Here is a 57,671-nt window from a genome sequence, read left to right as displayed (position 1 = left end):
CGATGCACTACGCAACGCACTGCGTCGGGCCAGTGGCCGGTTTGCTGAAGCTTGAAGCCGATTACGTCTCCTGCTTTGGGTCCGGAACAATCCGCGAAGAGTTAGCGAAGATCCATAACTCACCTTTTGCGGTTGAGTCGGCGCACATTAAGTTCAAAAATAGTGATTTGTCGGCTTACGTCTATCGGTCTTTGTTCGACGTAGCGCGGCAATATCGCGAGAGCTTCGAGGTATATGGCGACAAGAAGTCGTTTGAGTGGCAGCTGATCGAAGATGAACAGCCCGTTATCCATACGGCGAAGAAACCCGAGCCGGAAATTCCGGAAAAAGTAACCGTGCCGGATTACGCACGTCTGCTTCCTGACTCCATCCAGCGGTTTACGACCAAAGGCGTTTATGATGCCGACGAGCAACAGCACCTGTCGTTTACGCAGGGGGGAGGACATGGTGGGTCGCATCCGCACATGGTGCATGAGTTTGTTTCGGCCATTATTGAGGATCGCGAACCGTTCCCCAATGCCGCCCAGTCGGCCAACTGGACGAGCGTAGGGATTCTGGCGCATGAATCGGCTCTGCAAGGCGGTCAGATCATGAAGCTGCCCAATTTTTCGGAAGCGTAACCAAGAAGAATAGACGGGTAATGCAGTAAGGTTCAGGATATGAAAGATATACGAACATCGGTTAGTCTGGGCCTTACGCTGTTATGCGTAACATTTGCCGCATACGGTCAGTCGATTTCACCTGCGTCTTATTTTAACCAGTTTCAGCATTGTATTAATACCAGGAATATAGACTCTGCTTTTTACAATGCGCAAATGCTTGCTTCTCAGCGGGCCGATATGGTTAATTTTCTGATGCATGACAGTTTTGCCCAAAGTTTTATACCTGGTGCTTCATCGCGCGTTGATACGGTTTTCTACGAGCAGTTGTTGACCAAACTGACCGCGGGTAATCTGCCCTTACAACGATCAATCTATCCGCTTCAAAGGTGGGTCGAAGCAAGGAAAGCCCTGGTCGATTCGGCGAAAATTCGTCGGCTCGTCTCTGGTTTTTTAGTGGCTCAGGCCAGGTCGGAAGAAGAACAGGGAAATCGAATCGATCGGTATGCTTTATTGATTTACCAGTTGATTAAGTCGAAATTGATGTACGCGGCCTTAGCCGACACGCTGTTTGAACACACTCGGCAACGCCTGGAGCATGCGGTTAATGGTCAGTATTATCAATTTGCTGAGGACCGGGAACGGCGTCTTTCGCGAGCTTACTTTCGGTACCTGATGGCTAGTGCCAACTTCATGAAAGCCCAGGAAGCGTTGGCGGCTAATAATACGGCACTTGCCGAGCGCTTGTTGAAAGCCGCTTCGGAGTTTAGTCCGGACGAAAACGATCGGTTAGCCAAACCCGCCTACTTCTACGAATCATTCTTTCTTTTTGGGAGTCCGGATAAAGAAGAGTTTCACAAGCCTTATGTCGATTTTCTGCTGAACAAAGGAAATACAGTGGCGGCTGTTCAAGTCTTGACCGAACTGACGTTAGCTGATCCAGGATATATCAATCTGCTTAAGACGTATTACGCTAAAGCACCAGTATCCGATCAGCCGTTCCATGTGTATTGGACGAAGATGCTTAATGCAAAACTGAAAGCGGCTGAACCATTCAAACTCGTTGACCTGGACGGCAAAACGTTTGATTACGGACAGCACAAGGGCAAATGGGTGCTGATTGACTTCTGGGGAACCTGGTGTAAACCCTGCGTTGAGGAATTTCCCCGCTTTCAAAAATTCTATAATGAACTCGTCAAAGCGAATCGCCAGGATCTTGTTGTGTTGACTGCTGCCTGTCACGATACGGAAACACGAGTACGGGAATTTATCCAAAAGCAGGCATATACCTTCCCGGTCGCGATGGTCAATGAGGCTTTTATCAAGCAGTTTCGCGTGAGCGAGTACCCGACTAAAGTGCTCATCACACCCCAGGGAAATCGAATGAAGATTGCCTTTGGAGCCAATTGGGCCGAACGGATTCAGATTTACACCGAAAATTAGAAGTTGCAGATACATTATTTGATAACGAATGCTTTAACAATCAAGAGACATGCGATACGGTTATCTCTTTTTCATAAGTGGGTTATTGTTGCTCACGCAATGCGCCCGCCAATCGGCTACCCAGACGAACACTCGTCAGGAGGCCTCCCGGCCACGACGGGTTGAAATCCTGTTTTTAGGTGATCACGGGCATCACAAACCCATCGAGCGGGTACCTCAGTTGATGGCGGCCTTAGGCGATAAGGGCATTAACATTACGTACACCGATAAGCTGGAAGATATTAATCCCGAAAATCTGGCGCAGTATGATGGGCTGCTTATTTACGCCAACTGGGATAGTATTCCTAAGCCGCAGGAAAAGGCTCTGCTGGATTACGTTGCCTCTGGTAAAGGGGTGATCCCCGTGCATTGTGCCTCGTTCTGCTTCCGGAACTCAACCGAATACGTCGATAAAGTTGTGGGGGGACAGTTCTGGCGGCATAAGATGGATACCATCCAGACCCGCTTCACGCAGCCCGACAATGCGATCGTAGCCGGTTTGCCCTCGTTTAAAGCCTATGACGAAACGTATCTGCACAGCCATTTACAGGCTGATAACAACGTACTGGCCGTTCGAGATATCAAAGCCGATCAGGCAACCGATAAGCCGGGTGTAAAGGAAGAACCGTACACCTGGACACGGCAGTATGGTAAAGGACGCGTATTTTATACTGCATATGGCCACGACGAACGTACCTGGAGCCAGACCGGATTTCAGCAGTTGTTGGAGCGTGGCATTTTGTGGGCCGTGGGCGACGACGTCAAAAAACTGCACGATGCCCTGAATCCGCAGCCGTTTGCGTACAATGAGGCAAAACTGCCGAACTACGAAAAACGGTCTGGTCCACAGCTGCAACAGAAGCCGCTCTCGCCCGAAGAGTCGATGAAGCACATTCAGGTTCCGCCCGGCTTCACCCTCGATCTGTTTGCTCAGGAGCCGAACGTCATGCACCCGATTGCTATGTCGTGGGATGAGCGCGGCCGGCTGTTCGTCCTGATTACGAAAGATTACCCGAACGAACGGAAGCCCGAAGGCGGCTCTGACTACATCGTCATTTGCGAGGATACGGACAAAGACGGCAAAGCCGATAAGTTTACCCACTTCGCCGAGGGGCTCAGCATTCCGACCGGGATGGCCTTTGGCAATGGCGGCTTATACGTATCGCAGGCTCCACACATGCTGTTCCTGCAGGATACCAACGGCGACGATAAGGCGGATGTTAAGAAGGTTGTTTTCACCGGATTCGGCACCTTCGATACCCACGCTGGTCCGAGCAACCTCCACTACGGGTTCGACAACTGGATCTGGGGAAGTGTGGGGTACTCTGGTTTCAAAGGAAAGATCGGAGCCGATAGCGTGAAGTTTGGGCAGGGCCTTTTCCGGTTTAAGCCGGATGGCTCAAAACTCGAATACGTAACGTCTACGTCGAACAATACGTGGGGCATGGCCTTCAACGAAACGGGTGATGTATTCGGCAGCACCGCCAACAATTCGCACGGCTGGTACATGGCAATTCCGCATCGTTACTTTAGCGGAGCCCCGCACATTCGGGAAAACGGCAGTCGCAGCACCGACACTCACAAGGATATGAAGCCCATTACGCCCCGCGTTCGGCAGGTGGATGTATTCGGTGGATTCACGGCCGCAGCCGGTCATAATTTCTACACGGCCCGTGCCTTCCCCAAGAAATACTGGAATAAGATTGCCTTCGTATCGGAGCCGACCGGGCACATTGTGCATCAGAACGTTATGCAGAAACAAGGCACTGATTACGAAGATGTCGACGGCTTTAACCTGATGGCTGGGGCAGATGAATGGTTTGCGCCCGTGTTTGCCGAAGTGGGACCAGACGGAGCGGTTTGGGTTGTGGACTGGTATAGCTTCATCATTCAGCATAACCCTACACCTTCCGGGGCAACCAATGGATCGGGCAATGCCTACGAAACTCCGTTACGTGATTTTACGCACGGTCGTATCTATCGGGTTGGTTACAAAAACGCGCCGGCCTATACACCCATGACGCTGAGCAAGGATCGTCCGGCCGAGCTGGTCGCTGCCTTGAAAAATACCAATATGTTCTGGCGGACAACGGCCCAGCGCTTGTTGATCGATCGGGTTAACAAAGACGTAGTGCCGCAGCTGGTAGCCCTGGTCAATGACCAGTCTGTCGATGAAATTGGTATTAACCCAGCGGCTGTTCATGCCTTATGGACGCTGAGCGGATTAGGCGCGTTGGAAAATCCCGACGTAGCGAAAGCGCTGACGAGTGCCCTGAAGCACCCGTGCCCAGGGGTTCGCAAAACGGCTGTTCAGCTCCTGCCACGAACTGCCCAGACTCCGGCTTTAGTGTTGCAGAACGATCTTCTGCACGACAAAGAACCGTTGGTTGTATTGAACAGCTTATTAACGCTGTCGGAGATTCCGCTGACTCCCCAGGTTCAGAATACAATCCTGGCTCGTCTGAACGAAGCTGACAAGCAGAATGACCGGTGGTTGCCCGAAGCCTTTGCCGTTGCCTTAAACAGCAATAAGGGTCAACTTCTGAAAAGCTATCTAAAACAATTAGCCGTTAATGCACCCGCTTCGCCGTCAGCTATGCCATCGGCAAGCGAACCGATGAAGCACCAGCACGGGGCCAGTACGAGTCGGCAGAGCGGACCCAGCGCGCCCGAACAGTCACGCCGGCAACCACTCGACACAAACGCAGCTGACCTGATGATCGCTGCTATTCGTACGACACCTGAGTCGCCGGGCCTGCGGGAACGCGCCCAGATTTTTGTGGATGTGACCAATCAGGGGGGCGTAGCAATACCGGCCGGTACGCCAATTCCGCTTTCGATCCACATTGAGGGTCCGGCGGATGTGACGGACAAGGCGAAGCTAGATTACGTCAGCGTAGCCCATAACACGGGTATCAAACCCGGCGAAACGGTAACGATCAGTAAGGGTAACAATGGGCCCTGGAATACTGATTTCATCACGCAGTTCGAGCGGGCTGGCCAGTATACGATCACGGTTATGATGGACCGGGAGAATAAGATTGCTGAGAGTAACGAGCAGAATAACAACGCTACCCACAAGTTCATGTACCAGGCTCCGCAAAGCATGAGCGCCTACGTGCTCGAACGGGCCATTCGCAGTTATGCCTCGGCGGCACCGGCCGATTCGGTGGTGGCCCTGCTTCGTCAATCGCAGAAACTCGATGTTGCCCAACGGACCGCCATTGTTAAAGGTGTTGCAGAAGGCTGGAATCTGAAAGAAAAAGCGACCATTCGTGATGAAGACAAAACGTTCCTGGCCAGTTTAACGAATACCGTTTCGGCCGATAACCGCGAGCGCCTGACCCGCCTGTACGAAGCCTGGGGTATGGCCAAAGCCGAACCCGCTGATCCGAACGTAGAGGTTGTACGCATGAAGACGGTACGCGAAGAGATGCGCTTCGACAAGAAGACGTTCAACGTAACGGCCGGCAAACAGATTGAGATCGTGCTGGAGAACCCCGACGCCATGCAGCATAACTTAGTGATCGGTAAGCCCAAAAGCATGGAAATCATTGGAGCCGCGGCTGACAAAATGATCACCGCTAAAGACGGTGCTGATAAGAACTATGTGCCCAGCATTTCACAGGTGATTGCTGCTACGCCCCTGGTCAATCCGGATCAGACGTATCGCCTGAAATTTACGGCACCGGCTCAGCCCGGCGATTATCCCTTCGTCTGTACGTTCCCCGGCCATTGGCGCATGATGAACGGCGTTATGAAAGTGACGCCGGTACAGCAGGCAAACGTAAGCAAGTAAGCCGACAGCTGTTGTTAACGGCTTTTCATAAAACAGGCCCCTGAGCGAGTTCGTTCAGGGGCCTGTTTTATGAAATATACTTAATGTTTACTAATTTATAAAATAGTAAACATTTATATCGGTATTTCAAACCGTTTGCTGAACTGGAAGAGCCTCGATGCGGGACGATAAAACAGCCGTTGAGGGAACAGAAATCAGAAACTCACTGCCTTGTCCCAGCTCGCTTTTAACGCTGATTTGCCAGTCGTGGGCCTGAATAATACGCTGCACGTAGCTCAACCCTAATCCGAATCCTTTCACGCAGGGCTGGTTGTTATCGTGAACGCGGAAAAAAGGTTTAAAGACCTGGTTGATGAATTGCGGAGCTATGCCAACTCCCCGATCGCACACCGCAATCAGCAGCCCATTGTCGGTTGGCTCACTGTATAAAGTAATGTCGGGCTGGTCTGTACTATACTTCACGGCATTGTCGAGCAGATTGTGCAGTACGTTGGTCAGGTGCAGTCTGTCCGCCAGCAGCGACGTATCGGAACCGAGCAGACACAGCCGCAGATAATCGCCATGCCGTTCGGCAACAGAATGCAGCAGTTGGTGCAATTGAATCGGCTCCCGGTTCAGGGTCAGCGTATTACGATCGGCGCGGGCCAGCGTCAACATGGTCTCGACCTGGTGCTGGAGCCGTTCGGTTTCTTCCCGGATGATGCGAATGTACTTGTCGGTGCGCTCGGGTTGATTCCGGGCAATGGGTGAATCCAGAATATCGGCCGCCATGCGAATCGCGGTGATTGGCGTTTGAAATTCGTGTACCAGTGAGTGAAGTACTTCGGTTTGCACGTCGGACCGCTGCCGACGACGTAACAGCCGCCACAGTGCATAGCCCAGAATTACCTGCGAGGCTACGGCCATGACAAACAGGGCCAGCCAACGTAACGAAGGGGAAAAAAGCGGTACCGTTTCGGGTAGTGAAGACCAGTTAACGTAAATTAACCCACCCGTTAGTGCTAAGAGAAATAGCGCTACCGCGAGAAAAGGAAAGGTAGAGCGTTGAGTCATAGAATACGGTTTTCTACCAAACAGCAAATAGTAGGCCTATATGTTTACTATCTACTGTGTTGGTCGACTAGATATTAATGTAAATGTCAGAAAAAAACATTTACAAATGCAAGTAATATCCACAAAAAAGCCCACCAGAAGCGGGCTATTCTACGACAAATCAAGAAAAATGGTATTACGGATTGTCAGTCTGAGAATCGGAACTTGCTGGAGCCGGGGCGGCTGGAGTAGCCGGACGGGAAGCTGCGGGCTTCCGAGCTGATGTGGTTCTGCCCGTCGTCGCCTTCACCGGTGTTGGGGTAGGGGGCGGAACAACCAACGTTTTGGCAGTAGGCGTGCTGATCGACGATTCCGCTGCTTTGGGGCTGGCTACAGATTTAGCCTTTTTTTCGGCTTTAGCCGCGTTCTTCTTCGCTTTAGCCGCTTGTTTTTTGGCCTTCTTTTCGGTGTTTTTGTTGGTGGGCTTAGCGGCCTTCTTTTCGTGCTTATCCATCAGCTTGGTGAGCTTCTTCGCCAGCTTTTCGGCCGACTTCTCGATGGACTTCTTTATTTTCCTGGAAGCGGTACCAACCTCGCCTAATCGGGCTTCGATTGAACTGACAATGTCGACGGTCAGTGATTTCTGCTTTGTTTTTTTTGCGCTTTTTGCCATTGGTTCAACTGGAAAAATTTACAAATGAATACGCTTTTTTTATGACGATCAAAAATTCCATATTAAGTTTTCATTGCGCTTTTTGCAGATAATCCCAGCAGATAATGCCAGCCGTGACCGCAATATTGAGTGAGTGTTTTGTGCCGAATTGAGGGATTTCAAGCACTAAATCGGCGCTGCTGACCACTGCGTCGGCCACGCCGGTCACCTCATTACCCAACACAAAAGCGTATCGTTTGTTCGGGTCAGGCTTAAAATCGGCCAATGATACGCTGCCTTCGGCCTGCTCAACGGCGGCCACAATCCATCCATCGGCACGCAGCTGCTCGGTAAGTAGGGTAACATCGCTGGCGTACGCCCAATCGACCGACTCGGTGGCGCCTAGGGCGGTTTTGGTAATGTCGCGGTGGGGAGGTGTACCGGTAATGCCGCATAGGTACAGCTTCTGGGCCCGGAATGCATCGGCCGTGCGGAACACCGAACCCACATTGTTCAGACTACGTACGTTATCCAAAATCAGGCAGAAAGAGAATTTAGGGGCATCCCTGAACGCGTCGACCGACAGCCGGTTAAGCTCATCTAAAGCCAGTTTCCGAATAGCCATGTTACAATGTTATATTGATAGAGGGCGCAAAACTAATCGGGTTTGTCATAGAACGACACCTGCTTCGTTATTGGGATGCCTGATTCCTGTTACTTTGCGCTGGAACTGACATAGCCGAACGCCGATACATAGCGTGGCCAGGTGAGGATGTAGCCGAAAAAAGAAGTTAGTCGACAGGCAATCGACAACAGGAGCTGACACCAGCAAATAGCCAATAGCATAATATGGACATTTGGCAGACGATTCGCCAGGCAATTACTCCACAATCCCGGCTGCATTCAAGTCCGGGAGCCGATTCGTGTTTCTGGCGGGTTGACATGCATTCTCATGTAGTGCCTGGTATAGATGACGGCGTTAGCAGTCCGGAAGAGGCTGTCGAGTGCCTGAAACAATTAGCCGCTTGGGGTATACAGAAGGTTGTTGCGACTCCGCACGTTAGTTACGACTGGTATCCCAACGATACAGCTACGTTGCGGGCGGGGCAGGTTCAATTGCAAACATTGGCTGATGAACACAATCTTGGTCTTAAGATCGAAGTGGCTGCTGAGTACCTGCTTGATGAGCTGTTTCACGAGCGTATCCAGCAGAATGATATCCTGACATTTGGCGCGGCCCGATATGTATTGTTTGAGCTGGGCTGGGCCGCGGCCCCAATGCACCTGCTCCATTCGGTAGCCCAGCTGAAGGCCAAAGCCTATACACCCGTACTGGCTCATCCGGAACGCTACCCATATTACTGGGAGGATCTGTCGGTGCTTACGAACCTGCGTGAGCATGGCTGTTTGTTTCAATTGAATTGGGGGTCGCTTACGGGATTATATGGTAACCGGGTGCAGGCACAGGCACGTTTACTGCTAACGCGTGGCTGGGTCGACTTTATCAGCAGTGATTTGCACCGCCCCCGCGATCTGAAAGCCTTATCGGCCTTATTTACCCTGCCTGAATACGAGCAGCTCAGGAACCTGCCCCTCCTGAACGAATCGTTGTGTGAGCCGCTCACCCCAGCCTAAGCTTACCGGTGACAAGGTTCAGGCGGTTGATCTGCGTACAATGTGCAGTAGACAGCGGTCTACTTTGAGTTTATGCTTAAACGTTACGTATCATGCCTTCTCCAATTCGTTGTGTACTCGCGGTGTTCTGTTTTATGAAACTGGCCGCTCCAGTTCTAGGTCAATCGGCTCCATCACCGAAAGCCTATACATACCTGATTTACCACAAGCTATCCCCTGGCTTAACTATTCAGGATGCGCTGCTGGTGGAAAAAGAGTGGCGGACCGTTAATCAAGCGGCCGTTGACGAAGGCAATATGATTGGCTGGTATATGCTGGTCAAGCAGATGAGTTCCAACACGAACCCTTCCGAATACGACTACGTAACGGTGATTGTTACGCCCAGTATGGGCATCAAAGGTGCCTCGCCCGCGGGCATGTCCAGGGTTTACGGTGATAGTGTAAAAACGCGAATGGCTGATTTACAGAAACGCGACCGGGCAACGGCCCCGGTGGTGAAGATGGAGATCTGGGAAACTGTCGACGCGGTGTTCAGCCCTGGCTTTACGCCCGCCAAAACGCCACTGGTCGCTATCGATTTTATGCGGTTGCGTGATCCCGCTGCCGACTGGACAAGTCTGGTGGCCCCGATGAAGCGGCAGGCTGGTGAGCGAGTACAGAACAACACGATTGCTGGCTGGGATCTGTCTACCCTGGTTGTACCGAATGGCAGCGAAAAAGGTTACAGCCTGATTGCGGCCCAGAGTATGGCCACGATGGATGCCCTGGCGAATCGGAGTACAGCACCAAATCCTGAACAGATTAAGCTTCACACCCAGCAAAGCCGCACTTTTGAGGTGGTACGGCAGGAAGTGTTTCGAATTATGGAGTTCACAACGAAACCATCCGTGCCTCAGGCCACGAAGTAATTAGTATGGAGCATCGCTCGGCCCTTTAGCTCGTTTGCAGGATAGGGAACGTACCGGATTGAGGTGTGACCTGCGTAGTAAGTTTTTAACCACTTTTCGGGCTAAACCAGATTTCAACTTAGTTTTATGGCCGAACAGGTATTTATCAATCATTCCCTACGTATCATGAAAACGGTTCTGCTTGCTACGGATCTTACCGCTTCGTCAACACGGTCACTCGATTGGGCGCGTTTACTCGCGAGGCAGTACGGCGCTTCGCTGGCGCTGGTGCACATTCATTTACTCCCAACCCCACCGATCAGCGGTGCCCCGCTAGGCGTAGTCGATACGGTGTCTACCGTAGAGATGGCGGCTGATCTGGAGGCAATCAGCCGGGAGGGCCTGGATACGTTGGCGAATCAGCTCCGTTCAGAAGGCTTTTCGGTGCAGTCCGACTGGCGGGTAGGACCTATTGGGGATGAGATTGTAGCCGCGGCCGGGCAGCTCAATGCTGACCTGATCGTAACCGGACGTAGCGACATGAACTCGTTTTTCGACCGGTTAATGGGTACCTCGGCAACGAGTGTTGTTTCGGGGGCTTCCTGCCCGGTGCTGGTTGTGCCAACGAGTGCAGATAGCGCACCTGCGCAGCTAAAAACGATTGCATTTGCCAGTCAGCTGGAAGCGAATGATACCGATTCGTTCCGGGCGGCTCTGGCGCTGGCGCAGGAGTTTGGCGCATCACTGCAGCTGTTAACCGTAGATGCCGACAATCAGCCGAATCTGTATAACGACCGTGATGCGCTGGCCGAGCTGAATGAGGTGGCTAATGGGGCTCCCTATTCCAGTCATAAAATCAAGGCCAGCACCGTGACGGATGGCCTGAATGAATACCTCGATCAGCATCCCACCGATCTGCTGGTTATGACCAGCCGCGAACGTGGTTTCTTAGACGGTTTACTCAACCCAAGTCAGACCGGAAAAATGATCACAAAATCGACAGTGCCGGTGTTGGTCTATCACGTTTAAGTCCAAAATAGCCCAGCTTTGGGAAAAGGAGTGTGATCGGAAACTTGCCCTGGCTGAGGCCCGTTAACTACCATTTTTCGGCTGAATTTGCTAAATTTGTTTGAACTAATGAACGCAATTTAGTGAAGACAGCCACCGCAGCAAAACCTCAGAAAAAGACTAACGAAACGCCCCTTAATCGTCAATACAACCAGATTAAAGCCAAGTATCCGGGTGCGTTGCTGCTTTTTCGCGTTGGTGATTTCTACGAAACATTTGGCGAGGATGCCGTGAAAGCCAGCAAGATTCTGGGCATTACGTTAACCAAGCGAAATAACGGCGGATCAAACGAAGAACTGGCTGGTTTTCCGCATCATTCGCTGGATACGCACCTGCCTAAACTGGTCCGGGCGGGCGAGCGCGTAGCCATCTGCGATCAGCTCGAAGACCCGGCGCTTGCAAAAGGGATCGTTCGGCGGGGCGTTACCGAGCTGGTAACGCCGGGGGTGTCATTCAACGATAACGTACTCGATACCCGACGTAACAACTACCTGGCCGCCGTGCACTTTGGCAAGGGTGGGGGCGGTCATCCGGAGGATCAGTTTGGCGTATCCTTTCTGGATATATCGACCGGTGAGTTTCTCGCTTCGCAGGGCAATGCCGCCTATGTCGATAAGCTCCTGCAAAGCTTCAATCCGTCGGAGGTCCTGTATTGCAAGCGCAACCGGCAGGAATTCGGTCTGTTGTTTGGCGACAAGTTTCACACTTATACCCTGGAAGACTGGGCCTTTACGTACGATTTTGGCTATAACTTTCTGAAACAGCACTTCCAGACGACATCGCTGAAGGGGTTCGGTATCGAAGGCCTGCCCGATGGCATCATTGCCGCCGGGGTGATTCTGCACTACCTGAACGAAACCGAGCATAAAGACCTGCAGCACATCACGCGCGTAACCCGGCTCGAAGAAGATCGTTACGTATGGCTCGACCGGTTTACGATTCGCAACCTCGAATTAACGGCTGCCCAGCAGGAGGGGGGTGTTCCGCTCATTCAAATTCTGGATCAGACGGTTACGCCGATGGGGGCCCGGCTGCTGCGTAAATGGCTGAGTCTGCCGCTTAAGGAGAAAGCCCTGATCGACGAGCGACTGAATCTGGTTGAACTGCTCGTTGAAGACATTGACATCGCTGATACGCTGGTGAACCACCTGCGGCAGATTGGTGATCTGGAGCGGCTGGTGTCCAAAGTAGCCGTCCGGCGCATTAACCCGCGCGAGTTGCTGCAACTGAAGCGGTCGTTGCAGCACGTACTGCCGATCAAGGAATTGCTGATCACGGCACTCGCCCAGAATCAGTCCTCCTCATTGAAAAAATACGCCGACCAGCTTAATCCGGTAGCATTTCTGCTCGACCGTATTGAAGCTGAACTACGAGAAGATCCACCGACGCTGTCGAACCAGGGCGGTATTATCAAACCCGGTATCAATCCTGAACTGGATGAGTTGACGGCCATTGCATATTCGGGTAAAGATTACCTGATTCAGCTTCAGGAGCGGGAAGTTCAGCGGACGGGCATCGGATCGCTTAAAGTGGCGTATAATAAAGTGTTTGGCTACTATCTGGAAGTGACCAACGCGCATAAAGACCGCGTTCCCGACGATTGGATTCGAAAGCAGACGCTCGTGAATGCGGAGCGATACATTACGCCCGAACTCAAGGAATATGAGGAGAAAATTCTGAACGCCGAAGAGCAGATCTTTCAGATCGAATCCCGGATGTTCAACGAGATGATCATGGCGGCTGGCGAATACGTGGGCGCTATCCAGCAGAATGCCCGGGTCTTGTCCGTGCTCGATGTGCTGGCGTCGTTCGCACGGGTGGCCGTTAAGAGCAAGTATGTTCGGCCACAGATTACTGAAACCAAAGTGCTCGACATCAAAGACGGCCGTCACCCGGTAATTGAACAGCAATTACCCCCCGGTGAACCCTACATCCCGAACGATATCTATCTGGACGATGAAACGCAGCAGATCATCATCATTACCGGGCCGAACATGGCTGGTAAATCGGCGCTGCTGCGGCAAACGGCCCTGATCGTGCTCATGGCGCAGTCGGGTAGCTTCGTCCCGGCTTCGGCGGCTGAGATCGGCCTTGTCGACAAAATTTTTACGCGTGTGGGGGCCTCGGATAACCTCTCGCGGGGCGAAAGTACGTTCATGGTTGAAATGACGGAAACGGCCAGTATCCTGAATAACCTGAGCGAACGTAGCCTGGTCCTGATGGACGAAATTGGCCGGGGCACGAGTACGTACGATGGCGTGTCGATTGCTTGGTCAATCACCGAGTACCTGCATAACAAAACCGACTGCCGTCCTAAAACGCTGTTTGCTACGCACTACCACGAGTTAAACGACCTGGCTGCCGACAACCCCCGGATCAGGAACTACAACGTATCGGTGAAGGAGATGGGCAATAAGGTCATTTTTCTGCGAAAGCTGAAAGAAGGCGGCTCGGAGCATAGTTTCGGTATCCACGTAGCGCAGATGGCCGGTATGCCCGCCCAGATTGTGAGCCGGGCGAATGAAATCCTGAAGCAGTTAGAAGCATCGCACGGTCGGGAGGCTAACCGGGAAAAGATTCGCGAGGCAACGCCAGCCCAACCCGAACTGGCCCTGAAGATTTTCGAAGCGGGTGATCCCAAGGCGGAAATTATTAAAGAAAAGCTGCGCGGTATCGACGTTAACCGCTTAACGCCAATTGAAGCCTTATTAAAATTGAACGAGCTACTAAAGCTGGCTGAATAAAACAACGAATTACTAATGGAATTAACAGTGTTAACTGCCCCTTTAACGGCGCAGGAAATAGAATGGCGGGTGCAAAGCCAGACCAAAGACGGTCAGAAAATTATTGTTGTGCCCTATATCACAAACCGGTGCGTGATGCAGCGCTTTGATGAACAGTTCGGCTGGGCAGGATGGCAGAACGAAATCAAAGAAATTGAAGGCGGCTTCCTGTGCACGATCACGGCGGTACTGGAGGGTGGCGAAGTTGTAAAAAAAACGGATGGTGCTAGCCGGACGGGTATCGAGCCCGTAAAAGGTGGCATCAGCGACGCCATGAAACGCTGCGCTGTTCAATTCGGTTTGGGCCGGTCGCTCTACGATTTCCCGAAAGTATTTATCGAAACAACCGATAAGTATATTCCAAACTGGGCTACCCCGTTGCTGGATAAGATGGTCGACAAGATCAACGGCGGGGGCACCGTGCGTGATGTTGTGGTGTTGAAACCCGAACACGCGAAGGCTCACTAATTTCTTGTTATTCAGATTCTCCTGAACGCGCCACGGATTACAGTCCGTGGCGCGTTTCTGTTTATGAATAGAACGTATCTATCGTTTGCGAGCCGACTATTCAAGTCAATTGACACGCAATTGACTTGAATAGTCGGCGGTTGTAATTGTGGTGGAATTATTATTATCTTTGTGTCTAAGATATTTAGTTTATAAGATATATGGTAGATGATGACGTAATCAGGCGGGTCCGCAAACTGAATCAGTTGTATGCCTACACCTCCATCCAGATGCATGAAGCCGTTGCCCGGAAAGCGGGCCTTTCGGGGACGGATCATAAATACTTGGGCTTTCTGATCGAAAGAGGACAAATGACAGCGGGCGAACTGTCGACGTTAACCGGGCTGACAACCGGGGCAGTTACGGGTCTGATTGACAGGTTTGAAAAAAAGAATCTGGTGAACCGACGATTTGCCGCCGACGACAGACGCAAGGTTATCATCGAACCAAACACCGCCGTCATACTGGCGCTCCTGGCACCGCTCTACAAAGAATTTCGAGCCGAGTCAGAGAAACTCATTGCTTCCTTGTCAGACGAGGAGATCAAAATCCTTGAAACCTACTTTTCAAAATCCATTGAGATCATGAACGAAACAACAAATTACCTCAACAACAAATAATCGGACTAACGGAACAATGAGCGTATATCTACTTACTTTTCAGCATGTTAATAAAACAATGCGGGAGCTGGTTGGGGGGAAAGGCGCAAACCTGGGCGAACTTTCCCGGATCAACGGAATACACGTTCCCGACGGATTTTGTGTTTCAACCGAAGCCTTCGCCAGAATCCTTAAGGAAACGCCGTCGATAACCGAATTAATTGATCAGTTATCGCGGCTTGAGGTGGAAGACCGGGCTAAGATCGGTGAACGTAGCGGTGCGCTTCGCAGGGCTATCGAGGGCGTGACCTTTCCTCAGGATATAGCCGAAGAAATCGCGGGTTATCTCGCAGCGTTCGGTGAAAAAAAGACCTATGCCGTGCGGTCCAGCGCAATTGCTGAAGACTCCCCGACGGCTTCTTTTGCGGGCCAGCACGATACGTATCTGAATGTTATCGGAATTGATTCCATTCTAACCCATATCCGTAAGTGCTGGGCATCGCTCTTTACCGAGCGGGCCATTAGTTACCGTTTTCAAACGGCAACATCGGCAACTCGATTCGACCACCGTAAAGTCCGGCTGGCGGTGGTTGTTCAGCAGATGGTGTTTCCGCAGGTAGCCGGCATTTTGTTTACGGCTGATCCTGTTACGTCGAACCGGAAGGTAGTCTCCATTGATGCCAGTTTCGGACTGGGTGAGGCTCTGGTTTCGGGCCTGGTAAACGCGGATACTTACAAAGTCCGTGAGGGGAAAATCATCGATAAACAGATAGCTGCCAAGAAGCTGGCTATTTATGCCGGGAAAGAAGGAGGCACGAACCCGCAGGAAATTGCGTTTGAGCAGCAGCGTCGGCAAGCGCTGACTGATGAGCAGATTTTACAGCTGGAGCGCATCGGACGAACGATCGAAGCCCGTTTCGGCTATCCTCAGGACATCGAATGGTGCCTGGCGGACGATACCGTTTACGTTGTCCAGAGTCGGCCAATCACTACGTTATACCCGATCCCTGAAGCGGCTGAGGCCGAAAAAGCCGGGTCGTCGTACACGGGGCCGCACGTCTACGTATCGGTTGGCCATCAGCAGATGATGACCGACTCCATGAAACCACTGGGCCTATCGTTATGGCAGTTGACAGCCGCCCGGCCCATGTATAAAGCGGGCGGAAGGTTGTTTGTCGACGTCACCAATGACCTGGCTTCCCCCGCCCGAAGAGGGGTTATCATCAACGTGTTAGGAAAATCCGATCCGCTCACCAGAGATGCCTTGACGACAATTCTGGAGCGGGATGAGTTCATCGACGTAGTGTCGGCTGATGCGCAGGAACAAACTTCCGGCAAATCTGCTCAGGGTCCGTCATTTGCTGATTATCAGACGCTAAAGGACTACGACCCTGCAATCGTAGCTGACTTGATCAAACGTAGTGAACTGGCGATTGATGAGTTAAAACAGGCTATCCAGCCAAAATCAGGTGCAGAGCTGATCGATTTTATGCTGGAAGATATGCAGCAATCGAGGAGAAATATTTCTCATCCAGAAAGCTTTGGTGTGCTCATGACGGGTATGAATGCGGCATCGTGGATCAATGAACATATTGAAACGTGGTTAGGCGAAAAGAACGTAGCAGATGTACTTTCTCAATCGGTACCCAACAATGTTACGTCGGAAATGGGGCTGGCACTGCTGGATGTCGCCGATGTGATTCGCCCTTATCGTGAAGTAATAACGTATCTACAACAGGTCGATCGTTCACCCATAACGAACGAGCATTTTTGGGCCGGGCTGGTTCAATGTAAAGGCGGACAGGAAACCCGGAACGCGCTCGACAATTTCCTCAATAAGTACGGAATGCGCTGCGCCGGAGAAATCGACATAACAAGAACCCGTTGGCACGAGAAGCCAATGACACTTGTTCCCATGCTTCTGACTAACATCAAACACTTTGCCCCCGGCGAAAGCAAGCGCAAATTCGAGCAGGGGCGGCAGCAGGCGTTGAAAAAAGAACGCGAGTTGTTGGATCGGTTGAAGCAGTTACCGGATGGAGAACAGAAAGCCGAAGCGACAAGCCGAATGATCAGCCTGGTCCGGAATCTGGCCGGGTATCGTGAATACCCGAAATACGAGATCGTTGGCCGCTACTTCGTGTATAAGCAGGCTTTACATACAGAAGCCGACCGTCTTGTGCAGGCGGCTGTGATTCAGGATCAGGAAGATCTTTACTATCTCAACTTCCAGGAACTGCGCGACGTGGTACGTACCCATATGCTGGATTACGAGCTTATTACCCGCCGAAAAGAAGAGTACAGAATTTTTGAAAGACTGACTCCTCCCCGTGTTATTACGTCGGATGGTGAAATCATAACAGGTGCCTATAACCGGGACAATCTGCCGACTGATGCTTTGGCGGGTATTGCCGTTTCTTCGGGCGTTGTTGAGGGGCGGGCACGAGTCATCATAAATATGGAAGAGGCTGATCTGGAAGAGGGAGACATAGTAGTTACCTCCTTCACTGACCCGAGCTGGACCCCCTTGTTTGTGGCCATGAAAGGTCTGGTCACCGAAGTAGGCGGACGGATGACCCACGGAGCCGTAGTCGCCCGCGAATACGGTCTGCCAGCCGTTGTCGGTGTCGAAAACGCGACCAAACTGATAAAAGACGGACAACGAATTCGCGTTCACGGCACCGAAGGATTCGTCGAAATTTTGTAAAGCGCAAAAGGTGAGGTGGATTGCCGAAGTACGCGCCTAAAAAAAAGGAGGTACCGTCACCGGTACCTCCTTTTTTTTAGGCGCTGAAAACAAATTACTTAGGCATCGCAAAAATGCCCGGGTCTACTTTGCTGTTCAGCGTAAGCTTGGTCACTTTCGCCGTCATCGTGCCGGGCATACCAGCGCCACTGATTTCAAGGGTGTGCGGCAAATTCACGCCATCAACCTGTTTGTAGTCGTTGTAAGTGGCAGTACCTTCAACCGACTGCCCCTGTACGTTCATTACGGTCTTCGACGCAACCAACTGATACGTAGCCGCATCGAGGTAGTAATTATATACGCCCTCCGGTTTAGCCACTTTAATGTTATATACATCCTTGCCATCCCGCTTTTCTTTACCGACCAGTTCGTACGGTACTTTGTTCATCTGGACGTACGCCAGCTGCAAACCCGTTGGTTCAGTATTGTTTTTCTGAAGCTTTACCTGGTCGGCGGGGAGCTCCTGCGGGGCGTTGCCACCCTGCATTGGGTTAATTGCCCAGCCCTTATCACCGTCAACGACGCTGGTAATCTGCTGGCCCATAACCGAAATTTCACTACGTGACGATTTACCGACAACGAGCGTTGTTTTGGCCTGCATATCCATGCCCATTACAGACATCGTTTGCTCATACTCAGCCGTTTTAATAGCCGCAATTTTGTCAGCCCCGCCCAATGCCGTGATGTGTTTGCCGACGACCTCGCTGGCTGTCTGCGCGAACGTAAACGCCGGAATTGCCACGAGGGCAACAAGGGTAATAAGTTGTTTTTTCATGAAGAGATTAATCAGAAACCAGATCAAAGATAACGAATTGCGCTGGTCTTATCGTCTGAGTTTATCCCGAAACCTGACCGCTTATGGAAAAGAATCGGCCCCGATCCTCTGCTTTCTCCAGCGTATGAGTATAGTGGCTGTAACTATGGGACTCCACGGGCCGTTACGTTGGTATACACTACGTCCTATGCGGAAACTATCCACTTTTTTTAAACTGGCTGCCAACGCGTTCGCTGACTTAAAAGCGAATGATCCGATCCGCATGGCGGCTGCTACTGCGTTCTTCGCCTTTTTTGCCTTGCCACCTATCGTCATCATTCTGAGTCAGTTGTACGGTGAACTCTTAACTGGCGATAAGCAGCGGGTGAGCGGGCAGCTGTTCGGAAAGCTGGCCGAACTCTTTGGCCAGCCCAGCGCCCGACAGCTCCAGGATATTTCGCAGCACCTCCAGCAGCCCCGCTCTTCCGACGGCCTCGAAGTGTTAAGTGTATTCGTGTTGCTGCTGGCTTCGACTACGTTATTCGCGATCATCAAAAACTCGCTCAACCAACTCTGGAGTGTTCGGCCAGCCACTCAGCGCAATGTGGGGTATATTCTCCTGGATAAACTGGTGGCTTTGGGCATCATCATCTTTTCCGGCTTTCTGTTTACCGTTTCGCTGACGCTCCACCGGGCGCTGTGGGCACTGGCCAACTCCGACCTGGCCGATGGATTTCAGTACGAATGGCTACAGCGGGCAGGCCAGCATAGCTTTTCGGTCTTGGTGCTGACCATCTGGTTTGGTATTGTCTTTAAATACCTGCCCGATCTGCGTATTCGGTGGCGGGCGGTTTGGGTAGGGGCGCTGGTGACGGCTTTGCTGGTGGAAGTCGGCGAGCAGGTGCTGGATAGGTTGCTGATCAACAGCCCGGTACGAACCTTATACGGCTCAGCGGGTGCCATCATTCTTGTTCTGCTGTTCGTTTTCTATTGCTCGCTGATCTTTTATTACGGTGCCAGCTTTACCCGGCAATACGCGCAGTGGAACCACCTCAGGGCGGAGCCAAACGCCCGATCGGTGGCCTATCAGATCAAAGAAGTGGAACCGGAGAACCCTTCGTGAATGAGTGAACACGATGTGTACAGCCAGTCCGGTAGATCTGCGGTGACTGCTGCGACAACCGCTAACCGGCTGTGATCAGACAGAGTTGGTCAACGACCAGAGCTCGTTAAAACGACCAGATTCTGGGGGGGCTGCCAGGCACCATCTTTCCAGGTAAACTCGAACGATTCTTCGCCAATGGCCCACATCATCCATTTGCCCGCATTGGGCGTATCGCTCACGTTCAGGCGGTACTGTTTGGCGATAACTTTTATTGATTCGGCTTTCTGGTTTTCCGATCCCTGTATCGGCAAGCTTTGGTAAGCCTTATCAAATAATTCCTGCGTTACTATGTATTCGGTTTGTGCGTCCTGTCGAGCCATTATCTAGACTTTATTAGCTTCTAACTACAGAAACTGTAAAGCTGTTATCTGCTAAATGAGTATGCGGGCAAAATTTCGGGGTATTACTTCCCGCGCGCTACCGTCGCTGCTGACTCATTGGTCTTTAAACGAGCCACGCGAATTCCCGACAGCCGTTTGTTCCACAGTACGTAGTCGCTTAGCGGATAAGCCGTTATGACAACCTCGCCCTGGTCCGACGATGCGTGGAGTAAATGAATACGACCGTTGGGTTGTCGTACGGCGATGCCGACATGCTTCATATCCAGGCCGGGCCGGGCGGCTGTCAGCATAATGATGTCGCCCTCGCGAAGCTGAGCCTCCGCCTGCTGGATATTCTTTTTGGGAATAAAGGCGAACGCCTGCTGGCTGATGGCAGCCTCGGTAAGGGCCACCTGTTTGAAAATGGCCGGATCGCGCAGGTGCGGATACCGGTACGTAGCGGTCGTCATGTACGATACCGGTTTGGCCACGGAGATGCTGCCGGGGAGTTCGCGGGTAACATCCGTCAATAGCCCCTTGCGCTCATTGTCGTAGAGCCATTCCGAAAAGTAGTGCAGACGGCTGGCGTATCCATCAATCCGGCCAGCCCGGTAGCGGAGCTGCGTTAAGTACTTACGAAAGGGCGGTTCGAACTGAACCGGACTGGCTGAACGCGGCCGGGTCGGCAACGCAGCGGGCTTGTCGGTTCCGTCGTGATACGCAAGCGTTAAGGCCAGAACGGTTTCCAGAAACGTTGTGCAGTCGAACTCCCGGACGTTCACCACCAACTGTTCAGTCGGATTTATATCAAGTGTATGGGGCACGTAGGGTTTACCCAAAAACTGTTTACCGATGCTGACGGCTGTTTCGGCCGGGGTTTTACCGCCTTGCAGAGTTATGGATTGTAAATTGTCGGGTGCCGTTGGCTGAGCCAGCGAAAGCGACGACGTAAGCAGGAAAAGAAGTGCTGTACATGGTTTTACCATACGCCTGACAGAAGTAAAAAAGCTCCCCAATGGGTTGTGATACGTTTGAATCGCCAAGAAACCACAAAGTAACGAAACAATGATCATTTAATCTCCAGCACCTGAACGTTCCAGGGCGGTAACACCAGCGAAACACCGGCCGAACCGGTTGCTTCGAGTTGCAGCGAAGCCAGAAAAATATCGGTGAACTGATACGTTCGACTGGCCTCTATACCCATTGTGGCGAACGCATGAGCCGGAATCCGAACGGTTGTTTCGTACGTTGTCTGGCTGGAAAAATTGCAGACGATCAGCAGTTTCTGACGATCGGTATACCGTAGGTAACTATAGACCTGACGGGCGTCGTAGCCTTCGCTCTGGCCATTGTCGTTGGCGTACTGAAGATCGTAAAAGTAGCCGTTCTGGATGGCATCTGAGCCGTTGACGAGGTGATTCAGCCGCTGGTAGAACGCCCGCAACTTCCGCTGTTCATCCAGTAATCCTCCTCCGTCGTACTGCCCCTGGTTAATCCACCCCTGCCAGTCAGGTAATCCCCAGTAATCGAAAATCGTCGTTCGGCCGTCATCCCCGCTAAAGCCTTCGGAACCCTCCGCCCGAACGCCAACTTCCTGACCAAAATACAGCAGCACGGGACCCGTATGCATGGTGGCGGCTACCGTCATACCCGGTATGGCCGCCCACGGATTGCCGGCAAAAAAACGGGACGCGATACGTTGTTCGTCGTGCGTTTCGAGAAAGCGGAGCATGTGCTGCGGGAAATCGCCGGATTCCTGCTGCCATACCCGGCTCAGGTCGTAACAGGAGCCATGCCCTTCCATCAGTCCGCGAACGGCATCGTACAGGCCGACTTTGTCGTACAGGTAATCGAAGCCGCCCTGAAAGATAAACGACCGGTATACGCCGGGTTCGTAGATTTCGGCGATGAAAATCAGCCGGGGATAACGCTGCTTCACCTGACTTATAGCCCACTGCCAGAACTCGACGGGCACTAGCTGAGCCATGTCGCAGCGAAAGCCGTCGACGCCTTTTTCGGCCCAGAACAATAAAATGTCCAGCATCTGCTGCCAGGTGGCGGGTATGGGATGAAAGTGACGACTGCCTCCGTCGAAGAGGTTGATACCGTAGTTGAGCTTGATGGTTTCGTACCAGTCGTTTGCATCGGGTGCGGCCGTAATGGAGCCGCTGCCGGTAACCTTAGCCGGATGTTCCTGGTGCGTGGCCTTACCTGCAGCGCCTGTGTTCGGCGCAACGAAGGTCTCTCCGGGTAAATAATAAAAATTGTTGTTCGGCGAGAAATTTACGGTCGTGTCATCCTGTTCACCCAGATCGGCGACGTCCGCTGGTTTCGCATCGGATTTGTACTGCCGGGCCACGTGATTTGGCACAAAGTCGATGATCACTTTCAGGCCATGCGCGTGGGTACGTTGCACAAGCGCTTCAAACTCGGCCATGCGATCCGGTACGTTAACGGCGAGATCCGGTGCTACGTCGTAGTAATCTTTAACGGCATAGGGCGAACCCGCCCGGCCTTTGACAATGGCTGGGTCGTCAGATTGAATACCGAAGGACGTGTAATCGGTTTGGGTAGCGTGTTCAAGTATGCCGGTGTACCAGATATGCGATGCCCCAAACTGCCTGATCGCCCGCAGCGCAGCGTCGTTGATATCGTTGAATTTACCAACCCCGTTTTCCGCCAGGCTGCCCGCTGGCCGGTTGGTTATGGTTTGGTTACTGAATAAACGCGTGAAAATTTGATAAATGATCAATTTGTCCATGACGGGGACAATGGATGTGGTATTCATACTCGTTCAGGATGGATGTTACGGTGGCTTGCAAAGCTAACGACAAAGCTATGGCCTTTTTCAACGAAAAACTTGGGTTATTTTTGCATTATTGTGCTGCTAAGGCCATATATCGGTTGTATATCCTGTTGCTAATTATGCCTTGTATGAGAAGAATTCATGTTGGTTGCCTGGTCTGTATACTGTTGGTTAGTCCGGGCGCCATCGCGCAAAACGCCCAGATTAAGCGCGTCAATCCAACGAACTGGTGGGTAGGTATGAAAAATCCGAACCTGCAACTGCTGGTATACGGGCCCAGTGCGGGGGGGCTGACGTATTCGGTTACGTATCCCGGCGTAAAACTGGTTAAAACCCACACGGTCGAGAATCCGAACTACGCCTTTCTCGATCTGACCATTGCGCCCAGCGCCAGGCCGGGCACCGTTCAGCTGGTGGGTAAGCGGGGTGCACAGACGCTCACCCAGCCGTTTGTGCTCAAAGCGCGCGACCGGTCGCCGAAAGGGCAGGGGGTTACCGCTGCTGACTTCATCTACCTGGCCATGCCCGATCGGTTTGCGAACGGTGATCCGGGCAATGATAAATTTGCCGATATGGCCGACCCGAACGCCGATCGCGACAATCCGTTCTTTCGGCATGGGGGCGATTTAGCCGGTGCCGGTTCACGCATAAACTACCTAAAGGATCTGGGCGTAACGGCCATCTGGTTTACACCCGTACTGGAGAACGACCAGCCCTTAACGAACGAAGGGGGCGCGATGCGATCGGCTTATCACGGCTACGGCTTCACCGACCATTACGTTGTCGATCGGCGGATGGGCGGTAACGAAGCATATAAAGCGTTCGTGAAGAAAGCGCACGAAGCCGGTGTGAAAGTGGTACAGGACGCAGTCTATAACCACGTGGGTATCAACCACTGGTTTTTGAAGGACCTGCCCATGAAGAGCTGGCTGCATCAGTGGCCTGCGTATACCAATACGTCCTATAAATACCAACCCGTTACCGACCCGCACGGTGCCGAGAGCGACCGCCGGATTACGCTCGATGGCTGGTTCGTTCCCCACCTGCCCGATTTGAATCAGAACAATCCATTTTTAGCGAATTTCCTGATTCAGCACGCCATCTGGTCGGTTGAAGAGTTCGGCGTCGATGCCTGGCGCGTCGATACGTATATGTATAACGACCAGCCGTTTATGAACCGCTGCAACAAAGCGCTGATGGATGAGTATCCCAGGATTCATATTTTTGGAGAGTCGTGGGTGAACAACGTAGTCGATCAGGCATATTACACCCGCAACAAGATTGATTTTCCGTTTAAATCCAATCAACCCGGAGGACTCGATTTTGTGGTCTATTCGGCCATGCTGGATGCGCTGAAACAGAAATTTAGCTGGGACGATGGCGTGAACCGGTTCTACCAGGCACTGGCTCAGGACGCGGTGTATGTTGACCCTAATAAACTGGTTACGTTCCTGGATAACCACGATACGGATCGGTACCTGTCGGTGATTGGCGACGATTTTGACAAGTACAAGATCGGGCTGACCTGGCTGCTGACCACGCGGGGTATACCCTCAATGTATTACGGCACCGAAATTCTGATGAAAAACTTTAAAGACCCATCGGATGCAGAGGTACGCCGTGACTTTCCCGGTGGTTTTCCGGGCGACAAGCAAAACAAGTTTGAAGCCGCCGGGCGTACCGACCGCGAAAACGAAGCCTTTTTATTTATACGTAAGCTTGCTACGTATCGCCGGGACAACCCGGTCATGCACACCGGAAAGCTCATGCAGTTTCTGCCCCAGGAGGGTACGTACGTTTACTTTCGATACGATGCCAACAAGACGGTAATGGTGGCTACGAACACAAACGACAAAGAGATTTCACTGGATACAAACCGCTTCGCCGAGCGTATGAACGGCTTCACATCGGCTCGCAACGTACTGACAGATCAGACGCTGTCGGATCTAAAACTCATCAAGCTACCCGCTAAAACGGCGCTGGTGCTGGAACTGAGTAAGTAAGTTTTGTATATGTAGAATGCATTTCTGATGCGATCAAGACAATGGTCAGGAATGCATTCTTGTTTGGTGGGCACCAAAATTTGCTGTCGCGCGGCCCTGCCACAGCAAAACGCTATCTATCATTCGGTTAGCCTGGAATCAATCTGCGCTCAAGTTGATTACGTTGCCGGATTCCTGAACTTGCCGTTGTAACCCGAACTATTACGTTGATTCGTTCCGCTTTTCGGTGGATAAGCCGTCCGCTCTGCGTAGTTTTGCTTTTCTACAACCTGAATTAATATGCCCATTGAGGCGTTTCTTTTCGATCTAGACGGTGTGATTGTCGACACCGCTATATATCATTATCAGGCCTGGCGTCGGCTGGCGAATGAACTCGGCTTCGATATTTCAGAGGAGTTTAACGAACGGTTGAAAGGCGTTAGCCGTACCGATTCTCTGGACATTATTCTGGCGCACGGCGGCCTGACGTTTCCGGATGAGAAAAAAGCGGAGCTGGCCGCGCAGAAGAACCAATGGTATCTGGAACTGGTCAGCCGGATGACATCGGACGATATTCTGCCCGGTGTGGCTAACTTTTTCTCGCAGGTGCGTAAAGCCGGTTTGCAAACAGCCTTGGGTTCAGTCAGTAAAAATGCCCCGTTAATTCTCGAGCGTATCGGCATGACGCAGACGTTCGACGCCGTTATCGACGGAACGAAAATCAGCAAGGGTAAGCCCGACCCGGAAGTATTTATCAAAGGCGCTCAGGAGCTGGAGGTTCGCCCGGTCGAATGCGTTGTGTTTGAGGATGCCGTAGCAGGGGTTGAAGCCGGTAAGCGGGGCGGCATGTTTGTCGTCGGCTTAGGCTCTCCGGAATTGCTGGTACAGGCCGATCTGGTAGCGCCTTCGCTGGAAAGCCTAACAGTAGAGCAAGTGCTGGCGAGCGCTAACTGATGGGAAGTCTAAAACGCTAACCAGCCGGATACTTTAATGGCGAAGGGCGTAACGGGGATGCCGGTCCGGCTGATGTTGTCGCGATACGTTAGCCGGTGAATGGCATCCACACGTAACACTTTAAAGATGTTGTCAATGCCGTAGCCGACTTCAATGTAAGGAGTCCGGGTTAGTGAGCTAAACCCTTCAACAGCCTGACCGTTGACATCCGTGGCCGGGATCATGGCGAGGTTAGCCGACGATACGCTGCCCGCCAGCACTTTTGCCGTAATGAGTTCCCGCCACTTTAACTGACGTAACACGGGCAGCCGATTGAACAGCAGGCCGCCGAAGTTGTGCTCAAACTGAATGGTCGCCCAGCGGTCGCAGACGAACTCGAAGTAGTTCATCAGGTTATAGGCGTTACCCACGTAGAACAGTGACTCATTGCCCAGCGGAGTGTACAGCAATGGATAGGGTACCGTAGCGGGTATGATGCCAGCGCCTAGTGAATAATACGTTCGGCCCAATACGCCCACGCGGAAGGAGTGCTTTATGGTCAGGGCTACGCGCTGGTAGGCAAAATCGCCACCGAGCACATCCCGCAGCCCGACCGTGTACCGGAGCGTGTAAATTGGCTTGCGGGTCGCGCCCGCGCTTACCCGTACGTTATCGTTCTGAAGAATGACTTCGTCCGGCGCAAACCGAGTTTCCCAGATTAGCTCCGAGGTGCGGTACGTGCTGCGCATGGACTGATCGTTGTCGCGGAGCTGCGGCCGGAAGGCGAACGGGAAAAGCGGCTCGAAACTGCGGTTGCGCAGGGCTATGGTCTGGGTGAAGCCCCGACCCATCTCGCGCCGAAAATACAGTAAATTCTCTTCCTGGAAATACGGTCGCCGGATGGTGCCAAATCGGGAATAAGCCGCAAAAAGCGAGTTATTACCAATGTTGTCGGCCGATACACCCACCCGCTCCAGATCATACGTCCGACGAGCGCCCAGAACCGTCCAGGGCTTGCGGTTTACGATGTACTCGATGTTGGCGCTGTACTTGACCGTTTCATCTTTGGTGCCATAGGCCAGATAGCCACTCAGCAGCCATTTTCGGCTAAAGCCGGTGTTTGTCCGCAATCCAAACCGAAACCGCGTACCTTCTACGCTGTTGCTGGCATACGAGTAGAGCAGGGGACCAATGTCAATGTTCCACTTTTCGATGGGTTTATAGCCCAGCACACCTAGTTTGATGATTTCTCCGGCGACCTTTATTAAGGGTACATTCCGGACCGAGTCGACGACTCGCATGGCCCGCCATTCATCGGGCGAAAGCGAGTCAGGGCGTACGCGCTGCCAGAACGCTGTATCCGCTTCGCGGTAGTCGTCGGCCAGTTCGATGGATGGGTCGTAGAAAGTAGGATCTTTCGGCTGGTTTTCGGTGATGTTTCGAGCCGTGGCAAAAAAGCGAACCAGGGCCCCCGGAGCACGGGGAGCTGGTTGATCCGTATCAATCGTTACCTGCGTTTGGGTCGGAAACCGCAGCCCCGACGTAATGGTCGTCCATTCCTGCTCAATATGCAGTTCGTCGACGAAGTTGATGTTCGCCCGTTTGTCGACCCGGGCATCCACCTGAGCGAGGGCGAGCTGCAACGTATCAATCCAGACGGTTCCGGTAAAGGCCAGATCAGCGGCCCGTTTGGGCGTAAATTCGATCTCGTAACAGATGGCGTTGCCGAGCGAAACCGTGTCTTTCAATCGAAAGGTATAAATCGTTTCCCACTGCCCCCCAATCGGCGACGGAATGTCTTTACGCAGGATGTATAAGGAATTTCGGTAGAAGTTATATTGCTGAAACGACGCTCCCGTTAGTTGCGCAATCAGGCCACCGTCGCTGACGCCTACCCCCGTTACGTGCGATTTCAGCACGCGCTCTTTTACTTTCTCGGGGTTGCTGCGGGCGTAGAAGTTGGAAACTGTTTCAGAGATAAACACCGGTACGGCGGGACTTCCGTTTTCGTCGGTTATGGCTGGCAGCTTACCCAGTAACCGCCCGAGTGGACCCGGTCGTTTGTTGTTTTTACGCTTCTGGGTAAAGTTGTTGATGTAGCCTTCAATCTTGGTATAGCTGTCGTACTGATACGCTGTCAACTGGGCTGGGTCAAACTGACTGCGCCGACGTACCGTTTCGCGAATGACCCGGTAGGCGGGGTCTCCTCCCTTCGCGTATACTTTTACTTCCTGTAGACTGGTAGCAGCTGATCGGAGCTGAGCGTCAATGATCTGGGTGGCCTGGGGCAGCAGCGGATACGAATGCGTCTGATAACCCAGACTCATCACCAGCAGCGAATCAGCTAGCTGCTTGATACGTAGTGAGTAGCGACCACTTTCGTCGGAGGTCGTACCCGTTGTCTGCCCTTTTACGGCAATGCTGGCAAACGGAATGCCATCGCCCGTAGCCGCATCCGTTACGCGCCCCGAAACCGTATAAACAGTTCCCTGAGCTACGCATACGAAAGACCACAGAACTAATATAAAGTTTAGCGCAACCGTGTTAGGTACTAGTTGCTTCATGCAATCGTCAGGTAGAGTATTCGATGTAAGTTAACCCCTTTATAGTCAACAAAGTTTACTAGTGTGTAGGCAATACTGGTAAAGTCCAGTATTATGGTGAAAAGTCTATATAGATAAACGTCAGATACGATTTTCTGGTGAATGGGATGACAATTCGGATGCAGCATCTAGTGAGATACGTTGTATAACACAGATTCGTTGCATCTATATCACCGTTGCGTACGAGGTGGGTAACCGTTTGTCAGGACCTTGATTATAGTAAGTAGCTGTAAGCCTGACAGGCAATTACCCGCGTTTTCCGACTGCACAAGCGTGGGCCAGCTGGACGCAATAAGCAACACCGGGTAGACACAAAAAAAGAATCCCCCCTGCAACACAGGGGGGATTACCTATAACCTATTCTAATCTACTATACAACGATCTCACAAAATGTACCATTAGGTATCACCTGGTCAGCTCTGGTTATCTTGGCCGTCCACCACGGCCACCGCCCCGGTTCCCACCACCCGATGGAGTCGATTGCTGAGGTTGGTTGCCGTTTCCGGCATCACCACCGCCATTGTCGCCTTCTTTAATATCGTCGTTGTTGATGGAACGACGACGCTGCTGGGGCTGATCGAAGCTCATCTTGCCAATCTTATAGCTGAACGTCAACCGAATACCCGCGTTATAGAAGCTCGTCATCGTATTTTGGGTCAGGATCGGCGAGGACAGTTCCGAACGCATGGTGAAGGGATGGTTAAAGAAGTTCTCTGCCGCCAGGCCAATGCTGCCGCGTTTTTCGTTGATGTCTTTACGAACCCCCACGTTATAGAAATACATCGAACTCTGGTAACCCTGCAATTGCACTTGTCTGCCGCGCATACCACCGAAGGCCTGAACACCCCACCCATTTTTAAGGGTCAGGCTGGTCATGAGCCGACCGGCGATTACCCAGCCTGAATTCGACGCCGAATAAATTGGATTCGCATTGTTGTTGGTCAGGCTGACGTGGTAGAGGTCAATGCCGCCACCAAGCTGCCATTTCGAGAACAGCGTACCATTACCGAACAGGTTGATGCCGTATGCATCCTGATGCCCAACATTCTGGTAGCTGGTGCGGATAACCTGCTGGTAAACCGGGTTAACTGGATCGCCGAACGACTGGCGGGCCGTGTCGCGAACCGCGGTGATCTCGTTGTTGGTGCGCCGGGCAAACAACGAAGCATTCAGATACAGCCCCTTGATGTTTGCACTGGTGCTGAACTCCACGTTATCGGTCAGTTCGGGCGACAGATACGGATTTCCAACCGTAATGTTGGTTGGGTTGGATGAGTTTACGTTCGGGTTGAGGAACTGAATACCGGGCCGCTGAATCCGACGGTTATACGCCAGTTTGATGATCCTACCGCCACCCAGGCTTTTCGAAATATTAATGCTGGGGACCAGGTTTCCGTAATCAGGAATCGAAGCCGCCGGAGCCGTCGACTCGTTGCTGAACCGGGCGTTCACGAACGTGTATTCGTAGCGGGCACCGGCTTTAATCGTGTACTTACTCTTGGTCGTTAAGGTATAGGACAGGTAAGAGGCTGCAATATTCTGATCGTAATACAGCGTATTGGCGGGCCGCGAATTATCGACTACGTAAGGCGCATCTGAGCCATTGGCAATCAGGTATTCGTATTCGCTGTTCACCTGCCGGAAAATACCTTTACCCCCAAATTCCAGCAGTTGATTTTTGCCCATTGGGGTTTGGTAATCAATCTGTAAGGTCGATTCCTGGTTATAGCTGATGTTGTCGTTCCGCTGGCGGGACGTAATGGTCTGGAAATCGGTTCCGCCCAGGATGTCCGCTACGAAATTGTTCGTGCGGTTGTTGCGGCTATACAAGGCCAGTACGCTGAACTCCTGCTGGGGCTTGTACGTCTTGGTGTACGTAACGTTCGCATCAACCGTGCCCGACCGATCTTTCGTGCGAACGTCCCGATTGTTAATCAAGGGAAAGAAACCATTCGGCTGGAACGTTTGGGTCAGCAGGTTATACTGGTTGTTGTTGCCGTTGCGGGCTCCATAACGAAGACTGGCTGTCAGCGAGGTAGTTTTGTTGATGTCATAATCCCAGCCGAGCTGGTAGTTGCCGAATAGCCGCTGGCTTAAGGTATTGGCCGTTTGGAGGGTCCGTGCATTACCGGCGGATGAGAGCGTGGTCTGCTCATTCGAGAACGAGCCTTTTACGTTGTATTCGGCCCGGCCGAAGCCGCTGAGCGAAAAACCCATCTTGCCGGTCCGGTAGTTTCCGTTCAGGCCCAGGTTACTCCCCCGGTTGCCACCGCCCCCATTTATATCGAGGGTTGCGCCTTGCAGCGTGGTCTTCTTGGTGATGATGTTGATGATACCGGCCGAGCCTTCGGCGTCGTACTTGGCCGAGGGCGAGGTAATCACTTCCACCGTCTTGATCATGTCGGCGGGAATCTGCTTCAGGGCATCGGCCACGCTGCTGGCCACAATGGTTGAAGGTTTGTTGTTGATCAGCACGCGAACGTTGCTGCTGCCCCGCAAACTGACGTTCCCGTCGAGGTCAACCGACAGCATGGGTACTTTCCGGAGGATGTCGCCAGCATCTCCGCCCTTGGCCGTAATGTCTTTATCGGCATTATACACGAGCCGGTCTACCTTTTCTTCGACCATAGCCGCCTGACCCACTACGTTCACTTCTTTCAGGGTGCGAACATCGGGAGTCAGTTTAACCATGCCCAGGTTGAGGTCAGTGCCTTTGTCGACTGTGATGAGGGCGCTGCGCTTGTCTTTATAACCGATAAACGAATACTGAAGCCGGTACCGGCCCGGTGCCAGTTTGTTTAAGGTGAATTTACCTTTATCGTCGGTTGTGGTCCCGTCAATCGGTTTGTTGGTTTGGGGATTAAGTACGGCTATCGTGGCAAACTCGACGGGCTTATTGGTCGTCGAATCCATCAACACGCCGACTATGCGGCCGTTCCCGCGGGGGAGTGGTTCAGATTCTGACACCCGTTGGCCGGGCGTAACGCCGGTAGGGGCTGCACCTGCAGCGGGTGCATTACCAGCCGAGGTTGGGTCAGGCGTAATGTAAACAGGCGTAATGGTATCGGCTTTGGCGGGAGTGGCTGCGCCGAACGGATCGGGAACAGCACTGGCCGGCTGCGGACTAACCGCCGGTGTCTGGGTACTGCTGGCCGGAGCCGCGGGTGTAACCGGAACCTGCGCAAACACAGTCGTTGAGCTAATAATAGATATAGAAAGTAACAGCGTCTTCATAGCAATCGGTTGTATCCCTGAAATGACACTCAAAACTGGCCTATTCTTAATGCGTTAAAAAATGAATTTGGTTGAATGCCAATTTTAAGGTGCTGAAGCCAGTGAATAGGCGGGGGAACAATTCCCTGTTTTAAGCGAGCCAGTTCGTTACGTCCAACAGCCAACGCCGTTTGGCAGGTACTGAACGCTTACAATCCGAGCGCTGCGAACTCGCAAACCACCAGCTTGGCTACCCGGAATCAGCTCAACTGTTGGCCGAACCGATACGGTGCTGCCTAGCCTATAGTCCTCTCATAAATTCACTGGAAATCAATACGTCGTTCATTAGCATGTCCTCGCTGAACCGGGAAAAGCATCCGTTCGGCGAGTGACAATACCAATACTAAATCCTGGCGGAATAGTTGGCTAATTCGGTAGGATTTGTCAATTAAAAAAGAACTCTTTACTGAGCAGCCTTGAATACGCTCAGGAACGATTTGGGGACGGGGGCGCTGAACTGCATAGGCTCGCCCGTGATTGGATGCTCGAACGCAAGAACTTCGGCGTGGAGCCCCAGTCGGCCAATCGGGTCGGAAGTGGCCCCGTACTTGGCATCGCCGACAACCGGATGCCCGATATCCTGCATGTGGACCCGAATTTGGTTTTTGCGGCCCGTTTCCAGTTCCAGGTTCAGCAGGGCGAAATGGTCGTTCGCCTTTAATACGTTGTAATTCGTAATCGAAAACTGACCTAGTTCGGGGTTTTGGCTTGAATACACAATCAGGGCCTTGCTTTCCCGGAGATAGGAACTGACAGTACCCTGTGGCGGTTGCGGAACGCCTTCTACCAGCGCAACGTACGTTCGCTGTTTGGTCGTGGCATTCCACGATTCCTGCATCAGCCGCTGGACTTTTTCGCTTTTGGCGAACATCATTACGCCCGACGTTTCGCGGTCGAGTCGGTGAATGATGAAGATTTTATGTTTGGGATTTTCTTTTTTAACGTAGTCACTCAGGATGCCGTAGGCCGTGCGATCCCGCTCTTTATCGGTGGCCATCGAGAGCAGTCCTGGCTGCTTATTAATCACGATCAGGTGAGCATCTTCGTAGAGGATGGTGAGCCCCCGGTACTGCGTCGTTTGCGGGGCCCGGTTTCCGGCTACCGTTACGACCTGCCCCGGCTGTACCGGATGATTAAATTGCGTGTATACCTTACCGTCAATTAGAATCTGCTTGTTGCTCAGCAGCGACTTAATGTTGTTCCGGTTCTTATGCGGCAGTTTATCAATCAGAAACACCATCAATTGTGTGGGTTCTGATACGGTTAGCTGGATGTCTTTATGTTGGCCGCGCTGCCGCCGTTCTGGACTGTTCATTGGTATTGTTACTTGTTACGCTGCACACTGGCAGCTGATTGGGCGACAAAGGTACGAAGGATTTAACTCCGGCTTCGTTCCCGCTTTATGAATTGCGCTGCGGCTTGATAGGGAAGGCCCCTTTGTATGATTGAGATGATATAAACAGGTGAACAATCAAATTCCGAACAGCTTCATTGGATTAGATTGATACGTCAACAAACGGTACGTTGGCAGCGACCATCTTTTCTTATTTTTCACCAAAAAAGGCTTTACATGAGTTTGCGGGAGAACTGTACGGCTCTTCTGCCGGATGGGAGTGAGGTTTTGCCCGGATTATCGATTGATACGGTCATCTTTGGATTTCACGAAGGTCAGTTGAAGATCCTGCTGCTTGAGTTATGTAACTCAAGCCTTTTTGCTTCGCCGGGTGGGTTTGTTTACGAGTCGGAAGATCTGGACGAAGCCGCTTCCCGCATGCTGGCAGTACGTACCGGCCTGCGGCATATCTATCACGAGCAGTTCTATACGTTTGGTGACTGCAATCGGCGGGATGCCGAAACGCAGCGGACAATTTTGGCGAAAGTTGGTATTCCGTTAGCCGATGACCATTGGCTCCTGCGCCGGTTTGTTTCCATCGGGTACTACGCCCTGATTGACTTTACGAAGGCCAGTCCAATGCCGGATGCCCTGTCGGCTAGTTGCGCGTGGCATGATCTGGCGAATCTGCCCGCACTGGTGTTCGAGCACGGGCACATTGTGCAGAAGGCGCTGGAAACTCTGCGGGCCAATCTGGATGACAAGCTGATTGGTTTTAATTTGCTGCCCGAGGCTTTTACGATGGCCGATCTTCAGCAGGTATACGAAACTAGACTGGGAAAACCGTTGCAGCGGACTAATTTTCAGCGCAAAATGCTGAGTCTTGGTATTTTGGAACGGCTCGAAAAAAGAGGACCGGAGGTGCCCACAAAGCGCCGTATCTGTACCGGTTTACTTCCCCAGCCACTCTTTAAACTCCGTCATTCGGTCGCCACTCACAAAAACCTCCTGCTTCGGTCGGGGCATTAAGTCCAGCTTTAACTTACCCGCCGAGAAGGTGTGAATGGTTTGAATGGCGGGCAGCGACACCAGAAACTGGCGGCTGATCCGAAAAAACTGGCGGGGGTTCAGCAGTTGCGTGAGTTTATCGAGACTGTAATCGACAGGTAGATTCAGGCCATCTTTAGTGACCAGAAATACAATCTTTTCTTCCAGAAAAAAGTACGCGATCTCGCTGGTCTCGATGCTGCGTATTTTGGTGCCGACCGTAATCATGAAACGGTCTTTGTAGTCGGTCGGCTTTGGCTGACCAAGCAGGCCTAACAAGGTTTCAAGGTCCGGGGTAATGGACGAAGACGTTCCAAACTGCTGTTTGAGCGACTTGAATTTTTCGATTGCCGCCACCAGCTCGTCGTAATTAATGGGCTTGAGCAGGTAATCGATGCTGTTTACCTTAAAGGCCTGAATCATGTATTCGTCGTAGGCGGTCGTAAACACCACGGGCGTAGTGAGTTTGGCCTGCTCGAAGATGCGGAACCCCAGATCATCTTCCAGGTGAATGTCCATGAACACTAGATCGATAGCCGGATGCGGATGACCGAACCAATCGACCGCGTCGGCTACGGACGGAATTTGGGCCAGTACGTTAACGGATGGATCATATTTGTGAAGCAGTCCTTCGAGTCGTTTGGCAGTCAGGTTTTCGTCTTCAATAATAACAACGTTCATAAGCTAACTAAAAAATAAGAAGGCCTCCGCCGTAAACCAGGCTTACACCTGCTCATTTACCGGACGGAGCGGCATCAGATCACCGGGCCGTTCAACTAATAAAGGAATCTCCACCACGAAGCTTCCATCTACCTCACCAATCCAGACCGGGCGGTCGGTTAACAAGGTGTAGCGATTGATAATATTCTGTAATCCCAGCCCGGTTGATGTTTCGGATTGGGGCCTATGCTGAAGGTTGTTCTGCACAACCAGACAATCGCCTTCCAGCTGAATGTGCACCTGTAGGGGCTCCCGGGCCGACATTCGGTTGTGTTTGACCGCATTTTCAACCAGCAACTGAAGGGTCAGGGGCGCAATGCTGTAGCGAGTCTGATCAGCTTCCGGTACGTTGATGATGACGTCAAATTTGTTCTCGAACCGGATATTCAGCAAAAAGCGGTACGCCTGGATGAATTCAAGTTCTGTTTTGAGCAGGACGCGCTCGTTGTCTTTTTGCTCCAGAATGTAGCGGTAAGCGCGGGACAACTGATCGATAAACCGTTCCGACAAGTCAGCGTCGGCATGAACCAGCGACGACAGAATACTTAGGCTATTGAACAAAAAGTGCGGATTTACCTGACTTTTCAGAGCGGCAAACTGAGCCTGCACGTTTTCTTTTTCCAGCCGTTCAGCGCGTATCTGTACATCTTCCAGGCGTCGGTACGCGCGCCGGTTGGCCGCCAGGTAGAAGGCCGACAGCATGGCCAGTACGGTCAGACCATTATTGACCCGACCGCGCTGATCGCGGTTTTCCTTACGCAGCAGCATCATTTCCGGGGTGTGTGGTATGGCCGTCTGCCGACGGGGCTGGAACCGGTAAGCCGGAATTTTGCTTTCCAGAAACTCATCCAGCGAATGCCAGAGTGCCGAAAATCCGAAGTTAAAAACAACAGCCATCAGGCTGGCGATCAGAATGGTAGCGAGTTGGGCGGGTATCTTGAATTCAATAAATAATCCTTCGCCAAACCAGGATGACAACCGGCGTTGAATCCATTCGGTAACGCTGATCCAGGCAAAAAAGAAAAAGATAGACAGCACGATTTCCATCACAAAAAATGGAATGCGCGTTACCCGAAACGCCCAGCTTGGATTGCTGATGTTTACGTACATCCGGATGGGCCAGTACACAACGAACACGCTGATTGCGAGTTGCCATTTTTGCCGGGTCGTTAGGCGGTGCGTCATGGAGGAGTTGGTTCGTATACAAATCTAACATCCCGGCCCAATTCACGAAAAACAAACCGGCTGAATGCCTTATTTTACCGCCCGAATGCCTGTATGCCTTCCCGCAAAGCCGTCTATCTAACCCTTATACGTCCTGACCATGCGTTGTCTGCTGCTTATCCTCTCAATATTACTGGCCGGTTGCGGTACTTCATCCCGGAAAAATGAACAGCCCGAAACCGGTACGCTCGATTCCCCTTTTCGTTTCCCGTATCAGCTCACCAAACCCGCCGAGACGTATACGTTGCCGAACACACTCCGGGAAATATCAGGCCTGACATATTTCAAAAATGATAAACTCCTCTGCGCGCAGGACGAAGAAGCCGTGGTGTATGTGTTCGACATCAACAAGAGAAAGGTCGTGCAGGACTTTGGGTTTGGCGGATATGGCGATTTTGAAGGCATCGAATACGTAGGCGATCAGGTTTACGTTCTGGAAAGCAACGGTAACCTGTTTCGCTTTGAACCGGAATCGACCCAGATTGGCCGTACGAAAACGGACCTGCCCAAGAAAACGGAAGTAGAGGGGTTAGGGTACGACCCGAAAACAAAGCGGCTGCTGATCGCCGTTAAACAGGGTGGGGGCGCATCGAGCGACAAAGCGGTTTATTCCTATGATCTGCTGAACCGGGCCGTATTTAAAGATATGCAACTGAGCGACGAGCAATTGAAAGCAGCCGGTGTTGATGCGAAGACGTATAAACCATCGGGCATTGCCGTGCACCCCATCACGGGCGAGTGGTACATACTGAGTGCCGCCGGGAAGCGCCTGCTGATCACCAGCCGACGCGCGAAAATCATCTATACCGTGGCTCTTGATTCCGGGCTGTTTCGCCAGCCAGAAGGTATATGCTTCGCACCAAACGGTGATCTGTTCATTGCCAGCGAAGGTGACGGCAAGAAAGGCTATATCCTTAAGTTTGGGTATAAACCGTAATTAACTGCCGAGCCGGCCTGGATATAGCTTGGCAGGATGCTACGTAGCATCCTGCCCGGACTGAGTTTAGCTAACCAGGAAATTCATGGCCTGTTTAAGTGTACGTTCGTTTCCCGTTTCGGGGTCTGTATAGGAGCGTTCACCTACGTCAATGGTCACCTGTTTGCCAATTAACTGCTTGGTATCCAGTGTATCGCCTTCCTTAACGTCAATACCGGCTTGTTCAAACAGGCTGACAATGTTTGACATCCCCGCCCGCGACTGGTAGAACCGGTGCGATACGTAGCCCTCTTCGGTCTCGAAACGAACCGCGAAGAAAGGAACACCTTTATTTTCACTCGTGCCTTCGTCAATCTTAGCGATGGTGACGGTATGTTGTCCATCGGCTAAGAGCGGCTTCGCCTGATCTTTTTCAACAGCAATTTTCATAACGCAGTTTTATGTTTTATTTGTATTATAAACTGCCGTTGATTATAATTGTTTTGTAAAATAAAGGGCTTGTCCACCCTGGCTAGTGCTCTGAAAATTGCACTGTGTAGGGCCGTTCAGTATTGAGTGAAATCAGATAGGAACAATGATAACTAGCCGGGGTTAGCCGCTTAGTCCAGTTTGTAGCTATAGTGAATGAGGACGACGGCATCTTCAATCACCAGATCAAACATGGGCGGGTCCGTAAGCTCTTCTACTCTGACATCCTGAGCATGAACAGGCAACTCGGCAAGGGTTTCCAATACGTATGTTTTCGCTACCTGGTGAAGTAAAGCCAAACGCGATAGCATAGACACTGTAGGCTGTTGTTGTAATTTGAGCTGGAAGTCGCTCATGGGCACTGCCAGGTGCCCCCACTTCCGATTTGAGTCCTCAGGCTGCATGGTATCTCAACCTGGTTTCAGAAAAGAAGTTTTCTCAGGGGAAGGTTTGTTGCTACTACCTATTGTAGGTACAAACTTTCAGACCAAGCGGCCATTATCTTCCATCTGAGTAAGCGGTAATTTTTCAGTAACGCTTTAACCGGCCATTTACGTTATGCGAATTACTTCAGCACCCAGCTGTTGAGCCGGGTGCCGAAACTAAGACAAAGTGCTGGTACTTCACGATCTGCTTTTTGCGGCTAGAGCGTTATCCGCCACATACTGACCAAGGGTAATGATACCGGCTCCCACAATACTTTTGAACCACTGAGGGTCAACGCCTGGGACAGGAGCATCAACGGCAGCTCCCCGTTGAAAGATAGACAGCAGCGTAAAATTTGTAATAAACAGGGCTGCAAAAGATGTTGGATTCATGATGTGTTTGTTTAAGGTTTCAGGCGATTAGTCGATTCGACGTTGAACCTGGCAAACAAAATCATTGGATAATTCTGTCGTCGCAAAGCGTTTCTCATCTGGTCTGCAGTTACAGAAACAGCTTAAAAGCGTTACCGGTGGAGTTGGCGTATCGCTTCCGGAAACGACCAAACTGGTAGGAAAAGGGGTTTGAATGCGTTTATTTGTGAGGTGTTACTACGCTCTTGTGATCAGAAGATTTGAAAATGACACGCCCACATCTATGACTACCCGCCGTTCGATCTTAAAAACCGCCCTCCTTGCTCCGTTTGTCTCCTCGGGTATCCAGGCACTCGTTCCGTTGAAACCGCCACGGCTGAAACCAGGTGACACCGTTGGATTGATTTGTCCGGCTGCTCCCGCTTACAGTCGAGAAACAGTGCAGGTAACCATTGAATCGTTACAGGCGTTAGGACTGAAGGCAAAACTGTCTCCTCATCTGTATGACCGATACGGTTACTTGGCTGGTCGCGATGCGGACCGGGCGGCTGACCTCAATGCTATGTTCGGCGACCCGTCGGTGAATATGGTCATGGCGATGCACGGCGGTTGGGGATGCGCCCGAATCCTTCCCTTACTGGATTATGATTTGATTCGGCGAAATCCAAAAATGCTCATTGGCTACAGTGACATCACGGCCTTACTGCTGGGCATTTACGCCAAAACCGGTCTGACAACGCTGCACGGTCCGGTAGGCTCGGCCACCTGGAATCCGTATACCGTCGACTGGTTTCGGCGGGTGCTCATGGATGGCGAAGCGGTGTCGTTCGCAAATCCGGCCAAAAAAGAAGACACGCTTGCCCAAACCAAAGATCGGATCACGACGATACGGCCGGGAACAGCGCGGGGGCAACTGGCAGGCGGTAATCTAACCGTTTTGTGCCACCTCATCGGCTCACCTTTCCTGCCGGACTGGAAAGGTAAAATCTTGTTCGTGGAAGATACGCACGAAGATGTGTACAGCGTAGACCGCATGATCACGCATCTGAAACTGGCCGGTGTGCTGAACCAGGTGGCGGGTATCGTAATCGGTAAATGCACCAGTTGCGAACCCGGCAGCGGTGGGTACGGTTCGCTGACCCTGGAAGACGTGCTGACGGAGCATATTGGTCCGCTGAACGTACCGGCCTTTGCGGGCTCCATGATCGGCCATATCGCCGATAAGTTTACCGTGCCGCTGGGCATCAGCGCGGAGATCGACGCCGACCGGGGAACGATTCGGTTGCTGGAACGGGCGGTTGTATAAGCGTTGACTAATAGACGAGGGCACTGCGACGGCTGACTTCCCATTGCCAGATGGGCCCATCGTCGGTAGCCTCGAAAGCGTCGACGAATTTCATGCCGCATCGTTTCAGTACGCGAACCGATGGATTCTCCTGCGCCAGGGTGTGCGCCTGAACGGTATCAACCTCCGGATGCTCAAACGCTCGGTTAATCAGGCCCTCGGCGGCTTCGGTCGCCAAACCCTGGTTGCGGTGCGATTCGTAGATTTCGTAACCGATCTCAACCATACCATATTCATCAGGCTTGCCTTTGTAGCCACCAATGCCTACCAGAGCCCGTTCCTGACGATGAATAAACAGATACAGCCACCAGGGGCCTTCGGTAGGGTCATGCATCAGCTTATCCTGCGTGTACCGAAACGACTCCATCCCGAACTCACTTAATACGTTGGGTACCTTGATTTTAAGATGTCTGCTGAGGGCGGCTGGGCCGGCGAACAGGGCTTCGTAAGTGAGTAAGTCGAGGCATAAAAGCGTTAGTCGGGGTGTGGTGATCGGAGTCATGAACCAGTACGGTGCGCAGAATGAAGCTGCGAATATATTTCTAAAACGAAAATGCCGGATAGAACCCGGCATTTTCGTTTACTTTTCGGCACTCACTGTGGTGCTTTCCGGCTGGTACTTATACCAATATTCAATCAGGTCGGCAACGAGGCCGGTCCAGCCAGTCTGGTGATTCGCGCCGAGTCCTGCTCCAACGTCGCCGTGGAAGTATTCATAGAACAGATACAGGCCCTGGAAGTGCGGGTCGTTCTGTAGCTTGTCATCATAGCCGTAGGCGGCAATACGTCCATCAGCATCGCGCCGGAAGATGTTAATGAGCCGGTCGGCTACCTGAATGGTCGCTTCTTTAATGCTCATCACCTGCCCCGAATGCGTTGGGTACTCGATCTCAAAGTCGTCGCCGTAATACTGATAGAACTTCAGCAGCGAGTCGATCAGGAGGAAGTTTACCGGGAACCAGATCGGCCCCCGCCAGTTTGAATTACCCCCGAACATGCTCATCTCTGACTCCGCCGGTACGTAGCGTACCTGGAAGATCTCGCTGTTGAGTTCAAACTGATATGGTGTCTTTTCGTGGTATTTCGACAGCGCCCGAATTCCATAATCCGACAAGAACTCGGTTTCGTCGAACATGCGCTTCAGAATCATTTTCATCCGGTGACCACGCAGCAAACTCAGCAGGTGCGTTTCGCCTTTACCGGGTTCGTGCCAGCGGGAAACCAGCGACGCCAGATCGGGCCGGTTGGTCAATACCCACTCAACCCGCCGTTTGAAGTCCGGTAATTTGGAAAGCAGTTCCTCATCCAGAATCTCGACGGCAAACAGCGGAATAAGACCCACCATCGAGCGGATTTTCAGCAGCCGCGCGTTATTGTCGGGCGTATGCAGCACATCGTAGTAGAATTGGTCTACTTCGTCCCAGAGGCTGATGCCCTGCTTGCCCAGGTTATTCATGGCTGCGGCAATGTGCAGAAAGTGCTCGAAGAACTTGCTGGCCATATCCTGATACGACGGCCGGGTCAATGAGATTTCGCAGGCAATACGTAACATATTGAGCGTATACATGGCCATCCAGCCCGTGCCGTCCGCCTGTTCGATCCGTCCACCCATGGGCAGCGGCTGGCTGCGGTCGAACACCCCGATGTTATCGAGGCCGAGAAAGCCGCCCCCGAAAATGTTATTGCCTTCTACGTCTTTCCGGTTTACCCACCACGTAAAGTTCAGCAGGAGTTTATGGAACGCCCGCTCCAGAAACGCTACGTCGCCGACGCCGTTCAAATCCCGGTCGATCTCGTATACTTTCCAGGTAGCCCAGGCGTGAACGGGTGGGTTTACGTCCCCAAAATTCCACTCGTACGCCGGAATCTGGCCGTTCGGGTGCATGTAGTACTCCCGCAGAATGACCGCCAGTTGCCGTTTGGCAAAGTGCGGGTCGAGCCGGGCAAGCGTCAACGTATGGAAAGCCAGGTCCCAGGCTGCAAACCACGGATACTCCCACTTGTCGGGCATGGAGAGGATGTTAGCCGTGTACATGTGCCGCCAGTTTTCATTTCGGGCGTAAACCCGGCCCTGAAACGGCACCGGCATTTTGGGGTCACCTTTCAGCCACTCGTTGACGTTGTAGTAGTAAAACTGCTTGTTCCAGAGCATACCGGCATACGCCTGCCGCTGAATGGCCAGTAACTCCGGATCCGTAACGTTTTTCTGTAAATTACCGAAAAACGCATCGGCCTCCTCCACGCGCTGATCCCAGATGGCATCGAAATCCGCGAACGGCTGCGACAGGGTGGTATGGTCGCTGAAACGAAGCCGAACGCTGACACTCCCTCCCGCGGGCACCTGCCGAACGTACTGCGCGGCCGCTTTCGTACCGATCTGATTAGGATTTATAAAATGCTTCTTCCCGCCCGACGTAATGTAGTTGTTGATACTGTCTTTGGGGTATTTCGATACGTTAGGCCGACCGTAGAGTCGCTCGGTGTTGGTGTCGTTGTCACAGAACAGCAGGGCATCAGCATCTTCGCAGTATAGTTTAAATTTGCCAAGCTGCTTATGGTTTACTTCAACCTGGTTGTTAGCAATGCCGTTCAGCATAGGCCGGGCATTGTACTGCTCATACCCCCACGACCACGTATTCCTAAACCAGATGGTAGGTAATATAGTGAGCGGAGCCTCCTGCGCCGAGCGGTTATGAGCCGTTATCTTCACCAGCCAGTCGTTCTGATCGGCTTTGGCGTACTCAATAAAAATATCGAAGTACTCGTCCTGCGCAAAAATGCCGGTGTCGAGTAACTCAAACTCGGGGTCCTGCCGCCCCCGGCGCATCGTTTCGATCACGAGCCGGTTATAAGGAAACTCCTGCTGTGGGTATTTGTACAGCATTTTCATGAAGGAGTGCGTGGGCGTACTATCCAGGTAATAGTAGAGTTCCTTTACGTCTTCGCCATGGTTTCCTTCCGGTCCGGACAGGCCGAACAGGCGCTCTTTGAGGATGTTGTCTTTGTGATTCCAGAACGCCAGCGCAAAGCAGATATGGCCTTTATTATCCGAAATGCCTCCGATGCCTTCTTCACCCCAGCGGTAAGCACGCGAACGGGCCATATCGTGGGTCACGTAGTTCCAGGCGTCGCCATACGGACTGTAATCTTCCCGAACGGTTCCCCAGGCGCGGTCCGACAAATACGGTCCCCACTTTTTCCAGCCCTTGTTATCGGCTCGTTCGTAAATACGTTCGCGTTCGGCTATGGCAGTCATAATAATAGAATCTATGTATGGCGGGTCTCAACGTTTCGGAGCAAAGTTGACATCAAATATAGTATGCACGCTGAGTATTTCAGTATTTCTCCGTTGATATGGGTCTACAGACATTGGCAACTACGGTCTTGTTCACCAGGCTGATATAAAGTTGTTCAGGCCACTCCCCAGGGTGTAGTCAGACGGGCTTTCTGCATTCCCGATACGTATTAGAACATGGTCGCCAGAGTAAGGTTTAAAGTCGTCGGATCTGAAAAACGAGTTACGTTACTTTTCTACCGCTGCCAATACCCGCTTGATCAGTTCGTTGGGATTGCCGTTATGCCAGCGCCAGACAATGACAATGTCATGTTCGGGATCGACCCAGATCGTGTTCTGGCCCGCCCCAAGCGCGGCAAAACTGCTTGTTGGCGCATCGGGCCACGGCTTTTTACCCGTCGTACGGTCGGGAGTGTTCAGCCACCACAAATAGCCGTAAGGCGGACCAACCGGCCCCGGCGTTGTGGCCTGCTTCACCCAGTCGGCCGACACGATCTGGCGGTCGTTCCAGCGGCCCTGCCGCAGAAACAGGTACCCAAAGCGGGCTTCGTCGCGGGCATTAATCCACAAGCCACCACCCCAGCGTGTGCCGCCACTCACCGACGGCAGTTGTTTCCCGTCGACATCGGCCAGGGCGTTGGGGTACGGAATGTACTGCCAGGTGTCTGATGCGCCAATCGGATTCATAATTTCATCGCGTACTACGTCGGGAATGGGTTTTTTCCATAGCCGGAGCAACGATAATGCCATTCGGTTAATTCGGACATCGTTGTATTCGTAATTGGTACCGGGCTGTTGCAGGGAGCGGGGCTTCCGTTCGCCTTTGCCAAACGCTTCCTTACCCACAAAATCGCTGTTCTTGCCCCAAAGGCTGCCTTCCCATTCACTCGTTTGACGCGCATGATGCTCCCAGGTAACACGCTGGTTCTGGGATGACTCGTACCCGCCGTCGTGAATCCGCTTCGCAACCGGATCGTGAATGTCGTTGATCATGCCCCGCTCGATCGTAATGCCGAGCACGGTTGACAGGACGCTTTTGGCGACGCTATAGGTTGGATCAGGCCGCTGGGTATCGCCCCACTCGGCCACGATATAGCCGTGACGTAACACGATGCCGTTGGTGGCCGTGCGGCTGGTTGGCATGGGGCCTAACAGTTTCCCGAATATTTCTTCCTGCGTCGAAAAATCAGGAGCCATCTGCGTAGTTTCCTGCGTTTTAGCAAAAGCTACAGCCTGATCGAGCAGGGCCGCATCCATACCGGCTTTCTCAGGGGCGATACGTGCCCAGTTATTCCCTTTAGGCGGAAAATAAGCCGCTGACTTTGAGGTAGGCCGGTGACAGGCGGCTAAACTGATCAGCGCCAGCAGGACGAAAGACGGAAAGGCGAAGGTTGATCGCTTCATAATTGTGCCGATACGCGTTGCCGCTTACCGTTCGAGTTTAAAGCCTTCGACCAGACGCACACGTTCGGTACGGTTCGCTACGTCCCAGCCCGTGAGGTACATCCAGCGGGTCATATTCGTCAGCTTACCAATATCAATCCGGGATGGCTCGTCTTTGGGCGTATGGTAATCGGGATGCAGCAGCGACGTAAAACAGATGGCTGGCACGTTCAGGCGGGCGTAGGGCAGGTGGTCGCTCCGGAAATACCAGCCTTCCGGATGGTCGGGGCGGTCCCAGAGCGTATCGAGTTTGAACTTGGTCACGCTTTGGTTGGCAGCCATCGCACTGTTCACCAGATCCCGCGAGTTCATGTGCGGAGGCTGCGAACCAAGCAGGGCCGCACTGTCGGGCGCGTTACGTCCCATCATCTCGCCGTTCAGCACGGCGACAATCGATTCCAGCGGAACGGTGGGGTGAGCTGCGTAATAGCGCGACCCCAGCAGCCCGCGCTCTTCGGCTCCATGAAAGACAATCAATGCCGATCGTTTCGCGGGTTTCTGCATAAACGCCCGGCCAATGGCCAGGGCCGCTGAGCAGCCCGTGGCATTGTCATCGGCTCCGTTCCAGATCGAGTCACCCGCTACCGCCCGGCGAACCCCATCGTGGTCCTGGTGAGTGCTGAACAGGACGTATTCGTTCTTCAGCTTAGGGTCGGTGCCGGGGGCTTTGGCAACGATGTTCACCGATGGATAGCTAAAGCTTTCGACGTTGACGATGTTCGTGAACTGCTGACCTGGCTGTTTAACCCACTCCAGCGCACTGGCTGGCAGCCAGACCGTTGGAGCCTGCGAAAAGATGCGGGTGTTGGGGCCGCCGGGCAGGTCGTACCGGCCCCGCTCTAAACCCGTTGTCCAGCGGTCAAAATAGAATTGCGCTTCTTTGTCCGACACCCACACCACGGCTAAGGCGCCAGCTTTGATCAGGTCAGCGGCCCGGCGCGTCATGGTGCCGAACAGAAACCGCCGGTAGCTTAATTCAGCGGGAGCTGTTCCCGAAAACTCTATGGCAACCGCTTTGCCTTTTACGTCGACCTTGGCCAGCTCTTCGGGCGTGCCTTTGCCAACAAATACCAGCGGGGCGTCTACCGAGGCAATGGCGGGGGCCAGAATAAACGCGTCCTGGCCGTGCGTGAGCTGGTGGTTACCGATGCTAAGCCGGCTGGTTTCGGTAATGCGGGTACGCTGAATATGAAAGAACTGGAAATACGTACCGTCATCGCCCGCGGGCTGGAGGCCCATGGCCCGGAGCTGTTCCGCGATCCAGACCGATGCTTTTAATTCGTCGAGCGAACCGGCTTCGCGGCCCCGGAAGTGATCGCCCCCGATGGCGAACAGGTCACGTTTGATCTCACTTTCTTTAATGGACGACAGAGCACTCGCCGACTTCGATTGGGCGTAACTGGTCAGGCTGCTGGCGAACAGGAGAAACGTAAGGAAGCCCGCTATCCGGCTACGGGTTCGTTGTTGATTCATGTAAAGCATTCGTTCGTTAGGTCAACAGATTGGGTTATGACAAAGCTAACCTGCATAGTTGGATGATGCTATAGCGACCGGATATTTTGCTGATTCTCCCGCTATAGATACAATTAACCAGTTCCTGCTTTCGGATAAAGCCTTATCTTGGGGCAGTAAACCTGAACTCATGAAAGCCCTTGTTACGCTGGTCATCCTTCTTGTAAGCAATTCATTAGCCAACCTGTTAGGTGCCCAGTCCCAAAAGCCAATAACCGATCCGGTGGCTCGCTACGATGCCTATGTGCAGCAGGCAGTGAACGACTGGAAAGTGCCTGGCCTGACCGTTGCGGTGGTGAAAGACGGGAACGTATTGATGAAAAAAGGGTATGGTGTTCGAGAACTGGGTAAGCCTGAACCCGTTGATACGCAGACACTTTTTGCCATGGCCTCGACGACTAAAGCCATGACAGCTGCCTGTCTGGGTATGCTGGTAGATGAAGGTAAGCTAAGCTGGGACGACCTGGTCCTGAACTACCTGCCCGACTTTCAACTGTACGACCCGGCCGTTACGCGCGAACTGCGGATACGCGATCTGCTCATTCACAATACCGGCGTTGGTAACGCCGATTTCCTGTGGGCGAGCATGCAGATTTCGTCGGATGAGATTCTGCGTCGTATGCGGATGATCCGGCCTACGTACTCGTTTCGGTCGAGTTTTATTTACCAGAACATCATGTACCTGGCCGCGGGGAAAATTATTGAAAAGGTAAGCGGTATGCCCTGGGATAAGTTTGTGCGCACCCGCATTTTCGAGCCGCTGGGAATGCGCCGGACCCAGGCTCTGTTCCGGGACGTAACGGAAGGCAATCGCGCTAAACCGCATATCGACATCAACGACACAATCCGGGTGGTGAATAGCCCAACCGAAGAAGGACTGGTCGACGCCGTTGGACCGGCCGGATCGGTCTGGTCGTGCCCCGGCGATCTGACCGCCTGGATGCAGTGTATGCTGGACAGCGGTCGGTACAATGGCAAGCGGTTACTGAAGCCAGCGACCTGGGCGGAGTTGTTCAAACCCCAGACAATCGTCACCGATGCCCAGTTTTATCCGACCCAGCAACTGACGAAACCGACCTGGAAAACTTACGGACTCGGCTGGTTTCAGCATGACTACCGGGGCCACCGGGTCAATTTTCACACGGGAAGCCTGACGGGCATGGTCGCCATTCACGGGCAGTTGCCGGATCAGAAGCTGGCGATTTATGTGCAAAGCAACCTCGATCATGCCGAGCTTCGCCATGCGCTGATGTATCGCGCTTTCGACGAGTTTGCCTTAGGCGTTAATCACGATTGGAGCGCTGAGTTTCGGCAGTTGTACGGCGGCCTTAAACAGCAGGCAAAACTGGCCGACCGCAAAGCCGACAGCGTACGGATTCCGAACACCAAACCGGCTTTGCCCTTGTTGGCCTATGTCGGCACCTACACCGACCCCCTTTACGGCAAAGCAGACGTAACGCTAAAGGGCGGTAAGCTTCAGTTGTCGTTCAATAACGTGATCAGCGGGCGGCTCGATCACTGGCATTTCGATACGTTCCGGCTGGTGTACGACCAGTTCTGGAACGGCACTGATCAGCTTAGTTTTACCCTAAACGCGCAGGGGCGGGTGGGTACGTTACTATGGGCTGGGGCCGAGCTAACGAAAGTTCCAGACATCATGCCTACCGGCGTAGCCGAGCGGTAATTCGATATGTCCAGTTCAAGACTAGTTTCCGCAGCAGAAGTCGCGCAGCTCAAACAGGTCGTCTTTGCCGGATACCAATTGTCGGCGGAGGCATGGTATGATTTTGCCCAATGCTGGCACCCTGTTACGTATAAGCGCAAAACGCTGTTGACGGCCGCTGGCGAGATTGAGCACTACGTGTATTTTGTCATCGACGGCATCCAGCGGGCGTATGCGCTGAACGAGGGCCAGCGCGAAGTCACGCTGATTTTCTCGTACGCGGGTTCTTTCTCCGGCATCATCGACTCGTTTCAGTTACAGCGTCCTTCGCACTATTACCTCGAAACGCTTTCGGCCAGTCGGCTGCTTCGGCTGGCGTATCCGGATTTCGCCCGGCTGCTGGCAAGACACCATGAATTGGAAGCCTGGGCACGGCTAACTACGAGCCAGGCTTTATCGGGGTTAATGACACGCCATATTGAACAGATGACGTACAGCGCCGAAGAGAAATTTCGGATTTTGCTCACGCGCAGTCCGCATCTATTGCAACGCATTCCGCATAAATACATCGCGTCGTATATCGGGTTAGATCCCACCACCTTCAGTAAATTACTGGCTTCGGTGAAGTTGTGAGGCACAGGCTTCCAAAATCTTGGTGCAGACCAAGATTCACTGGAGTGCTTGCCCGTACGTTTGTAGTGTAATCGACAATCGAACCCCATGCCTTCGTTTCATACCCAATCCTTATTGACCGAACTGGAAGCCGAAATTAATCAACTGCTCGCCCGCGCCAGCCAGCGCTTCGGCAATCTGCCCGATGCGCAACTGACTCAACAGCCCGGACCCGACCGCTGGAGCATCGCCCAGTGCCTCGAGCACCTGAATAGCTATGGTCAGTACTATATTCCGCTGCTCACTCAGGCCATTGCCCTCGGCGAACAGCAGGGCAAGGCGGCTCAGCCCGAATTTAACAGCAGTTGGTTAGGCAATTATTTTGCTGAAACGATGCGCCCCAAAGCGGATGGCCGGATCGCGATGCCCATGAAAGCGTTCAAGAACCATACCCCAGCGGCTCAGCTAAACGTACCGCTGGTTCTGGCAGAGTTCTTCGATCAGCAGCAGCAACTGCTCGCTTTACTTCAGCGGGCCAGAGCTGTCGATATCGGTCGGCTGAAGGTGCCTATTTCCATTGCCCGCTGGATTAAACTCAGCGTGGGCGATACGTTCCGGTTTCTGATCGCGCACGAACAACGGCACCTAGTACAGGCCGAGCGGGTGGCCGATGGATTACCGGAAACACGTATCTTGGGCGCTAAAACACCTATATAATTCGACACTGCATCGTTCTCGTTTTCCTGATTATTCAGACGATTCATTTACCCCAACTGGCTCAGCGCAGACAAACCCGTAAAGTCCCCGGATAAGCAGGTCGCCTTGGACAAGGTTCGTCAGTGCCGGCAGGCGAATGCGACGGCTTTGCTGGCTGAATATCGTCAGTTTCTGTCTATTCCGAACGTATCTGCTGATTCGGCGAACATCCGTAAGAACATGGCTTTTATCGTACAGATGATGCAGCAACGCGGTATTCAGCCTCAGCTGCTGAACGGTACGTCGCCCGAAGCAACACCGGCCGTGTTTGGCGAAGTAAGCGTACCGGGAGCCACGAAAACACGCCCATTACGACGGACAGCCGGTGGATCCTAAACAGTGGGCCGCGGGGCTGGACCCGTTGACACCCGTGCTGATCACCGCGCCCATGGAGCAGGACAGGACAGTCGTTACGACGTATAAGCCGGGGGATGCCATTGAGCCGTCCTGGCTGCGACCCAACCGATACCGAGCGTGAACAGCAGCCCGGACCGATCAAAATAAATGCCGAGGTAGGCTACAATGCCCAGCGTACACCGATGAATTTGCCAATCGCCCAGTCGATTGTAGCTGCCGTGCAGGCCACGTCAGCCGAACCGATTGGTTTGCTGCAACCTCAGGCGGAAGCCTGCCGCTGTAGTTATTCAAGCAAGTCCTGAAAGCCAATGTAGCCTCGGTGCCCGTGGTAAATTATGATAACCATCAGCACGCCGGGAATGAGAACGTAATGCTGCAGTACCTGTGGGGAGGAGTTGATGCAATGGCGTTAATTATAATACTTAAGTAGCATAATCAATTAATTGTCAAGAGATTATTTATGAGTGTTGGTGTTTCTTATTCCGTTAGGTAAGCTTGTTGTATAAAACTCTATAGATTTTAGAGAAATATCTAAACAGTTGCGCAAATCAACCCGTTACAAAAAGCGATATATCAACAACTCGTATACAAATTCAAAACACGTTATGAAAACCAATTCAATTGCTCTTGGTCTGTTAATGGCTTTATCGGTAACGGGCATCTCGGTCGCTCAGCAGAACAGCACGATGTCGGGTTCCAACTCTACCAACATGATGGTGGGTAAAGAGTCGAAGTCGGCGTTTGATCGCATGAATCAGAAAGGCGCAGCAGCCGTTAGCGCGATCAAGCCAAGCAGTGCAAAACTGTCGAGTGCCGATCAGGACCTGATGATGCAGGTGGCTAAAGGCGGAATGATGCAGCTGGAAGTGAGTAAAATAGCCGTGCAAAACGCCAGCAGTGACGAAGTAAAGCAACTGGCGCAGGCCGAGGTTGAAGAGCAAACCGGTTTATCGGCGAAGCTACAGGAGATTGCCAGTGCCAAAGGTATTACGTTGCCTGGCTCGCCCGATGCAGAAACCCAGGCGATGGTAACCAAAATGCAGGGTATGTCGGGTGCGGATTTCGACAAAATGTATGTGCAGGAAAGCGGAGTACGCGGCCACGAAAAGCTGGACGCCGTAATGAGTCAGGTGAAATCGAATGCGTCGGACAAAAATCTGAAAGACATAGAACAAGCCGCTCATCCACTCGTGAAAGCGCATCTGAAGGTGTCGAAAGAAGTCATGAACAAAATGGGCGGTAGCAACATGGGCTCTCGCTAAGCATACCAAATAGCGTTTAACAAAAACGAAACCGGGGCATGTAATCACATGCCCCGGTTTCGTTTTTTACGGTTTTAGCTCTAATGGCGCTGGCTTCAAGTTACAGGACAAGCCTAATAGCTTTCGTTTTGCACCAGGTAGCCGGGTAGGTTCGAGGCTCCGTCGATGGCGTTTTGCGGAATCGGGAAAACGCGCTTGCGCTTGTCTGTGTTGGTTTTCTCGGTCCAGGTTCCTTCGTATTTGCCGAAACGAATCATATCGGTCCGACGTACCATTTCCCAGTACAGCTCAAACCCGCGCTCCCGGTACAGCAAATCCAGGTTCATAGCGGTTAAGGCCGGGGGAGGAGTCGGGAAGGCCCGTGCGGCCCGGATGGCATTGACATCAGTCAGGGCGCTGGCAACATCGTTGCTTTTGCGCAGCTTGGCTTCGGCCCGCATCAGGTACACATCGGCCAGTCGGATAATCGAAATATCAGCTTCGCCCAGGTTCCGCCCGCTGGTCGATTTCTTGCTGAACTCGTACTTTTCTACCCGGTAGCCGGTGCTGTAGTCGCTGCCCGCTACGGTGAAATTGACCTGTTCGGTAAACACTACCGGAACCGTTGGGCGATTGCGCGTTACGTTGAACAGTTTACCTACTTTGTATTTACCGTCCGGACACTTCACAAACGCACCGTTTACCCGCAGCAGGCCGTATTGCTGACCGCGCAGGATACCCCGGTTGATGTTGAAGTCGGCTTCTGCTACGCATGAGTCGGCTGGGTTTGAGTAGATCGATAGATTCTGCCGGTAGAAACGCGGGTCGATCGACGGGTCTTGCGGGCTGTAGGCGTTCACCCAGGTCCGGTAGTAATCAGGCGTAATGGCCGGGCCGTCGGTGCCGTTCGCAGCCGGGAAAGCTGGTAGCGGAAACTGATCGCCCGAGATCGAGAAATACGCTAGCCGGTTGTGCCCATTCAGTTCAGCGCGTTGATCGACGGCGAAAATCAGTTCTTTATTGTCGTGATTGTTCGAGTTGAAAATCGAGAAATAATCACGCGCCAACTGATACTGCCCAGAGTTGGTAATTTTGTCACAGTACTCAACCACTTTATCCATATCGGCGGCCTGGAACGTGAACTGGTCGGCATAGCGGTCGCGGTAAACCGCTGCGTTCAGATACAGCCGGGCTAGTAATCCCCAGGCGGCTCCTTTGCTTAACCGGCCGGGACCGACGTTCGGCTGCAGATCGGGCTCCACGGCGATTAACTCGCTGAGGATGTAATTGTAGGCGGCTTCGCCCCGCAGAACGGTCGAGTTTGCCTGAGGATCTTCTTTGACAAACACCAGTCCAAACAGATCGAACATCAGCATCGAGTAGTAGGCGCGCATTCCCCGGGCTTCGGCCAGATACACTTTAGCCGTTGGGTCCTTGATGGTCGGGAGCGCATTTACCGCCGATACCGAACGGGATAGACTCTGTACAAGTAAGTTCCAGGTACCGTTCAGGTTTGGATCAGTACTGGTATGGGTATGCTGGTGCATGGCCAGGTAAATCCCGTTATCGCCCCAGTCGGTGCCGCCCCGATAAGGCAAGATGGCCTCGTCGGTCGATATTTCCTGGATATTGAAGTAGTTCGTATGCAGAAAAATATTGGGAAGCTGGGCGTATACGGGCGCAATATTGCCGTCGGCCAGTTGCTTATCCGACAGACCCGATACCGACGCTTCGTCCAGTACGTTCTCTTCGAGTTTCGTGCAACTGTACGTACCGGCCAGACTGACCAGCGCCAGTATAGAAAGAACTAGTTTTTTCATGGCTATAAAAAGTCATTCGTTGTCATGGCGTCATTCGTGGTCGTTGGGTAAGTGAGCACTCCAACATAACGAGTGACGGGCGATGACAAGTTGGTTAAAAGGTGAGATTCAGGCCAAAGATGACCGACCGGGCTTTCGGATAGCTGAGGTAATCGATACCGTACGACGAAATGCCGTTGACCGTGCGATCGTTGTTCACCTCCGGATCGTACCCGTCGTACTTGGTGATAACAAACAGGTTCTGACCGGTTACCGACAGTCGGATGGCGTTGATCCAGCGACTCATGCCAATCGATTTAGGGCTCAGGTTGTAGCCCAGCGCGAGGTTGTTGAGCCGGAAGAAGCTGCCGTCTTTCAGGAAGCGCGTCGACACCGGAGCCGAGTTATTAATCGACTCGTTAGCGTAGCGAATGGCTTCGTCGGTTGTATTCAGCCCCTTCGATAAGCGAAGCTTGTAGAAGTTCGAGTTCGCCGTGTTGTCGTACACTTTGTTGCCCGATACGCCGTTGAAATTGATCGCCAGATCGAAGCCTTTGTAGGCCAGGTTGCTGTTGATGTTGAACTGCCTGGTCGGCAGGGCGCTGCCCGCAGCAATGCGGTCTTTGTCCGTCACCAGGCCATCGCCATCCGTATCGCGGTAGGTACTGATGCCTTTTTCATCAAAGCCCGTAAACTCTTTCAGGAAGAACGTACCAATTGGCTGCCCGTTAATATACCCGTTAACCGTTGCCGAGGTCAGTCCGGAACCCTGCGCTGAGCCCGACGTAATGACCGAATACGGCGAGTTGTTCACCACGTTCTGGATGAACGTTACGTTTCCACCGATGTCGAACCGGAAACCACTCAGGCTGGCGTAGCGGTAGTTGAGGTCAATTTCAAGGCCTTTGTTTGTAATGCTCATGTTCGGCACGTTCGTCCAGTACGTACTGGCTGGTTGAACGGGATCGGCCGGGATCACTTCAAGCAGAATCTTGTTGGATACTTTATTGAAATAATCGACCGAGCCGGATAAAGCTCCTTTAAATAGGGCGAAATCCAAGCCTACGTCGGTCTGCGAGGATACTTCCCACTGAATGTCGGGGTTGGCCAGCCGGGTATAGGAAATACCGGCGGGGAACGTAGCGGAACCGTCGAGGGGGTAGCTTGTCGTGCCGGATACCTGGGCCGTATAGAGCGCCTGCGTGATTTTAGCCGGAATTTCCTGGTTGCCTGTCTGGCCCCAGCCCGCGCGTAGTTTCAGGTCGGTAAATGGTCCTGATTTTAAGAACGCTTCGTCTGACAGACGCCAGCCCGCCGAGATCGACGGGAATACCCCGTATTTGTTATTAGATCCAAACTTCGAGGAGCCATCGGCCCGCACTGTGGCTGTCAACAGATATTTATCGTTGAACTGGTAGTTCACGCGGCCAAAAAACGACTGAAGTTCGTTCTGAATGGCGTAGCCACCGGGCCGGTTGTTGGCCAGCGTTAAGTCCTGACCCAGACCGGGGTTATAGATCGGTTCAACCGGCGTGATGGGAAATTTATTAATGCTCCACCGTCTTTCCTGAATCGAAAACTTCTGGTAGGAATGGCCCAGCAAAGCCGTCAGGTTGTGGTTGGTCTTCGCCAACGTATAGGTAAAGTAGTTCTCGACCAGGATGTTACGGTTCGTAGTGTAGATGCTTTCCAGTCGTCCATCCTGCTGCGGTACCGCGTTGGCCAGCGATTGCAAGTCACGTACTGAACTGGAGTTGTCGACGCCCAGATTAAGCTTATATACCAGATTCGGCGTAATTTTGAACGAAGGCGAGATGTTGCCCACTACCCGATTAGTGGTCGTTACGTCTTTTTCCAGTTTCAGCGTAATCAGCGGATTAACCCCGCCCTGGTACTGAAACGGATTGCCTTTATCGTCGTAGGCCGGATAGGTTGGATTGGTCGAAATCGCAGCCCCCACGATCGTAACGGCTCCACCGACCAGGCTGCCACTAGGCCGTTCGTTGGTCGTTGAGGAAGCCGTCAGGTTAACGTCCAGCGTGAGCCGGTCTTCCAGAAACCGCTGCGAGGCATTGAAACGGCCAGTATAGCGTTTGAGCGAACTGTTTTTAAGAATGCCCTGCTGATCCTGAACGCCGAACGATCCGTAATACGTTAGCCGCTCGGCTCCGCCACTGAACGACAGGTTGTGGTTCTGCGTATAGGCCGTGCGGCTGATTTCTTTTTGCCAGTCGGTCGATGCGCCTTTATCGTCCAGTACACCACCCACCGCCGTTACCTGCTGCCGGTATTCGTCGGCCGAGAAGATCTTCAGCGGCCGGGCCATCGTCGAAATCCCCAGATTAGACGACAGGTTGAACGAAGCGCTGCCTGCTTTGCCTTTTTTGGTCGTGATCAGTACGACGCCGTTCGCGCCCCGTGCCCCGTAGATGGCCGTGGCTGAAGCATCTTTCAGGACGTCAACGGCTTCAATATCCTGCGGATTGAGGAACGTCAGCGGGTTGGTGGCCCCGCCGGTACTGGAGTTGTCGAGCGGAATGCCATCCAGCACGAACAAGGGCGTACTGCCCGTCCGGACGCCACCCGGTCCCCGAATGCTGATCGTTTGGGAGCTGCCGGGCTCGCCACTGGCCGACGTTACGTTGACCCCGGCGACCTTTCCCTGAATCAGTTGCTCGGGCGAATTGATAATGCCCCGGTTAAAATCGGTGCTCTTAATCGACTTCACTGCGCCGGTCATGTCGCGTTTCGTGGTGCTGCCGTAGCCGATCACCACCACCTGATTCAGTTCCGACGCCGACGATTTCAGGGCGACGTTAATGGTCGTCTGGTTGCCCACGGAGACCTCCTGCGACACGAAACCGATGAATCCGAATACCAGTGTTGCGTTTGCGTTGGGTACCGCGATCCGGTAGTTGCCGTTCGCGTCGGTGGTTGTGCCGCGCTGCGTTCCTTTCATCACTACGCTGCAACCGGCTAAGGCTTCGTTCGTAGTCCCGTCCGTCACCCGTCCGCTAATGGTTATATCGGCGGCTGGTTCCAGGAGAGAGGCAACCGTTGGTTTAGTAGGGCCGGACAGTGGGTGTTTGGCCTGGGTTACCAGTGCGGTAAGCAGCAGCCAGCCACACAGTAAAACCCTCCGGCTGTAGATAGGAGGTGATGATGAATGATAGAAATTAGTCATAGTTCTGGATGGAATTAAGGGTGGTAAATTTCACGGAAATAAGGGCCTCTTGTCGCACGAAATAAGTTATTTAAACATAAATTAACAGGTAACGGAAAGTCACTACGCATTTTTCAGGGGCAAAAGATAAAGAAGTTGGCAATATAACTGTACAGAATGGGGTGATTAATTATGATGTTGACTATAAACGGATTAGGATGAACGGCTGATCGATTAAGTATAGTAAATTGGTATGAATCGGCGAAATTAATGAATTATTCGCCGAGTGAATGTGAGAGCTATTTCCCGACAGGATGCGCTCTCCAGCGTGGACCTGGCTGGCAGACCAGAGAGTTCTCGACTACTTACGTTAAAAAATGGTATCCATCAACTGCCGCCGGTTAACGGCAGCTTAATAGAGTAGATAGCGGGCGTGACGTATTGACCAGATGAATTGAAGGGTATAATACGCGATTCTTTTGAGGCTGCTTCGTGCATTACGAAACCCCGTCCGTTGAGAGGCAGACGTAACAAACGGTACGTCGGTATAAATGTTGGTTATCTTTTTTGACCTTTAGCGTACCCATGCCTCCACAACGGGTATATGGGCAGGATGGGGCACCAGTTATTTAATACGTTGGCTGATCGTTAACGTATCAGAAGAACAGTCCCTTTCAGCATAGGTCGATCGGCGGTGGTACGTAACGTATAAGCGTATAGACCAGCGGGTAGTAGATTTCCGCCCTGGGTGCCATCAAAAGGCTTGTCATAACCTTTCTGAGACAGGTAAACAACTTCACCCCACCGATTGAAGACCGTAACAACGGCATCGGGAAAGGCTTCTATGCCGGGAAGATCCCACACATCGTTCAGTCCATCATTGTTCGGAGAAAAAGCGTCGGGTGCCCACACGCGTTCGTAGACGGTGATGTGAATGCTGTCGGTGGCCTGGCAACCGGATAAATTACTGACCGAGAGGGTGTAGGTAATATCGCCCCGGATCGACTCCACCGACGGGTTGGCGGTTGTAGGGTCGGACAGGTACGTAGTGGGGGTCCACGAAAAGGTGTTTGGCTCACCAGTGAGGCCCGGCGTCAGCGCAAACGTATTGCCCGTATAGGTGGTGATGTCTTCCTGCGCGATAGTTGGGATCGGCGCCACAACGGCCGTACGCGTTGCCACTACGCCAGGGCATTCGGGGGCGGGTTTGGCCGTGTAAGTGAGTGGATGAACGCCAATACCCGCCTGTTTCGGGTTGAACTTGCTGCCGGTCACGCCAGAGCCCACAAACTCGCCACCTGATGGACTAGCCTGTAATGAATACACCGGATTGTCGGGTCCGCAAACGGGTGGAATCGAGTCGAAAAGCACGGTAATAGGCGGAATCTGAACCACCGAGAATGGCGTTGATACGCCGGTGCATCCGTATAAATCCGTAGCCGTTAGGACGTAGTCTCCGGCTGATGTTACGTTGTTGAGCGCGCTCGTGGTAGTCGTTGTCTGTCCATCTTTCTGCCAGCTGTATTGCGTACCGCCACCGGCGGCTAGGGGCAGCGTACCCTGTGGGCAAAGTCGGTTCTGGCCCGTTGCCGACTGAATCGTTGCCAGAACGGGCGCTGATCGTTCGATGGATAGGCTATCGGTCCGAAACACGCAGCCCAGGGTTTTATCGGTCAACGTTGCCCAATAGCGGCCTGCCTGCGATATGTTTAGTGAATCCGCACTTTGGCCGCCCATCAATTGGTCGTTACGCTGCCATTGGTAACTGACATTTGTGCTGCCTTTAACGGCCAGCCGAACCGAGCCCGTTGTCGCGCACAGGTGCCCCGCTGACGTTAGTCTGGCGGTGCTGCCCACAACATTCACGGAAATAAGTTCAGAGTTACCCGTTTTGCTACAGGTGGTCTTGAAGGAAACAACCAGCGAGTAATCGCCCGATTCGCGGACGGCCAGGGTTGGATTGGTAGCACCCGGTAGGTTAATGCTATTGCGACGCCACTGATAACTCCAGTTCGGGTTAGGCTGTGCTTCCAGGATCACCGAATCGCCCTGGCAGAGGGTAGCGGTCCGGATCGTGGTAGGCCGGTCCTTGATCTGGACCGCTGGGTCAGGCGTTGTGCTTGGTGGACATTCAATGACCAGAAGCTGAAAGTCGCGCCGAACCTCGCCAATTTTTACACCATTGCGGTATTCTTCTACGTTTACCGCGAAGATATAAAGACCTAGCTGCGTTGCTGTCACCGTTAATTGCCCGGTCTGTGCATCAACTGCCAGGGTTGGATTGCCGGGAATAGCGTTAGTCGCACTAAAACCAGCGAGCCATCTGATGTCGGG

44 protein-coding genes (2 of these 44 running past the window's edge) are annotated in these 57,671 nt (G+C 52.7%); 22 read left to right on the top strand and 22 right to left on the bottom strand.

Features of this window, described 5'->3' with window-relative positions:
• The 3 genes from ACYVBJ_RS25490 to ACYVBJ_RS25480 all read left to right on the top strand — a co-directional run.
• Window positions 1-620 carry the 3' portion of a Gfo/Idh/MocA family protein gene (locus tag ACYVBJ_RS25490; protein ID WP_460985112.1) on the top strand. 499 nt of this gene lie to the left of the window's left edge, so the window shows 620 of its 1,119 coding nt (coding positions 500-1,119); the start codon falls outside the window, past its left edge; it ends in the stop codon at window positions 618-620.
• 195 nt (window positions 621-815) lie between these two features.
• Window positions 816-2,042 carry a TlpA family protein disulfide reductase gene (locus tag ACYVBJ_RS25485; RefSeq protein ID WP_460985111.1) on the top strand — a complete coding sequence of 409 codons (1,227 nt, stop codon included), beginning with the start codon at window positions 816-818 and terminating at the stop codon, window positions 2,040-2,042.
• A 49-nt stretch (window positions 2,043-2,091) separates the two neighbouring features.
• Window positions 2,092-5,880: a PVC-type heme-binding CxxCH protein gene (locus ACYVBJ_RS25480; RefSeq protein ID WP_460985110.1), complete on the top strand. Its 3,789-nt coding sequence runs from the start codon at window positions 2,092-2,094 to the stop codon at window positions 5,878-5,880.
• A 126-nt stretch (window positions 5,881-6,006) separates the two neighbouring features.
• Here the strand turns inward: ACYVBJ_RS25480 and ACYVBJ_RS25475 are convergent, their stop codons facing one another.
• From ACYVBJ_RS25475 to ACYVBJ_RS25465, 3 genes are all read right to left on the bottom strand, one after another.
• On the bottom strand, window positions 6,007-6,933 hold the full coding sequence (locus ACYVBJ_RS25475; RefSeq protein WP_460985109.1) for a sensor histidine kinase: 927 nt from the start codon (window positions 6,931-6,933) through the stop codon (window positions 6,007-6,009).
• 175 nt (window positions 6,934-7,108) lie between these two features.
• Window positions 7,109-7,585, bottom strand: coding sequence for a hypothetical protein (locus ACYVBJ_RS25470; RefSeq protein WP_460985108.1), 477 nt, complete (start codon window positions 7,583-7,585; stop codon window positions 7,109-7,111).
• 70 nt (window positions 7,586-7,655) lie between these two features.
• A complete protein-coding gene (locus ACYVBJ_RS25465) occupies window positions 7,656-8,189 on the bottom strand; it encodes a TrmH family RNA methyltransferase (RefSeq protein ID WP_460985107.1) in 534 nt (177 codons plus the stop codon).
• A 224-nt stretch (window positions 8,190-8,413) separates the two neighbouring features.
• Between ACYVBJ_RS25465 and ACYVBJ_RS25460 the strand changes: the two genes are divergently transcribed.
• The 7 genes from ACYVBJ_RS25460 to ppsA all read left to right on the top strand — a co-directional run bounded on the left by ACYVBJ_RS25460 (window position 8,414) and on the right by ppsA (window position 17,750).
• Window positions 8,414-9,199 (top strand): tyrosine-protein phosphatase, encoded by a 786-nt coding sequence (locus tag ACYVBJ_RS25460; RefSeq protein ID WP_460985106.1) that lies wholly within the window; start codon window positions 8,414-8,416, stop codon window positions 9,197-9,199.
• Window positions 9,200-9,291: 92 nt separating this feature from the next.
• Window positions 9,292-10,107 carry a hypothetical protein gene (locus tag ACYVBJ_RS25455; protein WP_460985105.1) on the top strand — a complete coding sequence of 272 codons (816 nt, stop codon included), beginning with the start codon at window positions 9,292-9,294 and terminating at the stop codon, window positions 10,105-10,107.
• Window positions 10,108-10,272: 165 nt separating this feature from the next.
• Window positions 10,273-11,115 (top strand): universal stress protein, encoded by an 843-nt coding sequence (locus tag ACYVBJ_RS25450; RefSeq protein WP_460985104.1) that lies wholly within the window; start codon window positions 10,273-10,275, stop codon window positions 11,113-11,115.
• 122 nt (window positions 11,116-11,237) lie between these two features.
• On the top strand, window positions 11,238-13,898 hold the full coding sequence (gene mutS / locus ACYVBJ_RS25445; RefSeq protein ID WP_460985103.1) for a DNA mismatch repair protein MutS: 2,661 nt from the start codon (window positions 11,238-11,240) through the stop codon (window positions 13,896-13,898).
• Window positions 13,899-13,913: 15 nt separating this feature from the next.
• The gene (locus tag ACYVBJ_RS25440; protein ID WP_460985102.1) at window positions 13,914-14,405 is read left to right on the top strand and encodes a Rad52/Rad22 family DNA repair protein; all 492 of its coding nucleotides are present in this window, start codon (window positions 13,914-13,916) and stop codon (window positions 14,403-14,405) included.
• A 200-nt stretch (window positions 14,406-14,605) separates the two neighbouring features.
• Complete coding sequence (locus ACYVBJ_RS25435) at window positions 14,606-15,064, top strand: MarR family winged helix-turn-helix transcriptional regulator (RefSeq protein ID WP_460985101.1); 459 nt, start codon at window positions 14,606-14,608, stop codon at window positions 15,062-15,064.
• A gap of 16 nt (window positions 15,065-15,080) precedes the next feature.
• Window positions 15,081-17,750, top strand: coding sequence for a phosphoenolpyruvate synthase (gene ppsA / locus ACYVBJ_RS25430; protein ID WP_460985100.1), 2,670 nt, complete (start codon window positions 15,081-15,083; stop codon window positions 17,748-17,750).
• A gap of 94 nt (window positions 17,751-17,844) precedes the next feature.
• On the opposite strand, the gene ACYVBJ_RS25425 is transcribed toward ppsA, so the two are convergent.
• A complete protein-coding gene (locus tag ACYVBJ_RS25425; protein WP_460985099.1) occupies window positions 17,845-18,564 on the bottom strand; it encodes a LolA-like protein in 720 nt (239 codons plus the stop codon).
• On the opposite strand from ACYVBJ_RS25425, the gene ACYVBJ_RS25420 reads away from it, so the two are divergent.
• Window positions 18,563-19,666 (top strand): YihY/virulence factor BrkB family protein, encoded by a 1,104-nt coding sequence (locus ACYVBJ_RS25420; RefSeq protein WP_460985098.1) that lies wholly within the window; start codon window positions 18,563-18,565, stop codon window positions 19,664-19,666. The two genes, ACYVBJ_RS25425 and ACYVBJ_RS25420, sit on opposite strands and share 2 nt — an antisense overlap.
• Before the next feature lie 89 nt (window positions 19,667-19,755).
• Here ACYVBJ_RS25420 and ACYVBJ_RS25415 read toward each other — a convergent pair whose 3' ends face one another.
• The 3 genes from ACYVBJ_RS25415 to ACYVBJ_RS25405 all read right to left on the bottom strand — a co-directional run bounded on the left by ACYVBJ_RS25415 (window position 19,756) and on the right by ACYVBJ_RS25405 (window position 22,816).
• A complete protein-coding gene (locus tag ACYVBJ_RS25415; RefSeq protein ID WP_460985097.1) occupies window positions 19,756-20,028 on the bottom strand; it encodes a hypothetical protein in 273 nt (90 codons plus the stop codon).
• An 83-nt stretch (window positions 20,029-20,111) separates the two neighbouring features.
• Complete coding sequence (locus ACYVBJ_RS25410) at window positions 20,112-21,014, bottom strand: N-acetylmuramoyl-L-alanine amidase-like domain-containing protein (protein WP_460985096.1); 903 nt, start codon at window positions 21,012-21,014, stop codon at window positions 20,112-20,114.
• A gap of 83 nt (window positions 21,015-21,097) precedes the next feature.
• Window positions 21,098-22,816, bottom strand: a complete 1,719-nt coding sequence (locus ACYVBJ_RS25405) for an alpha-amylase family protein (protein WP_460985095.1) — start codon at window positions 22,814-22,816, stop codon at window positions 21,098-21,100.
• A gap of 146 nt (window positions 22,817-22,962) precedes the next feature.
• Between ACYVBJ_RS25405 and ACYVBJ_RS25400 the strand changes: the two genes are divergently transcribed.
• Together ACYVBJ_RS25400 and pgmB are read left to right on the top strand one after the other, a co-directional pair.
• On the top strand, window positions 22,963-24,837 hold the full coding sequence (locus ACYVBJ_RS25400) for a glycoside hydrolase family 13 protein (protein ID WP_460985094.1): 1,875 nt from the start codon (window positions 22,963-22,965) through the stop codon (window positions 24,835-24,837).
• Window positions 24,838-25,116: 279 nt separating this feature from the next.
• The gene (pgmB, locus tag ACYVBJ_RS25395; RefSeq protein WP_460985093.1) at window positions 25,117-25,770 is read left to right on the top strand and encodes a beta-phosphoglucomutase; all 654 of its coding nucleotides are present in this window, start codon (window positions 25,117-25,119) and stop codon (window positions 25,768-25,770) included.
• Between the two features lie 8 nt (window positions 25,771-25,778).
• On the opposite strand, the gene ACYVBJ_RS25390 is transcribed toward pgmB, so the two are convergent.
• From ACYVBJ_RS25390 to ACYVBJ_RS25380, 3 genes are all read right to left on the bottom strand, one after another.
• Window positions 25,779-28,313, bottom strand: coding sequence for a DUF5686 and carboxypeptidase-like regulatory domain-containing protein (locus tag ACYVBJ_RS25390; RefSeq protein WP_460985092.1), 2,535 nt, complete (start codon window positions 28,311-28,313; stop codon window positions 25,779-25,781).
• Window positions 28,314-28,775: 462 nt separating this feature from the next.
• The gene (locus ACYVBJ_RS25385; protein ID WP_460985091.1) at window positions 28,776-31,586 is read right to left on the bottom strand and encodes a TonB-dependent receptor domain-containing protein; all 2,811 of its coding nucleotides are present in this window, start codon (window positions 31,584-31,586) and stop codon (window positions 28,776-28,778) included.
• A 442-nt stretch (window positions 31,587-32,028) separates the two neighbouring features.
• The gene (locus tag ACYVBJ_RS25380; protein WP_460985090.1) at window positions 32,029-32,940 is read right to left on the bottom strand and encodes an RluA family pseudouridine synthase; all 912 of its coding nucleotides are present in this window, start codon (window positions 32,938-32,940) and stop codon (window positions 32,029-32,031) included.
• Between the two features lie 255 nt (window positions 32,941-33,195).
• Here ACYVBJ_RS25380 and ACYVBJ_RS25375 point away from each other — a divergent pair, with 255 nt between their 5' ends.
• Window positions 33,196-33,987 carry an NUDIX hydrolase gene (locus tag ACYVBJ_RS25375; RefSeq protein ID WP_460985089.1) on the top strand — a complete coding sequence of 264 codons (792 nt, stop codon included), beginning with the start codon at window positions 33,196-33,198 and terminating at the stop codon, window positions 33,985-33,987.
• Here ACYVBJ_RS25375 and ACYVBJ_RS25370 read toward each other — a convergent pair.
• Both ACYVBJ_RS25370 and ACYVBJ_RS25365 read right to left on the bottom strand, forming a co-directional pair.
• A complete protein-coding gene (locus ACYVBJ_RS25370; protein WP_460985088.1) occupies window positions 33,910-34,686 on the bottom strand; it encodes a LytR/AlgR family response regulator transcription factor in 777 nt (258 codons plus the stop codon). The two genes, ACYVBJ_RS25375 and ACYVBJ_RS25370, sit on opposite strands and share 78 nt — an antisense overlap.
• A gap of 42 nt (window positions 34,687-34,728) precedes the next feature.
• Window positions 34,729-35,910, bottom strand: coding sequence for a sensor histidine kinase (locus tag ACYVBJ_RS25365; RefSeq protein ID WP_460985087.1), 1,182 nt, complete (start codon window positions 35,908-35,910; stop codon window positions 34,729-34,731).
• A gap of 139 nt (window positions 35,911-36,049) precedes the next feature.
• On the opposite strand from ACYVBJ_RS25365, the gene ACYVBJ_RS25360 reads away from it, so the two are divergent.
• Window positions 36,050-36,886, top strand: a complete 837-nt coding sequence (locus ACYVBJ_RS25360; protein WP_460985086.1) for an SdiA-regulated domain-containing protein — start codon at window positions 36,050-36,052, stop codon at window positions 36,884-36,886.
• A gap of 66 nt (window positions 36,887-36,952) precedes the next feature.
• Here the strand turns inward: ACYVBJ_RS25360 and ACYVBJ_RS25355 are convergent, their stop codons facing one another.
• The 3 genes from ACYVBJ_RS25355 to ACYVBJ_RS25345 all read right to left on the bottom strand — a co-directional run bounded on the left by ACYVBJ_RS25355 (window position 36,953) and on the right by ACYVBJ_RS25345 (window position 38,172).
• The gene (locus ACYVBJ_RS25355) at window positions 36,953-37,315 is read right to left on the bottom strand and encodes a hypothetical protein (protein WP_460985085.1); all 363 of its coding nucleotides are present in this window, start codon (window positions 37,313-37,315) and stop codon (window positions 36,953-36,955) included.
• 170 nt (window positions 37,316-37,485) lie between these two features.
• Window positions 37,486-37,758: a hypothetical protein gene (locus tag ACYVBJ_RS25350; protein WP_460985084.1), complete on the bottom strand. Its 273-nt coding sequence runs from the start codon at window positions 37,756-37,758 to the stop codon at window positions 37,486-37,488.
• Window positions 37,759-37,977: 219 nt separating this feature from the next.
• Window positions 37,978-38,172 (bottom strand): hypothetical protein, encoded by a 195-nt coding sequence (locus tag ACYVBJ_RS25345; RefSeq protein WP_460985083.1) that lies wholly within the window; start codon window positions 38,170-38,172, stop codon window positions 37,978-37,980.
• A gap of 262 nt (window positions 38,173-38,434) precedes the next feature.
• Between ACYVBJ_RS25345 and ACYVBJ_RS25340 the strand changes: the two genes are divergently transcribed.
• The gene (locus tag ACYVBJ_RS25340) at window positions 38,435-39,457 is read left to right on the top strand and encodes a S66 peptidase family protein (RefSeq protein ID WP_460985082.1); all 1,023 of its coding nucleotides are present in this window, start codon (window positions 38,435-38,437) and stop codon (window positions 39,455-39,457) included.
• Between the two features lie 7 nt (window positions 39,458-39,464).
• Here the strand turns inward: ACYVBJ_RS25340 and ACYVBJ_RS25335 are convergent, their stop codons facing one another.
• From ACYVBJ_RS25335 to ACYVBJ_RS25320, 4 genes are all read right to left on the bottom strand, one after another.
• Entirely contained in the window at window positions 39,465-39,998 is a 534-nt protein-coding gene (locus ACYVBJ_RS25335; protein ID WP_460985081.1) for a GNAT family N-acetyltransferase, read from the bottom strand.
• Window positions 39,999-40,076: 78 nt separating this feature from the next.
• Window positions 40,077-42,752 (bottom strand): MGH1-like glycoside hydrolase domain-containing protein, encoded by a 2,676-nt coding sequence (locus tag ACYVBJ_RS25330; protein WP_460985080.1) that lies wholly within the window; start codon window positions 42,750-42,752, stop codon window positions 40,077-40,079.
• A gap of 267 nt (window positions 42,753-43,019) precedes the next feature.
• On the bottom strand, window positions 43,020-44,195 hold the full coding sequence (locus ACYVBJ_RS25325) for a serine hydrolase domain-containing protein (RefSeq protein ID WP_460985079.1): 1,176 nt from the start codon (window positions 44,193-44,195) through the stop codon (window positions 43,020-43,022).
• Between the two features lie 24 nt (window positions 44,196-44,219).
• Window positions 44,220-45,707, bottom strand: coding sequence for a M28 family peptidase (locus ACYVBJ_RS25320; protein ID WP_460985078.1), 1,488 nt, complete (start codon window positions 45,705-45,707; stop codon window positions 44,220-44,222).
• Between the two features lie 169 nt (window positions 45,708-45,876).
• Here ACYVBJ_RS25320 and ACYVBJ_RS25315 point away from each other — a divergent pair, with 169 nt between their 5' ends.
• The 6 genes from ACYVBJ_RS25315 (at window position 45,877) to ACYVBJ_RS25290 (ending at window position 50,396) form a co-directional block, all read left to right on the top strand.
• Entirely contained in the window at window positions 45,877-47,430 is a 1,554-nt protein-coding gene (locus ACYVBJ_RS25315) for a serine hydrolase (RefSeq protein WP_460985077.1), read from the top strand.
• A gap of 6 nt (window positions 47,431-47,436) precedes the next feature.
• On the top strand, window positions 47,437-48,042 hold the full coding sequence (locus ACYVBJ_RS25310; protein ID WP_460985076.1) for a Crp/Fnr family transcriptional regulator: 606 nt from the start codon (window positions 47,437-47,439) through the stop codon (window positions 48,040-48,042).
• A gap of 87 nt (window positions 48,043-48,129) precedes the next feature.
• On the top strand, window positions 48,130-48,738 hold the full coding sequence (locus ACYVBJ_RS25305) for a DinB family protein (RefSeq protein WP_460985075.1): 609 nt from the start codon (window positions 48,130-48,132) through the stop codon (window positions 48,736-48,738).
• 105 nt (window positions 48,739-48,843) lie between these two features.
• Window positions 48,844-49,113: a hypothetical protein gene (locus tag ACYVBJ_RS25300; RefSeq protein WP_460985074.1), complete on the top strand. Its 270-nt coding sequence runs from the start codon at window positions 48,844-48,846 to the stop codon at window positions 49,111-49,113.
• Complete coding sequence (locus ACYVBJ_RS25295) at window positions 49,103-49,255, top strand: hypothetical protein (protein ID WP_460985073.1); 153 nt, start codon at window positions 49,103-49,105, stop codon at window positions 49,253-49,255. Before ACYVBJ_RS25300 ends, ACYVBJ_RS25295 begins: the two co-directional genes overlap by 11 nt.
• 484 nt (window positions 49,256-49,739) lie before the next feature.
• Complete coding sequence (locus ACYVBJ_RS25290) at window positions 49,740-50,396, top strand: DUF4142 domain-containing protein (protein WP_460985072.1); 657 nt, start codon at window positions 49,740-49,742, stop codon at window positions 50,394-50,396.
• A 113-nt stretch (window positions 50,397-50,509) separates the two neighbouring features.
• Here ACYVBJ_RS25290 and ACYVBJ_RS25285 read toward each other — a convergent pair whose 3' ends face one another.
• The 3 genes from ACYVBJ_RS25285 to ACYVBJ_RS25275 all read right to left on the bottom strand — a co-directional run.
• A complete protein-coding gene (locus tag ACYVBJ_RS25285) occupies window positions 50,510-52,195 on the bottom strand; it encodes a RagB/SusD family nutrient uptake outer membrane protein (RefSeq protein ID WP_460985071.1) in 1,686 nt (561 codons plus the stop codon).
• 94 nt (window positions 52,196-52,289) lie between these two features.
• A complete protein-coding gene (locus ACYVBJ_RS25280) occupies window positions 52,290-55,358 on the bottom strand; it encodes a SusC/RagA family TonB-linked outer membrane protein (RefSeq protein WP_460985070.1) in 3,069 nt (1,022 codons plus the stop codon).
• A 627-nt stretch (window positions 55,359-55,985) separates the two neighbouring features.
• Window positions 55,986-57,671 carry the 3' portion of a gliding motility-associated C-terminal domain-containing protein gene (locus ACYVBJ_RS25275; RefSeq protein WP_460985069.1) on the bottom strand. Its footprint extends 642 nt past the window's final position, so the window shows 1,686 of its 2,328 coding nt (coding positions 643-2,328); its start codon lies off the right edge, out of view — the gene reads right to left on this strand; the stop codon is at window positions 55,986-55,988.

The organism is Spirosoma fluminis, assembly GCF_054778895.1.
This window is presented reverse-complemented; position numbering and strand designations above follow the sequence as displayed.

What these genes read in the sequence shown, in the direction of transcription:
- ACYVBJ_RS25350 (WP_460985084.1), bottom strand. Translation starts at nt 37,758, where the DNA reads ATGCAGCCTGAGGACTCAAATCGGAAGTGGGGGCACCTGGCAGTGCCC.
- ACYVBJ_RS25475 (WP_460985109.1), bottom strand. Translation starts at nt 6,933, where the DNA reads ATGACTCAACGCTCTACCTTTCCTTTTCTCGCGGTAGCGCTATTTCTC.
- ACYVBJ_RS25385 (WP_460985091.1), bottom strand. Translation starts at nt 31,586, where the DNA reads ATGAAGACGCTGTTACTTTCTATATCTATTATTAGCTCAACGACTGTG.
- ACYVBJ_RS25485 (WP_460985111.1), top strand. Translation starts at nt 816, where the DNA reads ATGCTTGCTTCTCAGCGGGCCGATATGGTTAATTTTCTGATGCATGAC.
- ACYVBJ_RS25365 (WP_460985087.1), bottom strand. Translation starts at nt 35,910, where the DNA reads ATGACGCACCGCCTAACGACCCGGCAAAAATGGCAACTCGCAATCAGC.
- ACYVBJ_RS25310 (WP_460985076.1), top strand. Translation starts at nt 47,437, where the DNA reads ATGTCCAGTTCAAGACTAGTTTCCGCAGCAGAAGTCGCGCAGCTCAAA.
- ACYVBJ_RS25410 (WP_460985096.1), bottom strand. Translation starts at nt 21,014, where the DNA reads ATGGTAAAACCATGTACAGCACTTCTTTTCCTGCTTACGTCGTCGCTT.
- ACYVBJ_RS25455 (WP_460985105.1), top strand. Translation starts at nt 9,292, where the DNA reads ATGCCTTCTCCAATTCGTTGTGTACTCGCGGTGTTCTGTTTTATGAAA.
- ACYVBJ_RS25335 (WP_460985081.1), bottom strand. Translation starts at nt 39,998, where the DNA reads ATGACTCCGATCACCACACCCCGACTAACGCTTTTATGCCTCGACTTA.
- ACYVBJ_RS25480 (WP_460985110.1), top strand. Translation starts at nt 2,092, where the DNA reads ATGCGATACGGTTATCTCTTTTTCATAAGTGGGTTATTGTTGCTCACG.
- ACYVBJ_RS25340 (WP_460985082.1), top strand. Translation starts at nt 38,435, where the DNA reads ATGACTACCCGCCGTTCGATCTTAAAAACCGCCCTCCTTGCTCCGTTT.
- ACYVBJ_RS25435 (WP_460985101.1), top strand. Translation starts at nt 14,606, where the DNA reads ATGGTAGATGATGACGTAATCAGGCGGGTCCGCAAACTGAATCAGTTG.
- ACYVBJ_RS25470 (WP_460985108.1), bottom strand. Translation starts at nt 7,585, where the DNA reads ATGGCAAAAAGCGCAAAAAAAACAAAGCAGAAATCACTGACCGTCGAC.
- ACYVBJ_RS25450 (WP_460985104.1), top strand. Translation starts at nt 10,273, where the DNA reads ATGAAAACGGTTCTGCTTGCTACGGATCTTACCGCTTCGTCAACACGG.
- ACYVBJ_RS25370 (WP_460985088.1), bottom strand. Translation starts at nt 34,686, where the DNA reads ATGAACGTTGTTATTATTGAAGACGAAAACCTGACTGCCAAACGACTC.
- ACYVBJ_RS25460 (WP_460985106.1), top strand. Translation starts at nt 8,414, where the DNA reads ATGGACATTTGGCAGACGATTCGCCAGGCAATTACTCCACAATCCCGG.
- ACYVBJ_RS25360 (WP_460985086.1), top strand. Translation starts at nt 36,050, where the DNA reads ATGCGTTGTCTGCTGCTTATCCTCTCAATATTACTGGCCGGTTGCGGT.
- ACYVBJ_RS25285 (WP_460985071.1), bottom strand. Translation starts at nt 52,195, where the DNA reads ATGAAAAAACTAGTTCTTTCTATACTGGCGCTGGTCAGTCTGGCCGGT.
- ACYVBJ_RS25330 (WP_460985080.1), bottom strand. Translation starts at nt 42,752, where the DNA reads ATGACTGCCATAGCCGAACGCGAACGTATTTACGAACGAGCCGATAAC.
- ACYVBJ_RS25290 (WP_460985072.1), top strand. Translation starts at nt 49,740, where the DNA reads ATGAAAACCAATTCAATTGCTCTTGGTCTGTTAATGGCTTTATCGGTA.
- ACYVBJ_RS25280 (WP_460985070.1), bottom strand. Translation starts at nt 55,358, where the DNA reads ATGACTAATTTCTATCATTCATCATCACCTCCTATCTACAGCCGGAGG.
- ACYVBJ_RS25440 (WP_460985102.1), top strand. Translation starts at nt 13,914, where the DNA reads ATGGAATTAACAGTGTTAACTGCCCCTTTAACGGCGCAGGAAATAGAA.
- ACYVBJ_RS25355 (WP_460985085.1), bottom strand. Translation starts at nt 37,315, where the DNA reads ATGAAAATTGCTGTTGAAAAAGATCAGGCGAAGCCGCTCTTAGCCGAT.
- ACYVBJ_RS25405 (WP_460985095.1), bottom strand. Translation starts at nt 22,816, where the DNA reads ATGAATACCACATCCATTGTCCCCGTCATGGACAAATTGATCATTTAT.
- ACYVBJ_RS25400 (WP_460985094.1), top strand. Translation starts at nt 22,963, where the DNA reads ATGAGAAGAATTCATGTTGGTTGCCTGGTCTGTATACTGTTGGTTAGT.
- ACYVBJ_RS25320 (WP_460985078.1), bottom strand. Translation starts at nt 45,707, where the DNA reads ATGAATCAACAACGAACCCGTAGCCGGATAGCGGGCTTCCTTACGTTT.
- ACYVBJ_RS25420 (WP_460985098.1), top strand. Translation starts at nt 18,563, where the DNA reads ATGAAGAGATTAATCAGAAACCAGATCAAAGATAACGAATTGCGCTGG.
- pgmB (WP_460985093.1), top strand. Translation starts at nt 25,117, where the DNA reads ATGCCCATTGAGGCGTTTCTTTTCGATCTAGACGGTGTGATTGTCGAC.
- ACYVBJ_RS25345 (WP_460985083.1), bottom strand. Translation starts at nt 38,172, where the DNA reads ATGAATCCAACATCTTTTGCAGCCCTGTTTATTACAAATTTTACGCTG.
- ACYVBJ_RS25415 (WP_460985097.1), bottom strand. Translation starts at nt 20,028, where the DNA reads ATGGCTCGACAGGACGCACAAACCGAATACATAGTAACGCAGGAATTA.
- ACYVBJ_RS25325 (WP_460985079.1), bottom strand. Translation starts at nt 44,195, where the DNA reads ATGAAGCGATCAACCTTCGCCTTTCCGTCTTTCGTCCTGCTGGCGCTG.
- ACYVBJ_RS25315 (WP_460985077.1), top strand. Translation starts at nt 45,877, where the DNA reads ATGAAAGCCCTTGTTACGCTGGTCATCCTTCTTGTAAGCAATTCATTA.
- ACYVBJ_RS25375 (WP_460985089.1), top strand. Translation starts at nt 33,196, where the DNA reads ATGAGTTTGCGGGAGAACTGTACGGCTCTTCTGCCGGATGGGAGTGAG.
- ACYVBJ_RS25390 (WP_460985092.1), bottom strand. Translation starts at nt 28,313, where the DNA reads ATGAAGCAACTAGTACCTAACACGGTTGCGCTAAACTTTATATTAGTT.
- ACYVBJ_RS25465 (WP_460985107.1), bottom strand. Translation starts at nt 8,189, where the DNA reads ATGGCTATTCGGAAACTGGCTTTAGATGAGCTTAACCGGCTGTCGGTC.
- ACYVBJ_RS25305 (WP_460985075.1), top strand. Translation starts at nt 48,130, where the DNA reads ATGCCTTCGTTTCATACCCAATCCTTATTGACCGAACTGGAAGCCGAA.
- ACYVBJ_RS25425 (WP_460985099.1), bottom strand. Translation starts at nt 18,564, where the DNA reads ATGAAAAAACAACTTATTACCCTTGTTGCCCTCGTGGCAATTCCGGCG.
- ppsA (WP_460985100.1), top strand. Translation starts at nt 15,081, where the DNA reads ATGAGCGTATATCTACTTACTTTTCAGCATGTTAATAAAACAATGCGG.
- ACYVBJ_RS25380 (WP_460985090.1), bottom strand. Translation starts at nt 32,940, where the DNA reads ATGAACAGTCCAGAACGGCGGCAGCGCGGCCAACATAAAGACATCCAG.